Origin of the sequence: Sarcina sp. DSM 11001, assembly GCF_900101015.1 — a bacterium.
Classification (GTDB): Bacteria; Bacillota; Clostridia; order Lachnospirales; family Lachnospiraceae; genus CAG-791.
This window is the reverse complement of record NZ_FNFZ01000007.1, coordinates 115,343-158,467: the sequence shown is the minus strand read 5'-3', so window position 1 is coordinate 158,467 and position 43,125 is coordinate 115,343. Positions and strand designations below refer to the sequence as shown.

The window sequence follows — 43,125 nt, the reverse complement described above, 5'->3', positions numbered from 1 at the left end:
GTCTTTGAGCCTGCTGACATTGTCTTTCCTGAAGTCGGAAATCGTTCTGAAATCGGGCTCGGCACCTTTCATGAGCCATTTTGCCTCAATGTTCACATGGCAGGCTTTCTGGAGTTTTCTTGAAGAGCGCATGTTATTCCTGTGGCCATACAGGTACAGCTTGAGCAATGACCCCGGGTTATAAGCAGGCCGGCCTTCTGATGATGGATTGGTGTTTGTGAAACCCATTCCCGTCAGATCGAGCGAATCAACAAAGGCATCAATGATCCTTGCGATGCTGTCGGGATCAACCATCATGTCAAGTGATGTCATATACATTTGATTCCGGTCGATTGTCTTTACATACGGCATAATGTACACCTCCTGCATACATTATACTATATATAGGAAAAACAGTGGACGTCTTTATTCGTTATATGAACTGTTAACGCATGATGCCGGAAGAGGAAACATGCTTTTGCTGTCTGGGGACCAGTCAGCAAAAGCGGTGTGCAGAAGACATATGGTTGGAAGCAGGATCCACGGCTTGGGTCAGAAGCAGCAGGGGCGTAAGCCGCTGCTGCACAGACAAAAAAGTCCGCCAGGTTTGCTGGCTTCCTGGATCAGATCATAGCATGGCCAGTAATTTGATAAAATTTTTACTGTAAACATGGTGGGTTATCGGACAGTCTGCCCTTGCCCCCCAACTGTCAAAATCAGGAACAAGGGGACAGATACAAAAGGACCGTCCCCGAGAATACTCTGTGATAACAACCGACACTTTGTGAAAACAATTTAAAATAATACGAAACCGTTCCCATTCTGATGAATACTAAGGTATTATAGTAGCGGCACCTGTGTTTTTGTGGTTTTAAGAAAAACACCATATCAAAACAACAGAACAAGCGAGGAAAAAAGTTATGAAAAAAACATGGAAAAAATGCTGCAGCCTGATCGTTGCGGCAGGTATGGTATTTGCGCTCGCGGCCTGTTCTTCCGGAACCGCTGCTCCCTCCGCAGATACAGAAAAAGAAACGGAAGCTCCTGCCGACGTTTCCGCTGTGGATTCTGTTGAAGATTCTGATGATGCCTCTGCAGGTCTCTCTGCTGCCGCCTCTGAGGAAGCTTCTGCTGCTCTTTCCGCTGACGCCGCTGCCTTTTCGACCGCAGCAGCTGCTGAGTTTTCGACTGCTGAGGCCGCTGCCTTCTCCACAGAGGTGGCTCCTGAAACAGCCTCCACTGCCGCCACGGACGGTGCACAGACTGCTGCAGAGGGCATCAACTATCTCGTGCTGGTCAACAAGATTCATCCCCTGCCTGAGGGCTGGGAGGACGCGCTTGAGACCGTCCATACGACAAATTCCCTGGGCGATGATGTAGAGGTGGAGAAAAAGACCTATGATGCCTACCTGCTCCTGAAGGAAGACCTGGAAAAGGAGGGTGTGTACGTGGATCTTGATTCCGGCCGCCGCAGTGTCGCTGATCAGCAGAGGATCATGGACGATTTTACAAAAAAATACGGTGCGGACTATGCCGCAAAGACAGTTGCGACTCCGGGCTTCTCTGAACACCACACCGGACTGGCGCTGGATCTGTATCTCATTATCGACGGCGTCGACGTTGTTGAAAACGAAGACATGATCCAGTATCCTGAGATCTGGGAAAAGATCCATGCGAAGATTGCAGACTACGGCTTCGTCCTCCGTTTTCTGGAGGGTAAGGAGCATCTCACTGGTTATGGCTATGAACCATGGCACATCCGGTATGTCGACAGCGTTGATATTGCAAAAGAGATCATGTCAACCGGTGTGACCCTGGAGAGTTACCTGGGCGATGTCAATGAGACAGATGTGGATATCGACTACGGCACTTCCGAACTCTACAGTCAGGAAGATCTGGAAGAGGCCGCCATCCAGATCAAATGCAGCTTCGCCTCCTGGAAGGGTTGCGAGCTCCACAGCCTGCGCTATGCCGGGGATGAGTGCTGCACCGAAGAAAACATCGCATGGCTGAATTCCCATGAAGGCGTAACAGAAAAATACACACAGGTCGCCGAATTTCTGGGCAGCTTCCACAGCCCGGTCGAAAGTGGTCTCTCTGCCTGGGAGCCTGATTATGAATATACCGATTACCAGTGGTGGCTGGGACGCACTGAAAACGGTGGTTGGGAAATCGTAGATTCCGGTTATTGAGGACAGGGCTGTCAGCAATCAGGTTATAAGAATTCAGCTGTTGTGAATCTGGATGCTTTAGATCCAATGATCAAATCCGGTTGTCGATCCGGCTGTCGATCCGGCGGTTGATCTGACCGCTGAAGACACAGCTATAAAATCTGACTTATAAAGTCTGACTATTAAAATCTGACTATTAGGGTAGAGGGGAGCTGAATGGCTCCGCCCCTCCCATTGCACCGGACGTACGGTTCACGTATCCGGCGCTACATCAACTGTAAATCAATATCGGACTTTATTGAGATAGTATGCAAGGGGAGAGTCCCGGGTAAACCGTGACTCTCCCCTTGCATTTTAATTTCATTCCAAGCACTTTCGGGCTTAGGATATAGTTTATGACATCCCTATTGCACTGGCTGTATAATCCCTTTCGCGAATTAGCGACTATGTAAAGCTCCTCATCGTCGAACTGGAAGCCAAACATAGTACAGTGCTCATTTACTGATCTTCACGCTCTTTTTCGCGCTCCATGCGGACCAGTAGTTTTTACTGCCGGCAGTTTTGTAAGTCCGAATCCGGACATAATAGGTCTTCCCTTTTGACAGACTTCCAATAACTTTGGAGACGGTGGAAACATTAGAGACATTTACACTATTGTTTCCACTCTTAAAGCCGCTGTCGGTGCTGTACTGGATCTGATAACCGGTCGCCCTGGCGTTCTTCGCCCAGGTCACGGTCATCTTTTTGGAAGAGCTGTTGGTCAGGGTCTTCACTGTGGGCTGCGCCACGCGGTAGGTCGTAAGGGACTTCGACAGGGTGCTGTTCCCGGTCGATGCCTTGGCCACGATCTTGTAGGTATACTTCGTGCCGTTGGTATTGGCGGCGGTGTCGGTATAGGTCACAGTGCCGCCGCTGGTAATGGTCTTGATCCTTGTGCCGTCACGATAGACATGGTAACCGTTCGCGCCGTCCACCTTTTTCCAGGTAAGTTTAATACCCTTCGCCTGATTGTCTGCGGTAAGAGAAGCTGTCGCTGCGGGAACAATGTTGATCGTAAGGGTTTTGGAAGCCTTGTTGAAGTCCGAAGTCGCCGAGGATGTCACTGTGATCTTCGCTGTACCGACCTTCCTCGCTGTAATCAAACCATTTTTATCCACAGCCGCTATTGCTGTATTCGAAGATGAAAAGGTCTTCGTCCCCTTCGCTCCGCTCACAGTGACAGAGGCTGTCTTACCGGCCGACAGGCTGGAAGGGCCTTTGGCAGTGAGTTTCTGTGCCGCCTTTCCAATCCTGAATGAAGCTGTAAGGGTTCCGGCATAGTCCCCTGTTCCGGTAAGAACTGCCTGGGCAGTCCCGGCATGAGTGTTGTTTTTGTAGGTGATCCGGTAATCCGTCCCTGCTTTCAGCGTCGAGGAACCGGCTTTAACAGTGGGGACCGGCTTCTGGGGCGATCCGTTATAGACAAGGGAATCCGGGAAGGTAACCTTCGCGCTTGTGATCGGGATGGGGTCGAGCTTAGGGATAGCCGCAGTCGTTTTAACCCCGCACTCTGTACAGGATCTTTCCTTTCTGCCTTCCGTCTGAACGGTCGCGGCTTTTATAGTTTTCCATGCTCCCCATTTGTGGTGGTGCACACCGTTCTCGTCCAGAGAGATCCACTTTGTAGAGGAAGTAAAAATGCTTTTGTCAGCGTTTTTCCAACTGTCTTCCGCCTCCGGATAATAGATGCGGAAGCCATGATACAGACCCTGCTGGTCAATATCGGGAAGAGGGCCGCGGAAGGTGATGGATTCCAGGTTCTCAAAAGACCGGATGATCCCCATTCCCAACCGCGTGATCCCGGCGTCGATGACGATATTCTTCACAAAATCCCCGCGGATATTTTCAAGAGCAAAGGAATCTTCTTCCTTTATCAACTCCTCGTCGACCCATCCGATAAGGGAACTACTGTAGAGATTGTCCCAGAGAGGTCCATCACCGCTGATCCGGAGGGTGCCGTCCTCATAGAAGCGCCAGACTGCACTGTTTCCGCAGTTTCCCATCGCTGCAGGTTCTCCAAAGTCCTCCCCGGCAGGCTCCGGGGCATTGGGATCCTCCAGAAAATCACGGACGATCATCTCAAGATTGCCGGGATCACCGTGTTGGGCCAGGACGATCTGGTTCTTGGAATTGATCAGGAATATAGTCGGAGAATAAGTGTATCCTTCGGGATCCGCGATTCCTGTAAGTTCCTCCAGTTCGCTGAGTGCCTCCAGGTTATTGTTGCATACTGCATATGTACCGGGGACATCTGCCGGCAGGCTCTTCCCTATTTCGGAAATGATTCTCTTCTGTGCTTCTATATCCCATTTCATATATGCATAAACAAAATCCACCCCGGAGAAGGTCTTCTCCCTCAGGGATTCCAGAATCGGCTCCGTAAACGAACAGCCTTCGAAGAAAAAGAGAAGCACCTTCGCACGGCCGTCCTTTGCCGATGTGGAAACAGTCCCGTGATTCCAGGTGAGCAGAGTGTAGTCGGGCGCCGCGCCCAGATTCTGCAGGGAAAATCCGTACCGGTACTCAGACAACGGATAGCGCTCCGCAAAAGCCGCCTCATGGAAATCATCATCACTGTTCTCATGCCGGGCAAAATCTTTTTTCCCTTTAAGGAAGAATTCTTCTGTATTGGTGTTCTCATCCCAGGTGCAGTCCACCAGATAATACAAATCTCCCAGCCGGACAATATTCCAGGCATGGGCCATTTTTTTACTGCTTATAATCCTGGTGTCGATCCCGGCTTCCAGGGCAAGACGGTAAAACATCGAGGAGTACCCCTGGCAGACGGCCAGATGCCTGACAAGTGCGCCGTATCCGCAGTAGGTCTGAGGATAATCGTCCCGATTTCCGTATAGAGTATCGTAGTCATACTCCACAGTTTCGCAAATGTAATCGTGAATCGCCTTTATCTTGTCGTAATCGCTCTTTGTATTATCCTTCAGTCCAAGCGCACTGACCAGGCGGGCTGTCTCCCTGTCCGCCTCCTGCTCCTCCTCTGCGCTGTCGTGGTAAAGCAGATGATATACAACTGCGTACATCCCTTCCTGGCTCTGGTATCCTGCCCTGATCGACCAGATGGCGCTCTTGAGATAATCTCCCCCTCGCGGTTCTCCCGCGTGGGCAAAAAGATCAGAAAAGCCTACCAGATCAAGCGCAAGGAAAACAGACTCGGGCACAAGCACTGTGATCGTCTCCGTCCTGGAGAAAGCCTGCTCCCTGACATACCCGAGTGTCTCCTCGAGAGTCTCACAGGACTGTGCAGCTCCGGTATCCACTGAAGCTGCCATGGCAGGGGTGACATTCAGGATCTCATCCTCCAGATCCAGCTCGACCTCGACCAGTTCGGGCAGATCCTCCTGCGGATCAGCGGATGCTTCCGCGGATTCCTGCAGAACCTCACTGTTTTCCTGCAGATCTTCCATCTCCTCCTGCGGGGTCTCTGCGCTTTCCTGTGGATCCACTATCTCTTCCTGCGGATCAGACATCTCTTCCTGCGTGATCTCTGCACTTTCCTGAGAAGCCCCTGTGTCTTCCGGACTATTCTCTGTCTCCGCAGGCTGTACCGCAGTTTCTATATTGTCGTCTGCCTGACCGGGTTCTATATCATCAGCCTCTTCCTGAGAAAAATCGCTTTCAGAAGGCTGAGCATCCGCTTCTCCATCCTCCTGCACATCCTTTTCGTTTTTTTCTGTATCCTCTTCTGTCTCTTCACTGAACTGACTGACGTCCTCTTGAGAGATGCCCTCCTGTGAACTCTCCATCTGCTGCGCTGCATAAGCTGTTCCCTGCAGGGATCCTGCAGCCAGTACAACCGCCAGAATCATTGCCAAAAACCGGTTTCCTCTTTTCATGATGATTCGTCCTTTCGTCATAGTATTGAATTTCTCAGCCTGGAAATATAGGGACGGTCCTTTCGGGTCTGTCCCCCTGTTTTCCCAACGAAATATAGGGACGGTCCTTTCGGGTCTGTCCCCCTGTTTTCCCAACAGTCGGAACCAGAAACAAGGGGACGGAAACAAAAGGACCGTCCCCGTACCCCACCCGTGCCCCATTGATTATAGCATTACAAAAAGAATTTCGTCCAAGTACTTTCCCTGCTTCATAAGGCTTTTTCTGCGAACCAGGGAACCGTTCCTCAATCCTCTGCTCTGCTATGGGAACCGTTAGACATTGGGGATTATTTCCTGTATCATGAATAGGCCTGAATCAGTATCCGAATGAGCTTAAAAAAAGTGATCTGGGAGTGATATGATGAGTTTGAAGATGTTTTTTAAACGTGCGGCGGTGCTCGGAGTCTGTCTCCTCCTTGCTCTTTCCGCGTTTCTTTTCCGGCAGGTGAACGCAGAAGAGCTTAGCGGGGATACTTCTCTTTCCCGGTTTGAGCACGCCCGAATAGGTGTACAGACCGGTACCAGTTTTGACAAAATGGTAAAGAAAAATATGCCGGACGCCAAAGTGGCCTATTTCAACACCAAGGCTGATCTGGTGGCAGCGCTCACCGGGCACAAGATTGATGCCTTCGCTATTGATGAGCCGGCGGCACAAATTGTGACACAGGAATACAGTGAGGTCACCTGGCTGCCCGATTATCTGGATACCTATTCCTTTGCTCTCGCGTTTCCGAAGACCAAAAAAGGAGAAGCCCTGCGCAATCAGTGTAATGATTTCCTCCATCAACTGCCTGATGGTACGCTGGATATGCTGGCCTCCAAATGGTTCGGTGAGGACGAAGCGGCAAAGACCATGCCGGACAGCAAACATCTGTCCGCGGAGAACGGGACGCTCCGGGTCGCGACAGAAGCCGGTTATGCTCCCTTTGAATACGTGCGCGACGGGGAGATCGTGGGCTATGACATGGAGATCTGCGTTATGTTTTGCGAGGCCTGCGGCTACGGTATGGATATCGTGGACATGAACTTCGACGGGATATTGCCTTCGGTACAATCAGGGAAGTGCGACTTTTCCGCAGCCGGCATCAACATCACACCTGAACGGATGGAGAGCGTGCTGTTTTCCGAGCCTACTTTTCGCGGAGGCACGGTCCTGGTGGTACTGAAGGAAAATGCCCTGGCCGGTGATTCCGGGAATGATTCCCTGTGGGGAGGCATTGTATCCAGTTTCAACAAGACCTTTATCCGGGAAAACCGCTGGAAGTTATTTGTACATGGCGTCGAAACGACACTCCTCATCACCGTACTCTCAATCCTCTTTGGAACAGCGCTTGGGTTTGGAGCCTTTTTGCTTTGCCGCAACGGCAGCCCCGCCGCCAATACCATTGCCCGGTTTTGTGTATGGCTGGTACAGGGAATGCCGATGGTAGTGCTCCTGATGGTCCTGTTTTATATTGTTTTTGGAAAAGTATCCATCAGCGGTATAGTGGTGGCAGTGATCGGCTTTACTCTGACTTTCGGCTCCTCCGTGTTCAGCCTGATGAAAATGGGCGTCGGAACCGTCGACCGGGGTCAGTATGAAGCAGCCTATGCGCTGGGCCACTCCAACAGCCGCACCTTTTTCCGGATCATCCTGCCCCAGGCTATTCCTCACATCCTTCCCGCTTATCAGGGAGAGATCGTCGGACTCATCAAGGCGACGGCTGTCGTAGGCTACATAGCTGTGCAGGATCTGACCAAAATAGGCGATATTGTGCGCAGCCGGACTTATGAGGCATTTTTCCCGCTGATCGCCGTCACAGTCATCTATTTTGTTCTGGAGGGACTGATGAACATTCTGGTGGGCTGGCTGCGTGTGCGGAGCGATCCGAAAAAGCGGTCGAAAGCCCGTATTTTGAAGGGGGTCAAGACAGATGATTAAAATCGAACATCTGAAAAAAGAATATCCTGACACCACTCCTTTGAAGGATGTGAGCGTGACGATCCATGACGGCGACGTGATCGCGGTCATCGGGCCCTCCGGTACGGGCAAGAGCACGCTGCTGCGCTGCATCAATCTCCTGGAAAAGCCCACGTCAGGGAAGATCCGGGTGGGGGAGGACGAAATCACCGACCGCCGCTGTGACATCAACCGTATCCGGCAGCGTATGGGCATGGTTTTCCAGTCCTTTAACCTCTTCGGACACATGACAGTTATTGAGAATATCATGTTCTCCCCGGTGGAGTTGAAAGGAATGAGCCGGCAGGCGGCCTATGACAGAGGCATGGAACTTTTGCGGATGGTAGGGCTTGCGGATAAAGCACTGAGCTATCCGGACGAGCTCTCAGGCGGGCAGAAACAGCGCGTCGCTATCGCTCGTACGCTGGCGATGGATCCAGAGATCATCCTTCTCGATGAGCCGACCAGCGCACTGGACCCGACCATGGTGGATGAAGTACAGGCGGTCATCCGGGATCTTTCCACCAGCGGGAAAACCATGATGATCGTCACACATGAGATGAACTTTGCGCGTGCGATCTCCAACCGTGTCTTTTTCATGGACGAGGGCGGCATCTATGAAGAGGGTACTCCCGAGCAGATCTTCGATCACCCCCAAAAAGAACGGACCCGCCGCTTTATCCAAAAGCTCAAGGTTCTGGAGTTTGATATTGACAGAACCGGCTTCGACTTTCTCCGCTGGGGAGCGGAGATCGATCGTTACTGCCAGCAAAATAACATGACAACGAAAGAAAAATACAGGATCTGCCTGGCTCTCGAGGAACTGGTTCATCAGATCCTGCTGCCGCACCTGGACTGCACACAGATCCATGTGATCCTTGAGCACTCCTCGCAGACGGAGCGGACAGATCTGACGGTCACCTACAACGGGGAGCAGTTCGATCCGCGGCAGTCGGATAACGAACTGTCCCTCACTATGCTCCAGACCACAGCCGAGGAGATCCGGTATAGCTATGATCCCGATTCTGAAGAACCGAACAGCGTGGTACTTTTTATAAAAGAGTAGACCGGGACTAGTGTGACGTCTCAATCATAACAGAATTAAAATCACCATCTCGGACACTGTGAAACTGTGTTGTCGTCAGTCGCCGATGGGCCAGGCAATAACGCTTCATCCTTTGACACCGCCGGTCAGTCCATCTACGTAATACTTCTGCAGATACATGAACAGGGCTGCAATCGGGATCGAGATCAGCACTGCTCCGGCCGCAAAGCGCGTGTACCAGTTATCGATGTATTCCTTCTCCAGCATTTTCCACAGACCGATCGCGACCGTGTACTGGTCTGCATTGGCACGGCATATTACTTTTGCGAAGATGAAATCCACCCATGGAGCAATGAAAGAAGTCAGGATCGTGTAAACGATGATCGGCCTGGACAGGGGAAGTGTGATTTTGGTGAAGACCTGCCAGTGTGTGCAGCCGTCGATCATTGCCGCCTCATCGATCGCAGCAGGTATAGTGTCAAAGAAGCCCTTGGCAATCTGGAAGGAGAGGGCCGCGCCGCCGGAATAGCACAGGATGAGAGCCACCGGGATCAGCGATCCTTCCGTCAGCCTCAGGGTTTTCAGGATGAAATAGACCGCGACCATGCTCATGAAGCCGGGGAAAAGCCCCAGGATCATAGCCATGTTCATGTAGGTCTTGCGATACTTAAAACGAAGCTTCGAGAGGCAGTAGGCGACACTGAGCACAAAGAAGGTGGACAAAATGCAGGAAAACACTGCGATGATCAGTGTGTTTGTAAACATTCTCGGGAAATTCAGGATCGTTGTGTCTGTAAAGAGCTTTTTGTAGTTGGCCAATGTGTAAGCTTTGGGAAAAAATGTCGACACATATGATCCTTTTTCCGCGCGGAAGCTGGTGAGAATGACCCAGAAGATGGGGAAGACCCAGATTGCAGCCAGAATCGCCAGGATGATATGCACGATCACATTATTGCGGGTCCGCTTTGCTTTTGCGTTTTTCATCGTCAGAAACCTCCTTCTTCCTTGTAGGATTTACTGTTGCGGTAAGTCAGCAGGGAGCCGACAGCAAGGATGATAAAGGTCAGGATGCCGACGACCGCGCCGATGTTATAGTATTGTTTCTCAATGGTCAGCTTATAGAGCCAGGTGACCAGCAGATCCGTATCTCCTGCCGTGGAGGCAAGGTTGGTCACCGGGTCGCCGCCGGAAAGAAGGTAGATCACGTTGAAGTTGTTCACATTGGCTGTAAATGTAGCGATCAGGTAAGGTGTGGTCACATAGAACATATAAGGGAGAGTGATCGAGAAGAACTGCTGGATCTGGTTTGCTCCGTCCACCTCGGCAGCCTCATAAAGGTCTGCAGGAATGTTCTGCAGAACGCCCGTCAGCTGCAGGAGGGTATAGGGCACTCCCACCCAGATATTGATGACGATGACGGTGATCCTTGCCCATGTGGCATTGGTAAAAAAAGGCAGGCTTATTCCGGCAGGAATAAGGCCGACATTGCGGAGCATCACGTTGACTGCGCCTTCCGGCTGCAGCATGGTGCGCATGACCAGCAGGGAAACAAACATGGGAACTGCGCAGGACAGTACAAAGCAAAACCTCCAGAAGGCCTTGATTTTTGTGTCCTTTCGGTTGATCAGGATCGCCAGGATCATTCCGAAGAAGTAGTTGGTGAAGGTCGCGAAAAAGGCCCAGACCAGTGTCCAGATCAGGACTCTCCAGAATGTACCGCCCAGAACAGAACTTCTGTCAAAAAGCGTTGCGAAATTCCGAAGTCCGACCCAGTCGAACAGGATCAGATGGTTGTCTATCCTGCTGTAATTGGTAAAGGCCATGCAGATCATATAGACCAGGGGCAGAATTGTGAGCACAATAATGAAAAACATGGGCGGTGTCATGAGTGTATAAGGCAGGTTTTCATCCAGAAGGCTTTTCAGGTCCTCTGTAAAAGAAGGCACGTGGCTGCCCGCCAGGTCCAGCATCTCCGCCCTGTAGACGCTCCGCATACCGGCGCGCCAGATCACGAAGAACAGGACAATGATCATGATGATCCCCAGCCCATAGAGCAGGATCAGGATGGACTGATCTCCTTTGGTGTACATATATACCTGCAGCTCCTCGTTCCAGACCTCTTTCTGCGGCACTGATCCAAGACCAGGCAGCATGGCCAGGCTGCGGAAGCCGCTGCGGATCATGAACATCACAAAAGCGATCTCTATTGCCAGATAAAGCGCACCCTTGATGACCTGTTTGTGTAATAAACAGCCCAGTCCCATGATCAGGGCAGATAGTCTGGTCTCTGTCCTTCCGTTCTTCAGGATCACTGACAGGCCTGGATCCGACAATTCGAAATTGCCGGTGTTTTTTTCTCTCATGTCGATTCCTCCCTTCTACTGAATTCCGTTGCTGTTCATGGCTTTATTCATCGCTTTGGTCTGTTCTGCGGCGTTTTTGTGCGTCACAGTACCGTTGCGGATCGATTTGCCCATGTTTTCGATCGGTGCCCAGCAGTTCGCCATACGGGAGACGAAGGGCTGGAGTTTGGATGTCCTGTCAAACGTTTCGTTCTGAGCCAGGAAAACGGGATCTGAGGTGATGACAGGATCCTCCTGAAGCTCTGTTGAACATGGAATCACGGAACGAAGCTCATAGTGAAGTCTCTGCGCTTCTGCGCTGCCCAGATAGATTGCAAGCTCAACCGCAGGAACCATGTACTCGGAATGGGCATTTACACCGATCGCTTTGGAACCGGAATAGGCGTACATCTGCCTGGGGGTGCCGTCCAGTGTATATTCGGGAAGAGCGGCTGCGCCCAGGTTATCACCCAGAATGTGCTTGACACTTTCGTAGTCCCAGGAACCGGAAAAAACAGCGTTGATGGATCCGTCCCGCAGGCCGGCCATTCCGGAACCGTCTGCATCCACAACAAAATGGGGATTATGGATCAGGTCGATCAGGTAATTTGTGACTTCGACCGCATTATCGCCGCCGAAGTCCACCCCCTCTTCTTCCCGGGTGCCGTCGCCGAACATCGTGCAGCCGTTTCCGAAATAAAAGGCAGGCAGATACCAGCCGTTTGTAAAGGGAAATGACACGACACCCTTCTGCAGCATTGTCTCAAGACTCTTTACATCTTCTTCAGAGAACACGCTCTTGTCGTAATACATAAACCATGTGTTTGTCGTGAAAGGAACACCATATAGAAAGCCGTCCATCGTGACGGAATTCAGCAGTGTCTCACTGGCATTTTCCCGGATCTGCTCTTCGTATTTGCCGCCAAATTTCGCAAGCGCCTGGGCGTCTGTCAGCGTAGTGATATTGTCATTGGCATACAAAAAGACATCTGCGCTCGCTTCCGGATCCTGCGCTATGGAACTGGCAGCGGTTCCCTCGTCTGCAATTCCGTACACAAATGTGATGTCCCACTCTGGATGCTGCTCCGCAAACAGGGCGCAGCATGTCTGAAGCCACTCCCCGGAATCCCGGGACTGATCCTCTGAAGGTGACCAGACCATCAATCTGACTTTTTCGCTGCCGTCTTCCAATCCCCCTGCAGCACCGCATCCGGCAATACCCCCCAGAAACAGCAGAACAGCAGCTACAGCTGACAGAATTCTCCATTTCTGCCTCATTCAGATACCTCCTTTACTCTTTCGGCTCAATTCCTGACAGATCAGCAAATTGTGTTTTTTACTCCCTTTATCCCGGCCAGTATCATTTTCCGAAGCTGCAGATATTATTCTGCCGGTATATGTTATCAAGAAACATATCTGATCTGACCGTTTAGAGCTCTTGCAAAACTATTAACCATTATAAAAAAGATTAAACATTATAAAAAGATAAACCATTATAAAAGAAAGAAGGGGCATATGAAACTGGGCAAATGTGCCCGGGCGCCCCTTCTCCATCTTTATTGATCCCTCTTTATTGTTTTTTCTTTACTGTTTTTTCTTTATTGAGCTATATTCATGTTTTGACTTTTGTGTTTCTTTCTCCTCAGCTGCTTCTCTGTTTTATTTTGTTTTTGTCTGTTTCTCTCTGTTTCTGTCCGTTTCTGTTTTTTCTGCCTTTTTTATTCCGCAGGTTTTTCCTCAACGATGACGATCCTGCCCTGTCCGGTGGGGTCACTGTATTCTTTGCCGATCACACCGCCAAGTTCTCCCGTGAGATAATCGACAAGCAGCTGTACATCCAGCAATCCTCCCGCGTCAACACGCTCGGCGCCGTTAAATGCGGTTTGTCCATCTCCGCCATTGAGGAACCAGTAATCATTTCCCGCCACATTGTAAAGGGCGTCAGGGTCGATCGGAGTGCCGTTGACTTTTACATTCCTGACGCGGCGCTCGCCCGCAACGCCAGTGAACATGCCGTTGACATCCTTTGTGCAGGTCGAATCAATATAGGTGTGGATCTCATAGGAAAGACCGGAAACCTGCATGAAGCCTCCGTTTTCACCGGGAACTGCCGCCGCGCCCCATTCCAGCGCGTCCAGAATCTGCTGGCCGGTCGCCTGGACAACGCAGATTTCGTTCCCGAAAGGAAACACTTCGTACATATTTTTCATCGTGACATCGCCGGCAGGAATACTGACCCGGATGCCTCCGCCGCCAAGCAGGGCGATGTCTGCCCCGGTCACGAACCGATAAGCATCTGTACACAGATCGCCCAGGTTCGTTTCCGCCCGGCGGATCATGCGGACTTTGCCCCACTCGGGGTCCACAGCCACAGGGTCGTAAATAGTCATTTCCTGTTCGGAAACAGCGATTTTCCCTTCCAGGAGCTTGCTTATACTGCCTCTTGCCTCCTTTACTGCCGTGGACATTTCATTTTCGATTCCGAGCACCTCTGGTGCGGAATCGTCAAGCGTCCAGGAATAAATACCAGCGGTCACTTCGCCCTCAGCGGGGATCCTGCACCATCCGATGTGCTGCATCTTGGTCCCGCAGGCGGAGCGGGGAACTTCTTTTCCGTCCTTGTTTTTCATGATCACCTGATCCGTGTCATGGCTGTGGCCGTCCAGGAAGGCGTCGATCCCGTTGGTATGGGAGATCACATCCGCGTAAGTCCAGGGGCGGCATTGTTCTTCATTTCCCAGGTGACCCAGCACGATCACATATTCCGCGCCCTCTGTTCTCGCATTGTCCACAGCGGACTGCACGGCATTGTATACGCCCTCCCCCGTCTCATCCTGGAGGAAAGAGTAGACAAACTCACCGTTTTCATCCTCGAAAAGTGTGGGCTTGGACGCCGTGATCGTAGTGGGAGTCGTCACGCCGACAAAACCGATCTTTCTCCCCCCGATCTCCCGGATGACATAAGGGTCAAACACATTTTCGCCCTTGTACTGGAAATTGCAGGAAATATATTTGAACTGTGCCTTTTCAGCAAGAGAAAGGAAATTGTCCACACCATAGTCAAACTCATGATTACCGGGTATGGCTACACTGTAGCCCATCTTGTTCATGAGATCAATTAAAGCGTCGCCCTTGGTCAGCAGTCCGAGGGGATCGCCCTGGATATTATCTCCGTCGTCCACCAGGATGACCTCATAGCCCTTTTCCTGCTCGTATTTGAGGATCTGCTCCAGCCCGGCATATCCGAACCCCTCATCGATCCCGCAGTGGATATCACTGGTATAGAGGATCATGATATCCTTTTTATCCTCATTCTCATCCTGCGCCTGAGAATCCTCCGCAGCTGCAGCTGGTTCTCCTGTACTGCTTCCGGAAGCCGCCGCTCCGTACACCACCGCCGGAAGCAGCAGTGCCGCAGCCAGGGCTGCACATATTAAGGTTCTAAGTGATCTTTTCATGACTATCCCTCCTGATAATTAATAAATGATACCCTGACGTAAATGTAAGCAGATATCTGCAGCGGTCAGACAGGTATATGTATTGTAAAAAACGGGTATCAGGATTTCTTGATACCCGTTTCCCTTTTACCTGCCTCAGCAGGCAGAAAAACAATCATTTCAGGATTTCATAATCATTTCAGGATTTCATTAAGAGGCACTTCCTTTCTGCATTTAGGGCAGTAATACACTCCCATATTCTGCTGAAAGATAAGCTTTGAACCACATCCAACATGAACAGGGCCTTCAACTTTCCTGTTTTTTTCTCTAACTCTGAAGTAATCAACTGAAACACCGCCTGTTGCGGATTCAAGAACATTATCAGCAACACTGCACTCTTTTTTTCCTTCACATTTCTGTAAATCACTCAATGATATTTCCTCCTTTCCCGGCATCCCTTATTCAGGTCCGTAGTCCGGTCTTTTTTTACGTATGATGATCACAAAACAAAGGCTCTGAAATTTGCACTGCCTCAGTAATTACTTTACCATACTTAAAAACCAGGTGCAATCTTCTGTGCCGAAACCCGATGCTGCATTATGTCAGCCACATTGTGTCAGTGCATTGTGCCAGTGCATTCGTCTTCTCCACAGCAGTGTAAACAAGGGGACGGTCCTTTTGTGTCTGTCCCCCTGTTTTCTCAACAGTCGGAACCAGAAACACGGGGACGGAAACAAAAGGACCGTCCCCGTGAACTCTCCTAAGACGTAAATTCCGTCTTGAAACCATAATCCTGTGTCTGTTAGAATGAAAATATCCAAAAGCACATACAAGGGGCGGCAGACCCTGCCCCCGCGTGCTTTGTCCGACCGGTGCCGCACCGCGGCGCTGCCGAAGTCTCATTATTCCATGGGGCTCCGGCAGACCTGCATCCGCAGCACCGGAGCCCCTCCGCACACAATTTTATTGCAGGAGGTGCATATGACAAAGAACACCGACACCATAAGCACACAGAAAGCAGCTTCCGCGGGTGGGAAAGCTGCCCTTTCCGGCACAGACATACTGCAGGCGGCACAGTATGATGCAAACGGCAAGGCAGGATTGCCAACGCTGCGCTCCGCCTTTCCGCAGTACAGGGAGCTTACAGAAGTCCTTCAGGAGATTGCCGCATCCCCGGAGATGACCGGTGCTTTCCGGTCCCTGACACCCTCCCGCCGGCAGGAGTTTCTGGACTTCTGCTGCGGCAACAGGGGCGTGCGCGTCCTCTATGATTCCTATTTCAAATATGTGTTTGACCCGGATGTGGAGGCCGCGGCTCTTTCCCGCATGATCTCCGTCCTGATCGGACTCGATGTAAAGCTCGTGCAGATTCTCCCCAATGAATCCCACCTGGGGGCGGATTACACACTGGTCATCATGGACATCATAGTGGAGGCGTCTGACGGGAGCATCGTGAACGTCGAAGTCCAGAAGATCGGATACAATTTCCCCGGTGAGCGGGCAGCCTGCTATAACGCGGACCTGCTCCTGCGCCAGTACCAGCGGATCCGTAAGGAATTCTCCGAAAATGACAGTCCGCAGGAGAATGACGGAAATAGGGAAAAAGACAGTGAGGGTAAAAAGGGAACATTCAGCTACAAATACATCCGACCGGTATACACCATCGTGTTTATGGAGACCTCCACGAGGGAATTCCACAGGTTCCGGCAGGATTACATCCACACCTTCGCCCCTGTTTCAGATACCGGCCTGAAGCTGAATCTCCTGCAGAACTACATTTTCGTCCCCCTTGATATTTTCCGGAGCCATCTTGATGCCCTGCTCCGCCCTGCGGGCGGGCAGCCCATGACGGAAAAAGAGGCCTGGCTTGCCTTCCTGTCCTCCGATGACCCCCGGGTCATCCTTCGGATCCTGGAGGACTATCCCGGCATCTTCCGTCCGTTATACGACAGGATCTGCACAATGTGCCAAAACACGAAGGAGATGATGCACATGTTCTCAGAAGAACTCTCCATCCTGGACAAAAATACGGTTATGATGATGATCGAAGAACAGCAGGAAACCATCGAACAGCAAAAGCAGGAACTGTCAAAAAAAGATGAAACCATCGGCCAGCAGATGCAGGAACTGTCAAAAAAAGACAAAACTATCGGCCAGCAGATGCAGGAATTGTCGCATCAAAAACAGGAACTGTCAAAAAAAGACGAAACCATCGGCCAGCAGATGCAGGAAATTGAGCGCCTCCGCAGGGAACTGGAGAAAGCCCGGCAGAAAAAACAAAAGCCGGTTTCTTCTTAAATCCTATTTAGCAACAGGACAGAAGTAAACGAAGACGATTGACAGAGTACATGAGGCAATGACCGGATTAGATCTCCCATCATTGCCTTATTTTTAATATACTGAAAAATGGAGTGGAAACAAAGGGAAACAAAGGGACGGTCCTTTCGTGTCTGTCCCCTGTTTTCTCAACAGTCGGAACCAGAAACACGGGGACGGAAACAAAAGGACCGTCCCCGTGAACTCTGTTTCCGTAATTAGTCATCTCTAACCGCCTCCCCAAAAGAAAAGCCAGCCACCGAAGTGACTGACTTCTCTGTTAACCTTGTGCTAAATTAATCTCCGTCTCCTCCACAGCAGTACACCCGCTCCAAGGATCAGGATGCTGCCGAGGATCGTGAAGAGCTGTGTACCGGGGCCGCCGGTGTTCGGGAGTGCTGCACCGGGAGTGTTGGTAATCTTCAATAATGCCAGTTTCACACTTCCGCCGGATACTGAAGCAGGAACAAATTCCAAGGTATCATCTTCTGTGATCATTGACATAACCTGATTTTCAATCTTGAAGTCTATTTGACTCACTGTACTGATATATCCTGTGGGAACATATACTTCTCGAAGCCTATATGTTCCATTCGACAACCCGGCAATTCTTTGTTCGCCACCCGTTGTTTCAAATGCACTTTCGAACGTTGTTTCTTTTCCGTCAATTACCTTCGTAACTTCACCAATTCCGTCAACGTCCGTTAAAAGGCTCTCAGCTTGTCCATTCACAGCTTTGAGTTGGAAAACAGCGCCTTCAAGTCCATTTCCATCACTATCAATTTTTTGGATCGTTATGATGTCACAGCGGTTTGTGTAAATGATATTCGTCTCGTTATTGGGAATGATTGTACCTGTAATAGTTGCTGTACCTACATTTCCAGCTGATACAGCAACTCCATTACCAGTCTGCCGTTCAATCTTAATCAGCTGATAACCGTTTGCATCCGTTTCTATTATTTTATATGTGGTATTTATTGGAACGTTCGCGATATTGAGCTGTTGGGCTCTCGTTATTCTTATGGTTGCCGTAGCTTTTTTATACGCACCTGAACCTTCTGAAGTCTCCTCTTCCGGATTTAACTGGTTACCAAAGAGTTGAATGCTCTCCCCGCTCTCTGTAAAAGTTACCGTCGTGGGGCCAACAGCATCATTATCAAAAGCCCCTGCGCAAATAGCGTCATGAACAACTCCATTTTCATCTTCCAGGGTCAGTTTCCCTATAGTGTTGCCTTCACCATCAACTGTCGTTCCTGCCGAAACCGCCTGATAATAGTTACCATTTTCATCATGATAGTAAAGCCCACTGATTCCATACCACGAAATATGGCTCCCCTCTATCGTGAACGGAGCAGCAGGATTATTTAACTCGATCGTGTATTCAAATTCAGTGGTATCATCAGTTATTTCTGTCACTCCGTCTGAACCGACAACTTTTTTATTTAAATGGATGTAGCCACGCAGTGTATTCACAATCTCCAGAGAAGAGGTGTCCGTTTCCGGATTAATATTTAGTGCACTAATTTCAGTAAAACTGATAGTGTTTCCATTACCTGTCTTTGTGAAGTTAACATTTCTCAGAGTGCCATCAACCAGCATTGGATGGTAGACCGGCGCTTTAAAGTCAAACTCATAAGACACATTATTCTCCCTAATGGTATAATCATGCCCATCTTCCAAGAGATAATATGTAGTCGTATGCCCTTCTTCATCAGTATATTCACCTGACGGATAAGCGGATCTGTCCAGGCCAATGGCATCCATACGTTCTCCACTCAGCATCAAGCCGGTAGCTATGGAAAAATCCTGCATCCATCGGGTACTGATCGTATATTCCTTTCCTTTATATTCAAAAGTCTTGAGACTACTCGGATCAGTTGTATCCCATATATAGTTTTCTCCATCCCAACCAAGGCCCACAATATCATAAGGGGTTGTGTTCGTATCCTGCAAAATATCGAATCCAATGGTGAATTCTGTAGGAATCAGATTATTATTTTCATCATAAACCGGTTCTTCACCTTCAAATTCATATAGTAACCTTAACAGGATTTCAGGGTCTCTATCAATATTCCATTTTTTATAGATCAATGACTGGGTATGTGCCAGGGGCATGGGATCCGGGGTTTCAAGGTCATGATAAAATGGTCCTGTAATTTCAGTTTTTGTTGTGTCGTTTGTTGTGACGGTCTCAATTACAGAATAATGAAGCTTCTGATCCGTATTAGTCAGCACAGCAAAGTATCCATTGTATACACCCTTTTCGTAATCATCACCTGTACCAGGATAATATACAATGCTTGGATACTTAGAACAGCCTCCTTTATAATATGTCCCTGAAGAACCGGTTACTGGTTCTGTTGCTCCCTGGTTCCACACCACATCCACTATATCGTTGTTAGAATCTGTAATGGTTTCAAGTCCGTTATTCAAGGCAGCTACATAATCATATGCGTCCTGATCAGGCCAAACAATGAAATTTACGGAATATGTATAATTATCCAACAGTAATCCAACTGGTGAAAGATCCCACACCAGTTCACCCGTATCATTATTAATATCTGCCAGGGCCATTTTCAATACCTTACCCTCAGCAGTTGTGACAGAGTACAACTTTTTCCCACCTACGGTTGATGAGGTCGCAGTATAATTCTTGATAGAGGACGCAGGTACATTGAATACAACAGTCGGATCACTGAGGTTCCCTGTTGCGGTAACTGTATACAATAATGTCTTAGACGCATCCCGCACCTCATAGACATATCCGTTCGTCTTCCCTTGTACCACAGTTGTCGTCATAGCATCTGTCGTCAGCGTATCTGTAATGCTGACATTGCCGTGGCCGATGGAGTCTTCAATGGTGTTGAAGATATCATCAAATTTGTTTTTAAGAGAATCTATTGTCTGAGCATCCTCATAGTAGTTCTGAACCGCATCTGTATTTGTATTCCCGTTCCCATTGCCGTTTCCATAGGCATAGTTTGTCAGATAAATAGAGTATTTATCATCTTCCGTTGTCCTGAATGTGAAAATATTATAAAACGCGAATCCTGCATCCACAAGAGCTTTAGCAGCATCCTTTGATTCCTCATAGGCATAAATATTTCCTTGACCGTTCGTTATTACACCGGTTTTTGGATCAGTGGTGTGATGGGCGCCACCTGATTCACCCTCAATTGCAGTCGGTTCTCCGTCGGTTAAGAAAATCACATAATAATCTTCATTCGTATTACCAGCATTTTCCTCTGCTGTCTTTTTCGAGCTGATGACTTCATATGCATATTGCAGAGCCTCCTCCCAGTTTGTACCGCTAGTGAAGCGATTACTGTTTACGACGCCCATTAAAACAGATGTATCTCTTCCGCTCTGCCAACCGATCTCCGTTTCGTTCGACCAGGATTTATCGTCAAATCGTTCATCGCCGAAACTGATGACCGAAATTTCAACCACATCAGTATTTACACCGCTTGCGTTATTATTCTCCATTAGCTGAGTGAACAGAGTGCTTAGCGCCTCCTGCTCAGCAGTCATACGAGTCTTTTTACTGACAACGTAAATTGGTGAGTCGTCAGGGTAATTGGAATACTGTGGATTTCCCCACCGATCAACACCTGATTGATATGTGATTACCGGATTGCTCCAACTCCCTCCAACTTGCCAATCATAACTGACAATGAGGTCCACATCTTGATTGTTTACAACACCTATGAAATGGTAACCGTTTCCTTCAGTAAGGTCACCTCTCCAACTGCTGGTATTTTTTGTCCCATAATACCAGCGAGTGCTATCATCACTGACTGTTTTCGTAATCATACTACTGGAACGATCCATCACAACAAGGACATTGGACTTTTTGACCGTCGTCTCTGTGGTCACGCTTGAATGCCCTTTTACGCTTAAAGTGAGCGTATAGGTACCGTCTTCCTGATTACTCTCATCTTTATTTGGCGTCAATGTTTTATGAGCTTCTGGTTTTTCAAGATCAGTATGGTCGTTTTCATCCGACTGTTCAGTCTCGCCTGCACGCAGCAGATCAGACGATTTCAGAGAAGAGAGAACCACTTCATTCAGCGCCTCATCCGTCAGGTTCGCGCTCTTCACTGTGGTACTTCCATTAGGATCCGGAAACGCTGCGAGTTTAGGCTCAACATAACTATCCTGAATTTCCTGAGCAACATATGTCCCTACGCCGGAAAAGCTATCCTGCTCATATCGGAAGCTTGTCACTTCATTATCCTGGATGATTGTTTCAACATCCTCGATAATCTCCACTTGGGTTTCAGACACATAGTGCGCCACACCGGGTGTCGTTTCTTCCCATGCCTTCAGACCCTGAACATAGCTGATTTCCACCCGAACCGGTGCTTTCGGTTCAATTTCTTCATCATTGTAGATCAAGGAAATATCAAAGAAACGAGCGGTATTAATATTTGTATAAGGAACATCGGGCAGTTCTCCCATGCTCTCATCATAATTCTCACGCATTTCTTCGACTTCAAAATACTCTTTGTTTACTTCTGCCCATGCCTTTCCGAGATGCTGAATATACTCATCCGTTCCTGGCTCGATTTCACTTGCAACAAGTTTCGTTCCGTCTGGAATTTCTGCATCATCGCCATAAGTCACAGTGATCTTGTAAGTCTGACCGTCTGTTGTCAAAACATTTGTACTGATCTGATAATCCGTCACTCTGATCTCAAAGACCTCTCCCGTCTTCATAGTCACAGTCAACGTTTCTTGACTACTAAAAGGCTTAACGCTAATCAGCGCCCAGTCACCTACTTCTACCGTCTGTGAATTAATCTCCTCAGTCTGCTCTTCTGTCAGTTCCAAGCTATACTCACATTCAAGCCCACGGTTCTCCTTAATTTGACCGACTGTGGTTTCGTTCTCTGCCTTGCTTACATCAACCAGTTCAGGGTTGCTGAATTCCACAGAATCTACATCCGCTACGAATTTCTTCACAGCATCGGACGCTTCCACATCCCCCAGCGTGAGTGCCATGTTCGCAGCAGAACTTATATCACTTTCTTCTGTCCATTCGTCGTTGCCATTTTCTTCTGCATTTTCTGCGATTTCAGCCTCATTTTTGTTCCCTTTTTCATGAGTGTTCGGATCACCAATTATATCCAACACTTCTACGAGGTCTGTAAAGCTGACAAATCCGCCTCCAGGAAGGCTGAACTGGTACATTTTGCCGTTCACGGAATACTCGAAGTCCACTGTATACACGATCGCATACACAGAGAAGGCCCCTGCTTCAAAGGTAAGGGTGTCTGTATCGATCGTTCGGCCGTTTTCAGCCTCAGTCTGCTTTTCGGTCTCAACGATGGTGGCAACGGGAGACTCGTGATCTGCATTTTCATCAGCACTTTTTTTGGTCTCTGATGTCTCTAGATTCTCCTCTGTTTCCGGAATAGATTCAGTATTCTTTTCCCCGGAATCATTTGAATTGTTTTCAACAACTGCATCTGTCGTATCTGCCGAAGTCTGATCCGTTACTTTGTCAGTGACATGCACAACAACAGGGGCTGTGGAAGTGTCTTCTACAGCCTGTTTGATACTTTCGCTCGTTATGGAGACTCTGATAGGTTTGAGGGGTTCAATCTCAACGCCTTCGTTGTTCCAGAAGCTGATATCCACGGCATGGAAGCCGCGTGTTTTATTGCTGACGGCATCGTCGGCAGTCACAGCTTCTTCGACGGCGGAAGCGACGGCATCCATATCTTCTGCGGCGGAGAGCCTCATTGTAGTCCCCTCCGGGAAGGCCCCTTCGTCCGCTTCAACATGAACGGTCAGTTCGGTCTGGTCCGGAAGTGCCGTCGCTTTTTCGCTCCCCGTATCTGTGGGAAGGGTTCCCATGGAAGCTGCAATGGAATCCTGGAATGTCAGGGCAGGATAAAGCAAAGCCATTTTCTCTGCCTGGTCATCTGTTGCAGATTCATCAGAGTCTGATTCAATATCTGCATCTTTTGTTTTATCCGCTTCTTGTGCGGAAGTATTTTCTTCGTAAGTATCTCCTGTATCAGTATCTCCTGTATTAGTATCTCCTGTATTAGTATCTGAATCGTCTGCAGCAATAGATGCGGCAAAAGATGAAGAAACAGCTTCGCCAGAGGATACTGACGCAGTCTCGCCGGTAGACGAAGATACAGTTTCGCCTGGAAACGCAGACGCAGTTTCATCGGAGGATTCAGACGTTGATTCGCCGGAGGATTCAGACGCAGACGTTCCGGAAGATGCGGACGACAGGGAAGCTTCAGCACTTGATTCTTCCGTATTTGTATAGTCATTTATATCTTCCGTGATTTCAGTTTCCGCATCTGCTGCGGGTGCTGCCGCGCCTGCTTCTTCAATGACCTCGTCTTCGCTGTACTCGCCTTCAATGATTTCGTCAGTTGGAGTCGCCGTTACAGACGTATTGCCAGCAACGGCTGCCGCTGACTCTGCGCCGCTGACAGCAGTACTCTCCGCTGTATCTCCATAGAAATCGGATCGATAACATGCAGGGCTGTGAGTGTGTGATTCTTTCCTACATACGAGTACCTTTTCATAGCAGCTGTCGACGTGCTGATGTCCGTCGCTTTCCGGGAGATCACAGACAAGCACTTCTTCAAAGCAGCTGTCGTCATGCTGATGGGCTTCGATGCCGCACTGGGCTTCAGCTTCCATGGTAATGGCTGGTAATACCAGAGCATAGGTTGTCACAAAGACAACAATAGCCGCAAACGTGCCTACAAATCTCTTAAAGAAGCGGCGCGTTCTGCGGTCTCTTAATATCTGTCTGATCCTTCGAAGTAATTTTTTCATCTAAATTTGTATTTCTCTTTCTAGTAAAACTCAAGATGTAAGGTGTCTGCCGTATTCATACATAACTGCGGCTGTATCCGCTGTGAGTTCGTCAGCACTTTCCGTCTTCACTGTATTCCCTGTGTTCTGTTCATCACTATATTCTATCCCGGCTTCTATCGCGGCTGCAGTTTCTGACCTGCAATAGATAATCATATAAAAACAGCCGGGCAATTTCCTAGATATGCATATATGCATATAATTCTTCACGTATATAGTATGGATAAAGAATATAAGAAACCGTCAAAAAGCCAAAAGAAAAGTAGTATGTATGATCTAATGAACAGGAATAATCTCAGAAATGTTCACGTAAGAAGACGGGGCAATACTGACCTGCGCATAGAATATCATTTTCTCATGTTATACTTAAAAACAGACACAAACCCGCATACCGGGGTTACGTCTGTTTTGATTCAAAAACGCAGGATCACCTTATCAGGTTTGTGGTTATGATCTGTTGTTCACAAACATGCAGGAATAAACCGGAGACAGTCTTCGGTGCTAAAAAGCATCACCGGCTGCTGATCAGGATCGCTCCCAGGATCAGTATGATTCCGACAATCTCATCAGGGTGCAGGATCTCATGAAAGACCACGATGCCCAGGATCGTAGCAACGACAGGCTCCACAGAAGCGAGAATGGAAGCCTGCCCGTTTTCCACTCCCTGCAGTCCTTTTGTATAAATAATGTAGGGAAGAACAGTGGTCACGAGCCCGAACAGGCAGATAAAGGCAGTCTGCGCCGCCCCTGAACTGACCGCGTGCCAGACATTGTGCATGGAAACAAAGGGAATCGTTCCGAAAACCGCAAACAAAAAGGTGTAAAAAGAGATCGTCAGACTCCTGTAGCCGCGGTCGAGCGCATATCTTCCAAAAATAGAATACAGGGCATATCCGACACCGGCTCCAATCCCGACCAGAAACCCTTTCAGGGTCAGGGAGGCGCCTCCGCGGAGAAGTCCGCTGACGCATATACACCCGATCAGAGTCAAGACCAGCGCAAGTATCTTTTTCCCCGTGATCCTTTCTTTAAAAAGGATGGCGGAGAGAATGATGACAAAAGCAGGCGCCGTATAGAGCAGGACCGCTGCTACCGACAGAGAAGTAAGTTCAATGGTCGTAAAATAACAGACATTGAAAAAAACAATACTCAGGACTCCGGTGCCGAAAAAACACCACAGATCCCGGAGTCGGATGCGGAACAGGCTTCTGTCCCGGATCATCAGGTAAAGAAAAAGTACCAGGGCAGTCACAAGGCTGCGCAGCTGAGCGATCTCGGCAGAGCTGCACCCTGCATCTCCCAGCCTGCGGACAAAAAGTCCCATACTGCCCCAGAGCGCTCCTGCGGTCAGGATGTAGAATGGTGCAAATCCGACCGCAGTGTTTTTTTGATCCACTGGTAAAATCCTCCTATGGCTGCGGCACAGAGGTGCGCACAGTTCACTGACAAATATTCGACCTGTACAACTGGAATGTCCTGTCATTCCACCTACAGGTCGAAATTTCGAATCTTATGAAGCTCTCAGCCGGTCCTCGCCCGTTTCAGCACGCGGTGAAGTCTTGACAGAAGTGTATCCGGCTTTTCAGGTGTCCTTTTTTTTTCAGCGGATTTGGCAGTTTCTTTCTTTTTTACTGCCTCTGACGCCTCAGCAGTCTCAGCAGCCTCTGCCTCTTTTGCTTCTCCGGCAGCTTCTTCTGCCAAAAGGCTCCGATAGGCCATTATCCCGGCTACGGTCTTTGCGTCCTGGATCTCGCCGGCATAGATCCGGCGGCACAGGTCTTCGAGAGGAACTGCGCAGATCTCGATCTCTTCTGCCTCATCCAGCTGCTGTCCGCCGACTTTTTCCAGATCCCGCGCCAGATAGATGTCCGTTCTTTCATTGCACCAGGCGATGGCTGTAAGAATACTCGCCAGCTTTGTCATTTTGCCAGGCCGGTAGCCGGTCTCCTCCTCCAGTTCACGGGCAGCAGTCACCGCCGGGTCTTCGCCGGAGGCGTCCCGGGCGCCGGCAGGGAGCTCCAGGGCTTCGCGGTCGATAGCAGGCCGGTACTGGCGGATCATCAGGATCCTGCCGTCCGCAAGGACGGGCACCGTACAGGCGCCGCCGCCCTTTTTATGGCGCACATAATCCCATTTCTGCTCTGTCCCGTCGGGAAGGATCATTGTGTCCCTGTAAAACTCAAGCACCGAACCGGCGCTCTCCAGTTTACGGTCTGTTCTTCGGATCTTGTATTCCATGGTCTCCCTCCTGCTATGGGGCATAAGATTGTCAGATGCCTGACTCTTTAGTTCCGGGCTGGCTGAATCATCCTCACTTCCGGGCTGGCCGGATCCTCATTTCCCGGCTGTCTCCCTGCTGATCGCGGCTAATTTATCCAGGGCCATGCCGTGGGAGGCTTTGAACAGGATCGCTGTGCCGGGCCGGGTGATCTGCCGCACTGCGTCGGCGGCGGATTCGCGGTCAGGAAAGGCCCTGACATCCGCAAGGCCGCAGGCTCTGGCTTCGTCCGCGATGAAGGAGGACAGGGGACCTACAGTGATCAGAGTATCGATCCCTGCCTGCGCCGCAGCGGCGCCGGTCTCCCTGTGAAGCTTTTCTGCATATTCGCCCTGCTCCAGCATATCCCCCAGGACAGCGGCTTTTCTGGGCATGGGCACGCAGGAAAGCACCTCCAGGGAGGACTTCATGGATTCAGGGCTGGCGTTATAGGTGTCGTCAAAAATCAGGATCTCCCCGTATTTCTCACAGGGCATGCGCTGACCGGCAAAGGCTCCGATCCCTTCCCGGATCTCTGCGGCTGTCATGCCGAGGAGGCTGCCCACGGCCGCCGCAAGGGAGGCGGGATAGATCAGGTGTCTTCCCGCTGCGGGAATGCAGAGTTCCAGCGACTCTTTCACGCCCGGGAACGTCAGCGAGCAGACCGTATTCATACGGACCTCTCCCTCTTTCTCCGTGCCGGTGATCTCAACATGAACATCTGCGGCCCTGTAATCGCAGAGTTCGCTCTGTCCCGCATAGAAAATTGAATACGCAGCTGCCATCTCCGGATCCTGTCTGATCTGCGGCAGGAAGTCGTCGTCACCGCACAGGACCGCCTGCGCTCCCGGTGCCATTCCGTCAAAAATCTCTTTTTTGGCGTGATAGATGTTTTCCCTGCTTCCGAGAATACCGATATGAGCTGTCCCAATATTCGTGATGACCGCAATATCGGGGGCCGCGATTTCAGAAAGGCGTCTGATCTCGCCGGGATGATTCATTCCCATCTCCAGGACCATAATCTCATCTTCTCCCGACAGGTCGAAGATCGTCATGGGCAGGCCGATGTCATTATTAAAATTCCCCTTTGTAGAATGGACCCTGAACCGGCGGGCCAGGACGGCCGCCACCATCTCGCGGCAGGTTGTCTTGCCGACGCTCCCGGTGATCCCCACGACCTTTACATCGTGTTTTTTTCTGTAATAATGAGCCAGATTCCCCAGCGCCCTTCTGGTATCTTCCACAAGAATATAAAACCGGTCCGGGCGTATTTCCTCCGGAGCCCTGGAAATAATACAGCCGGCAGCTCCCTTTTCAAGAGCGGAGCCGACATAGGCGTGACCGTCAAAGCGTTCACCTGAGAGGGCAAAAAAGACACAGCCGGGAGTGATCTTGCGGCTGTCCGTCACCACAGAGAGGATCTCCGTTTCCTGCCGATCAGCTTTCTCGTCCTTCTCGTCCCCGGACAACAAGGTCCCGCCGGTCGCCTCCAGTAGTTCACGGAGCATCAGTTTTTCCATAGCATTCTCCCTGAGTCTTGTATATTTGGAAGAAAATGTGTCAGATAAATCCTGTCACAGGTCCTGCGGTTTATAGCGCAGGCCGTCTTCGACGATCATCTCACACAGCTCTTCATAGCCGATCCCGACAGCCGCTGCCTCCTGCGGGACAAGGCTGGTCTTTGTCATACCGGGAAGTGTGTTCACTTCGATAAACCAGATTCTGCCCTTTTTGTCAATGACAAAGTCACTGCGCGAGTAAGTCCGCAGGCCCATGATCTCATGTACCCGGAGGGCGATCTCGCCCATTTTTTCCTCCGTCTCGGGGGTGACCCGCCCGGGGCAGATCTCAATCGTCGCACCGGCCTCATATTTATTGGAATAGTCGTAGAACCTGGTCTTTGGAACGATTTCCACCGAAGGCAGGGCCCGTCCGCAGAGCACGGCGCAGGTAAAATCCCGTCCCTCGATGAACTGCTCGGTCATAAACGTGTTGCCGTAATACATGCAATTACGGACAGCTTCACGCAGCTCTTCTTTTCTGCGCACGATATACACGCCTACTGAAGAGCCTCCTTCCGGCGTCTTGACCACACAGGGAACAGCCGTCTGCCGGCATACTGTCCGGATGAATTTCTCCCGCGCTTCGGGTTCCGAACCTTTTTCTTCAAATTCCCAGCGGTGGAAGGCGGGAGTCAGTACATCATGCCGGGCTACGATCATTTTCGTGACGATCTTGTCCATACTCATCGCCGAGGCGAGATGGCCGGAGCCTGTATAGGGGATGCCCATCATATCAAAGGCCGCCTGGACACGTCCGTCCTCTCCGTTCTTTCCGTGCAGGGCGATAAAGACAATATCCGCCGCCCGGCACACCTCGAGGACATGCAGGCCGAACAGGGAAGGACTCTGCCATTTTCTGGACCTTCGTACCGCGTCCAGATCCGGAGCCGTCCCGTCGAAGGTGTACTCCGGAATGGGGGGAAGATCTTCAAAAAGAATGTCCGGATTAAAAGCGGAATCTGAAGCGGAGTCTCCGCGGTCCGTATTGTCCATCTCCTCAAATCCCATGAACAGGTCCGCCAGCACTGCTTTGTGTCCGCGGCTCCGCAGAGCCTGGCAGACACGGGAACCTGTCAGGAAAGATATATTCCTTTCTGTGCTCAGTCCTCCGCACAGAACTACAATTTTCAATTGTTTCAATGAATAACCTCCGAAGCGATCTGTTTCACGTTTCAAGTTTTCACGAAAAGCGTAAAGCCCCTGCGTCCGTCCGTCAAGAGCTGTTTGTAAATAACAACCGGCTCTTCCGCTGCTTTTTGCAATAACGCACCCTGTTTCCCCGGAAAAGTTTAAACAGATGCGAAAGAGCCTGACAGATTCTGACCTCTCAGGCTTCTGCGGGTAAAAAGACCGCAGATACCGGCTGTGTCCAGCCGGACCTGCGGCCCTTTTTTCTTATGTATATTGTATATTGTATATTGCTGCAGCTTTGATGCTTTAAATCTGTACGGTTATCTGTACGGAATCTCAGCTTTGCTGCTTTAACTCTGTACGGTTATCTGTACAGAGTCTCAGCTTTGCTGCTTTCTTTCTTTACTGCTTACTGATATTTAATCCTCATCAGTGGCAGTAGTTGTGGTCTTTTTGCGCCTGCGCCTTGCAGGCAGTTTGACCTTATCCAGATGCCAGATATCCTTGACATACTCCTCGATGGTTCTGTCGGAGGAGAACTTGCCGACGAAAGAGACGTTGCGGATGGCCATCTGTGCCCAGCGCTTCTGATCCTTGTAGGCTTCGCAGATATCATGCTGCGCCTGGATGTAAGACCGGAAATCCGCAAGGATGAAATAGCGGTCGGCGGGATCCATGCCCTGCCTCTGGAGAAGGCTGTTGTACAGAGGACGGAAAAGCTCGGGATCCTGAGGGGAATAGGTGCCGTTTACAAGCTGGACCAGCACCTGGCGGATCTCCTCATCTTCGTTGAAGATGCGCATGGGATCGTAGCCGCCGTTCTTCTCGTAGTTCATGACCTCCTCGGAGGAAAGACCGAAGATGAAGGCGTTCTCTTCGCCCACTTCCTCGACGATCTCGACGTTGGCGCCGTCCATGGTGCCGAGAGTGATCGCACCGTTGAGCATGAACTTCATGTTGCCGGTTCCGGAAGCTTCCTTACTGGCCGTGGAGATCTGCTCGGAAATATCCGCTGCCGCGATGATGATCTCAGCGTTGGAGACCTTGTAGTCTTCGATGAAGACGACCTTGATCTTGTCGTCGATGGACTCGTCGTTGTTGATGACATCCGCGACGGAATTGATCAGCTTGATCGTCAGCTTGGCGGTCTTGTAGCCGGCCGCAGCCTTTGCGCCGAAAATAAAGGTGTGCTTGGGGATATCCAGCGTGGGATCCTTCTTGATCTTGTTGTACAGATACATGACATGAAGGATGTTCAGCAGCTGCCGTTTATACTCGTGCAGACGTTTTACCTGAACATCGAAGATGGATCTGGGATCGACCTCGATGCCGTTGTGCTCAAGGATGTAATCCGCCAGACGGACCTTGTTTTTATACTTGATATTCAGGAATTCCTTCCTGGATCTCTTGTCATCCGCATATACCCTGAGTTCCTTCATTCGGGAGAGGTCTGTGATCCACTCGTCTCCGATGTGATCAGTGACCCAGTCCGCCAGCAGGGGGTTGCCGTGCAGCAGGAAACGCCTCTGGGTGATGCCGTTGGTCTTGTTGTTGAACTTCTCGGGGAACATCTCGTAGAAGTCCTTGAGCTCACGGTTCTTGAGGATCTCTGTGTGGAGCCGGGCAACGCCGTTGACGCTGTAACCGGCGACGATCGCCATATTGGCCATACGAACCTGACCGTCATAGACGATGCACATGCTGCGCTTTTTCTCTTCGATGTTGGCGCCGGTATCCTTGTAAACTCTGGTGATCTCCGCCTCGAACCTGTGATGGATCTCCTCCACGATCTGGTAAATGCGGGGAAGGAGCTGTGAAAACAGGTCGATAGGCCATTTTTCCAGTGCTTCCGCCATGATCGTGTGGTTCGTGTAGGCTACGCACTTTGTCGTGACAGCCCAGGCTTCGTCCCAGCTGAGTTCGTATTCATCCATCAGGATGCGCATGAGTTCGGGCACCACCAGAGTCGGGTGAGTGTCGTTCATCTGGAAGACATACTTCTCGTGCAGGTTCCTTACATCATCGTGGGTCTTGAGATATTTCTGCACTGCCTGCTGAAGGGAGGCGGATACGAAGAAATACTGCTGTTTCAGACGCAGTTCCTTGCCCTGATAGTTCTCATCGTTGGGATAGAGAACGTCGCAGATCGTCCTGGCCAGATATTCCTGCTCCACGGCCTTGTGGTAATCGCCCTTGTCGAAGGAGTCAAGCTTGAAGCTCTCCACGGGCTGAGCGTCCCAGATACGGAGTGTGTCTACAAATCCGTTGCCGTAGCCGATGACGGGCATGTCGTAGGGCACTGCCTTGACCGCGTTGTAATCGACCACCCTGTACATGGTCCTGCCCAGCTTTTCACTGTAATAGGACTCGACGCGGCCACCGAAGTGGACCTCCTGGGTATACTCGGGCCTTCTCAGCTCGAGGGGATTACCGTTTTCGAGCCAGTTGTCCGGCACTTCCTTCTGGTAGCCGTCCTCAATCTGCTGCTTGAACATGCCGTAGTGGTAGCGGATGCCGCAGCCGTAGGCGGGATAGTTCAGGGTGGCGAGGGAATCCAGGAAACAGGCTGCAAGACGGCCCAGACCGCCGTTACCCAGCGCGGCGTCAGGCTCCTGATCCTCAATGGCATTCATCTTGAAGCCGAGCTCCTTGAGCGCTTCCGCGATCGGCTGGTAGGCCATAAGGTTGATAGCGTCATTGCCGAAAGCACGGCCCATCAGGAACTCCATCGAGAGATAGAGAAGGGTCTTGGGATCCTGATCGTCGAAAGCCTTCTGTGTGCGCATCCAGCAGTCGATGATCTGATCCTTCAGCGCCAGGGCGGATGCCTGGAACACCTGCTGATCGGTGGCTTCCTTCATGGTGCGGCGGTACATCGTGCGCACGTTGTACTCTACACTTCTCTTGAAAAGGTCTTTGTCAAATTCAATAGCGGGTCTTTTTAACATATAAAAATCCTCATTCTGGGAGCATGGATACCGGCAGCCGGATCCCTGTCCGGGAGCCGCTGTCCGGGACATCCGCAATGCTCCGTGCGGATGTCCCTCAGTGATGCAGTTTTATTTTTCCAGTATTTATTTCTTCAGTAACTGTTTATCAGCAGCTGATCTGCTTTTTCAGATCTTCTCTACGGAAATAGTGGCCTTTTCGCCGTTGATATCCCACTCCTTCGAGTTTGCGAGGTTCTGTCCGTCGAGGACCTCGACAGCAAGGACCTTGGACGCGATAGCTTTTTCGTTTTTGTGCAGGATCTCTGACAGTCTGTCGTTTCCGGAAAGGGACAGACGGATGCGGTCGGTGACCTCGAAGCCGGCCTCCTTGCGCATGGTCTGGATCTTGCTGATCAGCTCGTAGACAAAGCCTTCCTCGATGAGCTCAGGGGTCAGGTTGGTGTCCAGGACTACGGTATAGCCGCCGTCCTCCTGGGAGATGTAGCCCTCTTTCTGAGACATCTCAATCAGCAGGTCTTCTTTTGTCAGAGAGACCTCGGTGCCGTTCACATCAAAAGTCAGGGCACCTTTTTCATTGAGCTCGTCCATGGCGGCGTTGCCGTCCAGCTCTGCGAGATGGGTGCGGATGCCGCCCAGCTGTTTGCCGTATTTGGGTCCGACTGTGCGGAGCTGAGGTTTGAAGGTGTAGCTGGTGAATTCGCGGACGTCGTCCGTGAATTCCACGCTCTTGATATTGAGCTCGTTTTCGATGATCTCGACAAAATAAGTATCCAGCTTCGCGTCATCCTGCGCAGGCGCCTTCACAAACATCTTGTTGACCGGCTGGCGGTTTTTGATGCCGGACAGGTTGCGGCAGGCGCGTCCCATGACGACGACCTTGAGGACCTTGGCCATGGATTTCTCCAGGGCGGGATCGATCATGGTCTCATCCACTACGGGATAATCGCACAGATGGATGCTCTCGGGTGCGGACGCGTCCACGCTGCGGACGATGTTCTGGTAGATCTCTTCTGTCATGAAGGGGATCATGGGAGCAGCTGCCTTGCAGACGCCGACCAGAGCGGTGTAGAGCGTCATGTAGGCGTTGATCTTGTCCGGCTCCATGCCCTTGGCCCAGAAGCGGTCACGGCAGCGGCGGACATACCAGTTGGACATCTCGTCCACGAAATCGGACAGGGCTGTGGCCGCCTCGGGAATCCTGTAGCGGTCAAGGCAGTCGTCCGCCTTTTTGATCATCGAATTCATCCGGGACAGGAGCCACTTGTCCATGACGGGAAGGCTTGCGTAATCCAGGGTATACTTCGTAGGATCAAACTGGTCGATCTCCGCGTACAGGGTGTAGAAGGCGTAGGTGTTCCAAAGGGTGCCGAGGAACTTGCGCTGGCCCTCCTGCACAGCCTTGTCATGGAACTTGTTGGGCAGCCAGGGCGCGCTGTTGGAGTAGAAGTACCAGCGGATCGCGTCGGCGCCGTGTTTTCCGAGGGCGTCGAAGGGATCGACCGCGTTGCCCTTGGATTTGGACATCTTCTCTCCGTCCTTGTCCAGGACCAGGCCCAGGACGATGACGTTTTTATAGGCGGGCTTGTTGAAAAGAAGTGTGGAGATCGCGTGCAGGGAATAGAACCAGCCGCGGGTCTGATCCACCGCCTCACTGATGAAGGAAGCGGGGAAGTTCTTTTCAAAGAGCTCCTTATTTTCAAAAGGATAGTGGTACTGGGCGAAAGGCATGGCGCCGGAGTCAAACCAGCAGTCGATGACCTCGGGCACGCGCTTCATCTGTCCGCCGCAGTCCGCGCATTTGACAAAATAGTTGTCCACATAAGGCCTGTGGAGCTCGGTATTGGCCGCGGCGGGATCGCCGGTCAGGTCTGCCAGCTCTTTGCGGCTTCCGATGCTGATCTGCTTTCCGCAGTCCGGGCATTCCCAGATATTGAGAGGTGTGCCCCAGTAACGGTTTCTGGAGATACCCCAGTCCTGGATGTTCTCCAGCCAGTTTCCGAAACGGCCTTCGCCGATGTTGGCGGGGATCCAGTTGATCTCCTTGTTGTTGCGGACCAGGTCATCGCGGACCTTTGTCATCTCGATAAACCAGGACTCACGCGCATAGTAGAGCAGAGGGGTGTTGCAGCGCCAGCAGTGCGGATAGTCGTGCTCGAACTTCGGCGCGGCAAAGAGCATTCCTCTAGCCTCCAGCTCTTTTAAGACCTCGGGATCCGCGCTGACCGCGCCCTCCGCGATCTCAGCCTCAGTGGGCTTGCAGCGCATGCCGGCAAAGGGAGTCTCGGGCTTCATCACGCCCTTGTCGTCCACCATCTGCACGAAGGGAGCGTCGTATTTGCGGCCGATGCGGGCATCGTCTTCACCGAATGCAGGAGCGATATGGACGATACCTGTACCGTCTGTCATGGTGACATAATCGTCGCAATAGACGAAAAATGCCTTTTTGTGCTGCTTCGCGACAGAATCCGCAGCGCACTGATAAAGGGGCTCATATTCCCTGTATTCCAGATCCTTACCGGTCATCTCCTCGAGGATCTCGTAGGGAGGGACATTTTTAGCCTCGGCGGCTTTTTCCGCTTCGGCGGCCTCAGCGGCAGCTGCCTCCTGGCCTGCGTCCGCTGCGCCCTTTTTGCCCTTTTTCTTCTTATTCTTTTTACCCTCAGCCTTTTCCTCCGCGGAAGGGGCAGGAGCAAACACGCTGTCCAGAAGTGCCTTCGCCATATAGTAGATGGTGCCGTCCGCGGCTTTCACCTTCGCGTAGGTCTCCTCCGGGTTCACGCACAGGCCGATGTTGGAGGCCAGCGTCCAGGGGGTTGTCGTCCAGGCCAGGAAATAGGCGTCCTCACCCTTCACCTTAAAGCGGACGATCGCCGAGCGCTCCTTGAGGGTCTTATAGCCCTGGGCCACTTCGTGGGAAGACAGGGGAGTGCCGCAGTGAGGGCAGTAGGGGACGACCTTAAAGCCCTTGTAGAGAAGGCCCTTTTTCCAGATCTCCTGAAGTGCCCACCACTCGGACTCGATGTAGTCGTCATAATAGGTGACATAGGGATTGTCCATGTCAGCCCAGAAACCGACGATGCCGGAGAAATCCTCCCACATCCCCTTGTACTGCCAGACGCTCTCCTTACATTTCTTAATAAAGGGCTCGATGCCGTAGGCTTCGATCTCATCCTTGCCTTCGATGCCGATCGCCTTCTCGACCTCCAGCTCCACGGGCAGTCCGTGCGTGTCCCAGCCCGCCTTGCGGGGGACCTGATATCCCTTCATGGTGCGGTAACGGGGGACCATGTCCTTGATGACACGGGTGAGAACATGGCCGATATGAGGCTTGCCGTTTGCCGTGGGCGGCCCGTCATAGAACATGTAGAGGGGGCGGCCTTCGCGTTCTTCGATACTCTTCTCAAAAATGTTGTTGTCTTTCCAGAATTTCACGGTCGCGTGCTCGCGCTCCACAAAATTAAGGTCCGGGTTTACCTTTTTGTACATCCTATCGCTTCCTTCCTACTTCTCCTTTATGTCGAAGCGCAAAAATCAGAGACCTGCCGTGTTTTCCTGGAAAAGCTGATGCCGGGTATTCAGCACGCAGTCTGTCCGGAAAATACAGTGCAGGACTCTGCCGCTTATCAAAAAAGCCATGGAGTTATATTGCCATAGACCTTATACATTGTCAAGAAAAAGGTTATCTGCTGCTGTTTCGATGTTTTTCAGATATTCCGGTAGGTTTCCAGAATGTGCTGATACAGCGTGCGGGCGGCCGGGGCCATCTGGCCGGGGCCCCTCACGGCCAGGCCGATCATGCGGGCAGCGTCAGGCTCCATCCGGTACATACGCACATCATAGGGAATATCAGTCATGACCAGTTCCGGCATGATACAGATCCCGAATCCTGCCTGCACCATGATGACCGTTGAGAGATCGTCCACGACATGATAGCGGGTGGAGATATCCAGCTGGTTTTGTTTCAGGTAATTCTGAATGTCAGCGTCAGTGGACTCCCGCTGCACCACAAAGCGGCGGCGGGACATCTCCGAGATCGTCATGAAATCCCCCGGCTCCTCTTTTTCATAGTTTCCGGGCACGATACACAAGAGCGGATCCCGGTAAAAAGGTTCGATCGGCAGATCCTTCGCGCTGGAAGTGGACAGGAAACCGAAATCGACGACGCCGTTTTTGATCCAGTAAGCGACATCGTCATAGGTCCCCTGAAACAGCTCGATCTCCACAGCCGGATATTTTTCCCTGAAGGAAGTGATGATCTCCGGCATCCAGTTCGTGCAGATGCTGGAGAATGCGCCCACCTTCACGGTCCCCTGCTGGAGACCGTTCATCTCCGAAACAGCCTGCTGCAGACTCTCTTCGCTGTTCAGGACTGCATTGATATAGGGGAGAAGCTGGCTGCCGGAGCTGGTAAGGCTGACTCCGGCCTTTCCTCTTGTAAAAACAGAAAAGCCGAGCTCTTTTTCCATTCCTGAGATCGTATGACTGATCGCGGAAGGTGTCAGCCCCAGGAGGTCTGCTGTCTTGTGAAAGCTTCCGGATTCCGATACAGTCTTGAAAATTCGGTAAGTCAACAGGGTCATCTTATGCTCCTTTTTGTTCACTTAAAACTTCATTGTGGGCAAAAAAGCGGGGTTTATCTCGCGCAGCGGTACTGCAGGTCCTCCCATCGGCGGTCTACCTCCTGCTGAAACAGGACAAGCAGATGTTCGTTGCCGGGTTTGAAGAGGTGTTTGAAGCGGCCCTGGGGGCGGAGGAAGTCCTCGATGGGCAGTTTGTTTTTGGGCTCATAGCTCAGGGTCCATTTGCCGTGGTCGACTTCGAAAAGGGGCCAGTAGCAGGTCTCCACCGCCAGGCGGCAGATCTCCATGATCTCGCTGGTCTCGTAGCGCCAGCCCCGGGGGCAGGGGGTCATCATATTAAGAAAAGCGGGGCCCTCTGTATAAATTGCCTTTGCGGCCTTCCGGTGCAGGTCTTTAAAGTCCCGCGTCAGAGTGGTCTGCGCCGCATAGGGCACGTGGTGTTCCACAAGGATCGCCGTGAGGTCCTTGCGGTACTGGACCTTGCCGTTGGAACACGTGCCGGCGGGGGTAGTCGTCGTATCCGCAAACATGGGTGTCGCTGAGGACCGCTGGATGCCGGTGTTCATGTAGGCGCCATTATCATAACAGACATAGACCATGTCATGTCCGCGTTCCATGGCGCCCGACAGGGACTGAAGACCGATGTCGTAGGTGCCTCCGTCCCCGCCGAAGGTGATGAATTTGAAATTCTCTTTTTCCGGGAGCCTGCCGCGCTTGCGGAGAGCCCTGTAGGCTGTCTCCACGCCGCTGAGAGTCGCCCCCGCATTTTCAAAGGCGTTGTGGATGTAGCTGTCCTCCCACGCCGTGTAGGGATACATATAAGAAGAAACCTCGACACATCCCGTCGCGTTGCCGATCACAGCCCGGTCCTCCTCATGCAGGGCGCGAAGCACAGCGCGTATACCGATCGTCGCGCCGCAGCCCGCACACAATCTGTGTCCCGGTGTCAGCCTCTCCGGCCGCTGAAGCATGGTTTTGAGGCTGAAATCCTCCGTGGTCGCTGCTGTATTTTTATCGTTGTTCATCACGTTATTTCTCTTTCCTGATTGATTATGTCCTAATGTGCCGTCTCACTAGACTCGCTCTTACTTACTGCGCAGATTGATATATTTGTGCTGCGGTGCTTTCTGTTTTCCGTCCGCGACATCCCGGAGTTCTGCAAAAATCTCTTTCACATGGTCCACGGTAAAATCGCGGCCTGCCAGTCCGTAGATGTAGTTGACGGTCTCAGTCATCACTTTGCTCCGATAGAGGGCAGCCGGCACCTCGCTTCCGAGGGGGCCGCTGCAGCCGTTGTAGCTCTCGCACCGGTCCATGATCGCGACAGCCCGGCAGCCGCGCAGGGCTTCGGCGATCTCTTTTTCCGGGAAGGGACGGAAGACACGGAGCTTGAGGACCCCTGCTTTCCACCCCTGCTCCCGCAGCTCGTCGACTGCTGCTTTGGCAGTGCCTGCCGCGGAGCCCATGATCAGCATGATATAATCGGCGTCCTGCGTGCGGTATTCTTCAAAAAAGCCGTATCTGCGGCCGGAGAGCTTTTCAAAGCGGTCTGCCACCTCCAGGATGACTGCGCCGGCGTGTTCCATGGCGTCTTCCTGGGCCTTCTTGGCTTCCATTGCATAGCTGGATACAGAATAGGGGCCGACAGCCACGGGTTTTCCGGGATTGAGAAGATATTCCTCCGGAGTGTAGGTCCCGACAAATTCGCGGACCGGTCCATCCTCCAGAAGCTCGATATTTTCCACAGCGTGGCTGGTGATAAAGCCGTCCTGGCAGACCATCACCGGCAGGTGCACCCGGGGATCCTCCGCGATCGGAAATGCCTGAAGATAATTGTCATAGGCTTCCTGGTTGTTTTCTGCGTAGATCTGGATCCAGCCCGTGTCGCGGGCTCCCATCCCGTCCGAATGGTCGCAGTTGATGTTGATCGGACCGGATAGGGTGCGGTTGACCAGTGTCAACACCAGCGGCAGCCGGTTTGAAGCCGCCAGCAGGAGCTCCTCCCACATCAGGGCAAGGCCTGCAGAGGAGGTCGCCGTCATTGTCCTGGCTCCTGCCGCTTCCGCCCCGATCGCGGCGGACATGGCGGAGTGCTCACTCTCCACCGGGATAAACTCGGTATCTATCTCTCCGTTGGCAATATAGGTGGAGACCATCTGGGGGATCTCCGTGGAAGGCGTGATCGGAAAGGCCGGCATCACGTCAGGGTTTACCTGCCGGATCCCGTAGGCCACAGCCTCGTTTCCGGACATTCTCTCTCTGATGCATTTGCTCACGGCTCTATTCCCTCCTTCATCTCTATTGCTTCAAAGGGGCATACGCTGGCACAGATCCCGCAGCCCTTGCAGTGTTCATAATCAAAATCCAGTCTCTTCCCGTCCCGCACCGGTATGCTGACATCCGGGCACACAGGAACGCACAGCAGACACTGTCTGCACTTGTCCTGTAATAAGACGGGCGTATTGGTCCTCCATTCTCCTGTCGCGAAATTCCTGGCCGTTCCGCCCGCAAACATCTTCAGGCCTTCTGTGAGCTCCTGCCAGGGAGTATTCTCATTGATCCGGTTTACATCTGTACGCATCTTTTATCTCCAAACAATTCTTAGTTCCAGTATTATTTCAAATGTCTGTTTTTAAATGTCTATTTTCAAATGTCTGTTTTCAAACGTCTGTTTTTAAATGTCTATTCTCAAATGCCTATGTGAATCTTTGCGCATCTATGTTCACCCGGTTTTATACATCAGGGGGTTTTATGCGCTCCGGTTCATCCCGGCTGTTTTCTCGATCACCTCGCAGGCCATTTCCAGGGCTTTCATATTCCCGCTGACGACTTCCGGTTTTCTCGCGAATTTGTGCAGGAAGGAGGCGCGCATCTCGCGCAGAAAATCCTCTTTTTCCATGACACCGCTGACCGCCACTGCCGCTGCCAGCATCGGCGTATTAGGGAAGTTTCTGCCCAGCGTCTCTTCTGAGATGGCGCGCGCGTCAACAGTATAGACTGCTCCGCTGTAGCCCTGCAGCAGGGGACGGATCTCCTCTGCGGTCCTGGGGGTATTAACGATGACAGCCCCTTCGCGCTTTAAGCCGTCCGTGACGTGGACTGAATGCAGCAGGGTCTCATCGACTACAATGACGAAATCAGGGTGGTAAATATTGGAGTGCACCCGGATCTTACTCCGGCTGATCCTGTTAAAAGCTGTGATGGGCGCGCCCATACGCTCCGGTCCGTACTCAGGGAAACCCTGTACATACTGTCCTGTCTTGAAAGCCACATCCGCCAGAAGCAGCGCCGCTGTCTTGGCGCCCTGGCCGCCTCTTCCATGCCACCTGATCTCAAGCATTCTTTCCATGACTGTGTACCTGTCTTTCTCTAAAGCCATTATAAGATGAATATATTTCACTTTGAATATGAGTTATTTTGTATACAAAGTGCCGACAAGAGCCATTATACGCTTTTTTCGATGAATGTAAATGATTTGAGCCATGAATCTTTTTCACCATTTGTCCTGTTCTCTTCTGAAAAATTCACACGTGCTTGTTTTCAGGGGACAACTGGTTTTTAACTTTCCCATGGTACAAAAGAGTAAAGCGACATTCCGAATCCGGAAGCCCGGAGTCACCCATGCCGGGAAGCAGGCGAAGCGATATTTCGCTTCCAGAGGCCCGAGGTCACCCATGCCGGGAAGCAGGTGAAGCGATATTTCGCTTCCAGAGGCCCGAGGTCACCCATGCCGGGAAGCAGGTGAAGCGATATTTCACTTCTGGAAGCCCAAGGTCACCTATGCAGGGAAAAATCATAGCGATATTTCGCTTCCGGAGGCCCAAGGTCACCTATGCCGGGAAGTAGGTGTAGCGATATTTCGCTTCCAGAGGCCTGAGGTCACCTATGCCGGGAAGTAGGTGTAGCGATATTTCGCTTCCAGAGGCCTGAGGTCACCTATGCCGGGAAACAGGTGAAGCGATATTTCGCTTCTGGAAGCCCAAGGTCACCCATGCCGGGAAGTAAGTGAAGCGATATTTCGCTTCCGGAAGCCCAAGGTCACCTATGCCGGGAAAAATCATAGCGATATTTCGCTTCCGGAGGCCCAAGGTCACCCATGCCAGGAAAAATCAAAGCGATATTTCGCTTCCGGAGGCCCAAGGTCACCTATTTGGAAGTTTGCCCTAATTTCATAAAAATAATCGTTCGAAGCCGGATTTTCTAATTTGTTAGTGGAGCACTGTACGCTTAATACTACAGCCCTTTGGTGACGGGCATATCCTGCCAGAATTCGTGCCCGTCTTGTCCAACATCTCGACGAACCGTATATTTCGACTGTATATTTTAGCTCAGCTCAAAAATGTTCATAAAAAACAGCCTGTATGGGGAAACGAGCTTTTACACTCGGCCCCGTACAGGCTGATCAAACTATATTTGCTTTTAATATACTGCCCCGGATTTTTCCGTATGAGTCAGAGTAACTGCATCCTGTAGAATGGACTAAGTATTCCCCGGCTCACCTCAAAACTTTGAACCAAATAAGTCGGATAAGTCATATAATCCGGATAAGCCGGATGCATCGGCCACTGACCTGCGTCCGCCGCCTGTCAGCCCAGCGGACGTATGGCAATGGCAAACTGTCTCTGCCGTGGTTTCCTGAGCGTCCGCCGCCTGTCAACTCAGTAGACGTCTGACAATCCGTCAGATCTTGTACTCGTATGATATCAGCAACCTCGGTATCAGCTCAGCGGACGTATGACAATCCGCCAGATCTTGTACTCGTATGATATCAGCAACTCCGGTGTCAGGTCAGCGGACGTATGGCAATCTGCCAGTACTCATACAGAGCCCGGCACAGGTTCACGAGTTCATCGGAGGAGCTGCCGCTCTCCAGTACGCCCTTGCAGTAGCTAAGAGGGCCGAAGGTGACGGAGGCTGCGGGGGTGTCTGCCGCCTGTCCGTCCTCAGCGTAGAAATCGAGTTTGAACATATCTCCGATCTGCGTCGGGGTGATGTGCTCAATATCGGCGTAATACATTCCGATAGTATCATCATAGCCCAGCACAGGTTCAAGTCCTGATCTGTCTGCCAGGACGATGGAATAGGACTTATCTGTCTTTCCCTCTCCGGGTTCATAGTAGAGCCTCAGGGACAGGTCTGTTCCCAGAAGCAGAGAGGCTTTCCCGATCGTGAGTCCGTCTGTTTTACTGTTGAGTTTATAGGTATAGGCGAAATCAGTGAGATCCGGTCCTTCCATATTCAGAACGGGGTCAGTTTCGTCTGTGTACAGGCCTTCTGCCGCAAGAAAATCAGTGCGATAGCCTGCATACAGTTGTGTATAACTGCCGTAATTGAGCATGGCGCGGAGCAGCCCTTTATAATCCCTCATCCCGGATTGATTCAGGATAGTATCCGCATAGGAACGCACCGAGTATTGCCCGGAGGTGCCGGCGGTACCGTCTACTGTCATGAAGTAGGTCACCTGGTCTGTCATCTGCCTGGCGGCAAGCTCCAGGGAAAAGACCAGTCTGCCTTCCGAATCCGTTTCCGCTTCAGAAACAGTCTGAGTCACCGTTCTGCCGGCGCAGATAAAGGTGATATAGTCATCCTGTTCAATATTACCTTCAACCTTCGCGCAAAAGCGCATCTCGATTTTGTCTGTCAGATAAAGATAGACCTCCTCGATCGATACGATCTCGTCCACTGTCGGAGCCGGAGGCCCGGGAGGCAGGCTGCCAGGGACATAGTCCCCGGAGGAGAGCGTCAGCTCCTCGTCCGTAAAGAGAGCCCGGGTTTCCTGGTCATAAGCATAGTCCACAGAGCCTGCGGGGTAAGTGTAGACGTATGTGCCGTCCTCTTCCTCAACCTCTTCCTGATATTCCTCCCAGGAAAGGACATAGCCGTCATAGACATTGCCTTCAATCCCCTTCAGGAACAGTCGCCCGTCCCAGCCTACGGTACCTTCATCCGAGTTAGTGACATCTGCCAGATAGTTGAGGCCGTCGTCCATATGGACGATGTTCCACTTGTGGGGACCTGCTCCGGTTCCGCCGCCGAACATCCCGGATACAGAATAGACCTGGATCTTTCTGCTCTGGAACTCCGTCAGACCGCACAGGTACTGGAAGGCCTCTGAATATCCTTCGCAGACCACATTTGTGTCCGGATTCTGGTCAAAGACATAGATCAGAGCCCAGGGACCGCGGTCGGGATAGGTCTCGCTGTTCTGGCGGGCTTCCTCATTATAGACAACCTCATTGCAGATCCTGTCTTTGTAATAAACCAGTCTGTCGTAATCGCTCAGACCGGAATTGTCGGCGTCATTGACAATGGACCGGGCAAACAAGGCAGCAGAACAGGCAGCGCCGGTTTTGGATGTATCGACTGAATATTCATCGTCCTGGTCCTGCCTGTACTTTTGCTCCACGCACATGCTGAAAGTGACAGGACTCTCCTCGATCACGACAAAACCACTCCAGCTGTCTCCGCTTCCGGACGCCCTTTTACTGCAGCCAAGACTAACGGGAAAAGAATACCCACCTTTCTGCCAGTACATTTCATAAGGACAGTCCGCCCAGAGTCTTCGGAAAATCTCTCTGCTGTCAAAGGACAGCATGCTGTTGACGGCATCTTCAATAGCCGGGTTCCATTCCCCGGT

General features: G+C 51.3%; 24 protein-coding genes (1 of these 24 running past the window's edge). 4 read left to right on the top strand and 20 right to left on the bottom strand.

Annotation, left to right across the window (positions count from 1 at the left end; genetic code table 11):
- Positions 1 to 351, bottom strand: a 351-nt coding sequence (locus BLT02_RS05380; protein ID WP_175453702.1) for a transposase, incomplete at its 3' end; no start/stop codon positions are given.
- A 548-nt stretch (positions 352 to 899) separates the two neighbouring features.
- On the opposite strand from BLT02_RS05380, the gene BLT02_RS05375 reads away from it, so the two are divergent.
- Positions 900 to 2,171 carry a M15 family metallopeptidase gene (locus BLT02_RS05375; protein WP_092992322.1) on the top strand — a complete coding sequence of 424 codons (1,272 nt, stop codon included), beginning with the start codon at positions 900 to 902 and terminating at the stop codon, positions 2,169 to 2,171.
- A 473-nt stretch (positions 2,172 to 2,644) separates the two neighbouring features.
- Here BLT02_RS05375 and BLT02_RS05370 read toward each other — a convergent pair whose 3' ends face one another.
- Positions 2,645 to 6,040, bottom strand: coding sequence for a transglutaminase domain-containing protein (locus BLT02_RS05370; RefSeq protein WP_175453701.1), 3,396 nt, complete (start codon positions 6,038 to 6,040; stop codon positions 2,645 to 2,647).
- 412 nt (positions 6,041 to 6,452) lie between these two features.
- Here BLT02_RS05370 and BLT02_RS05365 point away from each other — a divergent pair, with 412 nt between their 5' ends.
- Positions 6,453 to 8,000 carry an ABC transporter substrate-binding protein/permease gene (locus BLT02_RS05365; protein ID WP_175453700.1) on the top strand — a complete coding sequence of 516 codons (1,548 nt, stop codon included), beginning with the start codon at positions 6,453 to 6,455 and terminating at the stop codon, positions 7,998 to 8,000.
- Positions 7,993 to 9,084 carry an amino acid ABC transporter ATP-binding protein gene (locus tag BLT02_RS05360; RefSeq protein WP_092992316.1) on the top strand — a complete coding sequence of 364 codons (1,092 nt, stop codon included), beginning with the start codon at positions 7,993 to 7,995 and terminating at the stop codon, positions 9,082 to 9,084. Before BLT02_RS05365 ends, BLT02_RS05360 begins: the two co-directional genes overlap by 8 nt.
- Before the next feature lie 105 nt (positions 9,085 to 9,189).
- Here the strand turns inward: BLT02_RS05360 and BLT02_RS05355 are convergent, their stop codons facing one another.
- The 5 genes from BLT02_RS05355 to BLT02_RS05335 form a co-directional block, all read right to left on the bottom strand.
- Positions 9,190 to 10,047, bottom strand: a complete 858-nt coding sequence (locus tag BLT02_RS05355) for a sugar ABC transporter permease (protein ID WP_092992314.1) — start codon at positions 10,045 to 10,047, stop codon at positions 9,190 to 9,192.
- Between the two features lie 2 nt (positions 10,048 to 10,049).
- Entirely contained in the window at positions 10,050 to 11,426 is a 1,377-nt protein-coding gene (locus tag BLT02_RS05350; protein ID WP_092992312.1) for a carbohydrate ABC transporter permease, read from the bottom strand.
- Between the two features lie 15 nt (positions 11,427 to 11,441).
- Entirely contained in the window at positions 11,442 to 12,683 is a 1,242-nt protein-coding gene (locus BLT02_RS05345; RefSeq protein WP_092992310.1) for an extracellular solute-binding protein, read from the bottom strand.
- Positions 12,684 to 13,123: 440 nt separating this feature from the next.
- Positions 13,124 to 14,863 (bottom strand): bifunctional metallophosphatase/5'-nucleotidase, encoded by a 1,740-nt coding sequence (locus BLT02_RS05340; RefSeq protein ID WP_092992308.1) that lies wholly within the window; start codon positions 14,861 to 14,863, stop codon positions 13,124 to 13,126.
- A 173-nt stretch (positions 14,864 to 15,036) separates the two neighbouring features.
- On the bottom strand, positions 15,037 to 15,273 hold the full coding sequence (locus tag BLT02_RS05335; protein ID WP_139187427.1) for a hypothetical protein: 237 nt from the start codon (positions 15,271 to 15,273) through the stop codon (positions 15,037 to 15,039).
- Positions 15,274 to 15,823: 550 nt separating this feature from the next.
- Between BLT02_RS05335 and BLT02_RS05330 the strand changes: the two genes are divergently transcribed.
- Positions 15,824 to 17,140 carry a hypothetical protein gene (locus BLT02_RS05330; protein ID WP_092992304.1) on the top strand — a complete coding sequence of 439 codons (1,317 nt, stop codon included), beginning with the start codon at positions 15,824 to 15,826 and terminating at the stop codon, positions 17,138 to 17,140.
- 309 nt (positions 17,141 to 17,449) lie between these two features.
- On the opposite strand, the gene BLT02_RS05325 is transcribed toward BLT02_RS05330, so the two are convergent.
- The 13 genes from BLT02_RS05325 to BLT02_RS05260 form a co-directional block, all read right to left on the bottom strand.
- A complete protein-coding gene (locus BLT02_RS05325) occupies positions 17,450 to 23,968 on the bottom strand; it encodes a SpaA isopeptide-forming pilin-related protein (protein ID WP_092992302.1) in 6,519 nt (2,172 codons plus the stop codon).
- Between the two features lie 550 nt (positions 23,969 to 24,518).
- A complete protein-coding gene (locus BLT02_RS05315; protein ID WP_175453699.1) occupies positions 24,519 to 25,403 on the bottom strand; it encodes a DMT family transporter in 885 nt (294 codons plus the stop codon).
- A 125-nt stretch (positions 25,404 to 25,528) separates the two neighbouring features.
- Positions 25,529 to 26,245 carry an NUDIX hydrolase gene (locus tag BLT02_RS05310; RefSeq protein WP_092992296.1) on the bottom strand — a complete coding sequence of 239 codons (717 nt, stop codon included), beginning with the start codon at positions 26,243 to 26,245 and terminating at the stop codon, positions 25,529 to 25,531.
- Between the two features lie 96 nt (positions 26,246 to 26,341).
- Positions 26,342 to 27,784 carry a UDP-N-acetylmuramoyl-tripeptide--D-alanyl-D-alanine ligase gene (murF, locus tag BLT02_RS05305; protein ID WP_092992294.1) on the bottom strand — a complete coding sequence of 481 codons (1,443 nt, stop codon included), beginning with the start codon at positions 27,782 to 27,784 and terminating at the stop codon, positions 26,342 to 26,344.
- Positions 27,785 to 27,838: 54 nt separating this feature from the next.
- Positions 27,839 to 28,966, bottom strand: coding sequence for a D-alanine--D-alanine ligase family protein (locus BLT02_RS05300; protein ID WP_347474905.1), 1,128 nt, complete (start codon positions 28,964 to 28,966; stop codon positions 27,839 to 27,841).
- Between the two features lie 410 nt (positions 28,967 to 29,376).
- Positions 29,377 to 31,905 (bottom strand): glycogen/starch/alpha-glucan phosphorylase, encoded by a 2,529-nt coding sequence (locus BLT02_RS05295; protein WP_092992341.1) that lies wholly within the window; start codon positions 31,903 to 31,905, stop codon positions 29,377 to 29,379.
- Between the two features lie 168 nt (positions 31,906 to 32,073).
- Positions 32,074 to 35,394 carry an isoleucine--tRNA ligase gene (gene ileS / locus BLT02_RS05290; RefSeq protein WP_092992290.1) on the bottom strand — a complete coding sequence of 1,107 codons (3,321 nt, stop codon included), beginning with the start codon at positions 35,392 to 35,394 and terminating at the stop codon, positions 32,074 to 32,076.
- Between the two features lie 218 nt (positions 35,395 to 35,612).
- Entirely contained in the window at positions 35,613 to 36,488 is an 876-nt protein-coding gene (locus tag BLT02_RS05285) for a LysR family transcriptional regulator (protein WP_092992339.1), read from the bottom strand.
- A gap of 53 nt (positions 36,489 to 36,541) precedes the next feature.
- On the bottom strand, positions 36,542 to 37,513 hold the full coding sequence (locus BLT02_RS05280; protein WP_092992288.1) for a thiamine pyrophosphate-dependent enzyme: 972 nt from the start codon (positions 37,511 to 37,513) through the stop codon (positions 36,542 to 36,544).
- 60 nt (positions 37,514 to 37,573) lie between these two features.
- Positions 37,574 to 38,740, bottom strand: a complete 1,167-nt coding sequence (locus BLT02_RS05275) for a transketolase C-terminal domain-containing protein (RefSeq protein ID WP_092992337.1) — start codon at positions 38,738 to 38,740, stop codon at positions 37,574 to 37,576.
- Positions 38,741 to 38,760: 20 nt separating this feature from the next.
- On the bottom strand, positions 38,761 to 39,069 hold the full coding sequence (locus BLT02_RS05270) for a 4Fe-4S binding protein (RefSeq protein ID WP_092992286.1): 309 nt from the start codon (positions 39,067 to 39,069) through the stop codon (positions 38,761 to 38,763).
- 168 nt (positions 39,070 to 39,237) lie between these two features.
- On the bottom strand, positions 39,238 to 39,837 hold the full coding sequence (locus BLT02_RS05265; RefSeq protein WP_092992284.1) for a 2-oxoacid:acceptor oxidoreductase family protein: 600 nt from the start codon (positions 39,835 to 39,837) through the stop codon (positions 39,238 to 39,240).
- Between the two features lie 1,434 nt (positions 39,838 to 41,271).
- Positions 41,272 to 43,125: the 3' portion of a ring-infected erythrocyte surface antigen domain-containing protein gene (locus BLT02_RS05260; protein ID WP_092992282.1), read on the bottom strand. It continues 1,017 nt past the right edge of the window; only the last 1,854 of its 2,871 coding nucleotides appear in the window; the start codon falls outside the window, past its right edge — the gene reads right to left on this strand; its stop codon occupies positions 41,272 to 41,274.

Excerpts from the sequence above, each read along its gene's own strand:
- BLT02_RS05375 (WP_092992322.1), top strand. The coding sequence starts at position 900 with ATGAAAAAAACATGGAAAAAATGCTGCAGCCTGATCGTTGCGGCAGGT.
- BLT02_RS05370 (WP_175453701.1), bottom strand. The coding sequence starts at position 6,040 with ATGAAAAGAGGAAACCGGTTTTTGGCAATGATTCTGGCGGTTGTACTG.
- BLT02_RS05365 (WP_175453700.1), top strand. The coding sequence starts at position 6,453 with ATGTTTTTTAAACGTGCGGCGGTGCTCGGAGTCTGTCTCCTCCTTGCT.
- BLT02_RS05360 (WP_092992316.1), top strand. The coding sequence starts at position 7,993 with ATGATTAAAATCGAACATCTGAAAAAAGAATATCCTGACACCACTCCT.
- BLT02_RS05355 (WP_092992314.1), bottom strand. The coding sequence starts at position 10,047 with ATGAAAAACGCAAAAGCAAAGCGGACCCGCAATAATGTGATCGTGCAT.
- BLT02_RS05350 (WP_092992312.1), bottom strand. The coding sequence starts at position 11,426 with ATGAGAGAAAAAAACACCGGCAATTTCGAATTGTCGGATCCAGGCCTG.
- BLT02_RS05345 (WP_092992310.1), bottom strand. The coding sequence starts at position 12,683 with ATGAGGCAGAAATGGAGAATTCTGTCAGCTGTAGCTGCTGTTCTGCTG.
- BLT02_RS05340 (WP_092992308.1), bottom strand. The coding sequence starts at position 14,863 with ATGAAAAGATCACTTAGAACCTTAATATGTGCAGCCCTGGCTGCGGCA.
- BLT02_RS05330 (WP_092992304.1), top strand. The coding sequence starts at position 15,824 with ATGACAAAGAACACCGACACCATAAGCACACAGAAAGCAGCTTCCGCG.
- BLT02_RS05325 (WP_092992302.1), bottom strand. The coding sequence starts at position 23,968 with ATGAAAAAATTACTTCGAAGGATCAGACAGATATTAAGAGACCGCAGA.
- BLT02_RS05310 (WP_092992296.1), bottom strand. The coding sequence starts at position 26,245 with ATGGAATACAAGATCCGAAGAACAGACCGTAAACTGGAGAGCGCCGGT.
- murF (WP_092992294.1), bottom strand. The coding sequence starts at position 27,784 with ATGGAAAAACTGATGCTCCGTGAACTACTGGAGGCGACCGGCGGGACC.
- BLT02_RS05295 (WP_092992341.1), bottom strand. The coding sequence starts at position 31,905 with ATGTTAAAAAGACCCGCTATTGAATTTGACAAAGACCTTTTCAAGAGA.
- ileS (WP_092992290.1), bottom strand. The coding sequence starts at position 35,394 with ATGTACAAAAAGGTAAACCCGGACCTTAATTTTGTGGAGCGCGAGCAC.
- BLT02_RS05285 (WP_092992339.1), bottom strand. The coding sequence starts at position 36,488 with ATGACCCTGTTGACTTACCGAATTTTCAAGACTGTATCGGAATCCGGA.
- BLT02_RS05280 (WP_092992288.1), bottom strand. The coding sequence starts at position 37,513 with ATGAACAACGATAAAAATACAGCAGCGACCACGGAGGATTTCAGCCTC.
- BLT02_RS05275 (WP_092992337.1), bottom strand. The coding sequence starts at position 38,740 with ATGTCCGGAAACGAGGCTGTGGCCTACGGGATCCGGCAGGTAAACCCT.
- BLT02_RS05270 (WP_092992286.1), bottom strand. The coding sequence starts at position 39,069 with ATGCGTACAGATGTAAACCGGATCAATGAGAATACTCCCTGGCAGGAG.
- BLT02_RS05265 (WP_092992284.1), bottom strand. The coding sequence starts at position 39,837 with ATGGAAAGAATGCTTGAGATCAGGTGGCATGGAAGAGGCGGCCAGGGC.